The sequence below is a fragment of the Streptomyces callyspongiae genome, assembly GCF_047200695.1.
In the GTDB taxonomy this organism is placed as follows: Bacteria; Actinomycetota; Actinomycetes; order Streptomycetales; family Streptomycetaceae; genus Streptomyces.
Genome location: NZ_JBJZOM010000026.1, coordinates 1 through 53,260, shown reverse-complemented (window position 1 = coordinate 53,260; position 53,260 = coordinate 1). Strand labels below are relative to the sequence as shown.

Genomic DNA, 53,260 nt, shown 5'->3' with positions numbered 1-53,260 from the left:
GGGGGCCAACCCCGGGGTGCGCGCCCCCGGGGCCCCGGGGGGCCGGGGGGCCCCCGGCCCCCACGAACCGAGGAACGTGGCGCGAGCAGCGGCGCTCAGCCCTCGTCGGTGAGTCCGGCGACGAGCTCGTCCGCCGCCGCGTACGGGTCGAGCGACCCGTTGACGATGCGTTCCGCGAGCGCCCCGAGCCTGCGGTCCCCGCTGAGGCCGGCGATCCGCTCACGCAGTGCGGTGACCGCGATCGTCTCGATCTCCCGGGCGGCCCGCTTCGCGCGACGCTCGCCGAGCACACCGTGCTCCTCCATCCAGGCCCGGTGCTTCTCCAACGCCTCGACGACCTCGTCGAGGCCCTCGCCGCGGGCCGCGACCGTCTTCACGATCGGCGGACGCCAGTCGCCCGGGGCCCGCGCCTCGCCGAGACCGAGCATGTGGTTGAGCTCGCGGGCGGTGGCGTCCGCGCCGTCCCGGTCGGCCTTGTTGACGACGTACACGTCGCCGATCTCCAGGATGCCCGCCTTCGCGGCCTGGATACCGTCGCCCATCCCCGGGGCCAGCAGCACCATGCTGGTGTCGGCCTGCGAGGCGATCTCCACCTCGGACTGGCCGACCCCCACCGTCTCGACCAGGATCACGTCGCAGCCCGCCGCGTCGAGCACACGGACGGCCTGCGGCGCGGCCCAGGCCAGACCGCCCAGATGGCCCCGCGTCGCCATCGAGCGGATGTAGACGCCGGGGTCGGAGGCGTGCTCGCCCATCCGGACGCGGTCGCCCAGCAGCGCCCCTCCGGAGAACGGCGAGGACGGGTCGACGGCGAGCACACCGACCCGTTTCCCGGCTCGGCGGTAGGCCGTGACCAGCGCCGAGGTGGAGGTGGACTTGCCCACCCCCGGCGAGCCGGTCAGGCCGACCACGTAGGCGTTGCCGCAGCGCGGGGCGAGCGCCGCCATCACCTCCCGGAGCTGCGGGGACGCCCCCTCCACCAGAGAGATCAGCCGGGCGACGGCACGGGGCCGCCCTTCCCGGGCCTGCGCCACCAGAGTGGGGACGTCCACCACGTGTCTTCCTCCGTCGGTCGTACGGTCGGTCCGCGCCGTCGGGCGGCCGGAGTCACTTGCCGGGAACCCGGAGAACCAGTGCGTCTCCCTGGCCCCCGCCGCCGCACAGCGCGGCGGCACCCGTGCCGCCGCCCCGCCGGCGCAGCTCCAGTGCGAGGTGCAGGGCGATGCGGGCGCCCGACATACCGATCGGGTGACCCAGGGCGATGGCACCACCGTTCACGTTCACCTTTTCAGGTGATACGCCGAGGTCCTTCATGGACTGCACGCAGACCGCGGCGAACGCCTCGTTGATCTCGACGAGATCGAGGTCCTCCACCGACAGGCCGTCCTTCTTCAGGGCGTGCTGGATGGCGTTGGCGGGCTGCGACTGCAGCGAGTTGTCCGGTCCCGCGACGTTGCCGTGGGCGCCGATCTCGGCGATCCACTCCAGTCCCAGCTCCTCCGCGCGGGCCTTGCTCATCACGACGACGGCCGCGGCGCCGTCGGAGATCTGCGAGGCGGAACCCGCGGTGATGGTGCCGTCCTTGGCGAAGGCCGGGCGCAGCTTGCCCAGGGACTCCGCGGTGGTGTCGCCGCGGATGCCCTCGTCCTGCGAGAAGACCACGGGGTCGCCCTTGCGCTGCGGGATCTCCACCGGCGTGATCTCGGCCTCGAAGAGACCGGCGGACTGCGCCGCGGCGGCCTTCTGGTGCGAGGCGGCGGCGATCTCGTCCTGCTCGGCGCGGCCGATGCCGAGGCGGGTGTTGTGCTTCTCGGTGGACTCGCCCATGGCGATGTTCTCGAACGCGTCGGTGAGACCGTCGTGCGCCATGGCGTCGAGCATCTCCACCGCGCCGTACTTGTAGCCGGAACGCGACTTCGGCAGCAGGTGCGGGGCGTTGGTCATGGACTCCTGGCCGCCCGCCACGACCACGTCGAACTCGCCGGCCCGGACCAACTGGTCCGCCAGGGCGATGGCGTCGAGACCGGAGAGACAGACCTTGTTCACCGTCAGCGCCGGAACGTTCATCGGGATGCCCGCCTCGACCGCGGCCTGGCGCGCCGGGATCTGCCCGGCACCCGCCTGGAGCACCTGGCCCATGATCACGTACTCCACCTGGTCGCCACCGATGCCGGCCCGGTCGAGGGCGGCCTTGATGGCGAAGCCGCCCAGGTCGGCTCCGGAGAAGGACTTGAGTGAACCGAGCAGGCGCCCCATGGGGGTCCGCGCACCCGCGACGATCACCGAGGTCGTGCTGCTGGACGTACCGGTCATGACGAGTCCTTCCGGCGGGATGTTAACGAGGGTTATCCCACGGTACTGAGCGGTCCACCTCCTGGTCACCCATCGGCCGGTGTGACCGTGCGCACGTTGCGTAACCGCAGCGGACGCGCTGCACTGTCCCCATGCTGACGCGTATCGACCACATCGGGATCGCCTGCTTCGACCTCGACGAGACCGTCGAGTTCTACCGTGCCACGTACGGCTTCGAGGTGTTCCACACCGAGGTCAACGAGGAGCAGGGTGTCCGCGAGGCCATGCTCCGCATCAACGGCACCGACGACGGCGGGGCCTCCTACCTGCAGCTGCTGGAACCCGTACGGCCGGACTCGACCGTCGCGAAGTGGCTCGACCGCCACGGCGAGGGCGTGCACCACATCGCCTTCGGCACGGCCGATGTGGACGGCGAGGCCGCGGCCGTCCGGGAGAAGGGGGTCCGCGTGCTGTACGACGAGCCGCGCCGGGGGTCGATGGACTCCCGAATCACCTTCCTGCACCCGAAGGACTGCCACGGCGTGCTCACCGAACTCGTCACCTCGGCGTCGGCCCGGGCGGCCTCTCCCGCCGAGCCCGACGGGACGGACCGCTGACGCCTGCTTCCCCCGGCCGGTAGAGTGGCGTCACGGCCGGGGCGGCTCGTCGGGGCTCCCTCGCAGTTGGAGGGGTGGGCACGGCCCACGTTCCGCCGATGATCTGACACCATTTCCCCGACAGGCCCGGGAGACGCCCGTTCCGAGGACGTCTCACCGGCAGGGCGGCGGAGAAATGGGCCAGTTCACCTTCACGACGACCAGGGGACGGATGGGACCGCACTGTGCGGGGCAACGACCGCTACGAGGCTGACGACCACCTCTCGCGTTTCGAAGCCGAGATGGAGCGGCTGAAGAAGGAGCGGGAGAAGGCGGTCGACCACGCCGACGATCTCGGCTACCAGGTCGAAGTACTGCGTGCCAAGCTGCACGAGGCGCGCCGGGCACTCGCGACGCGCCCGGCCGCCGGCTACGACAACCTGACGCAGCAGGCCGAACAGCTCCTGCACAACGCTCAGGTGCAGGCCGACCAGCTCAGAGCGGACGCCGACCGGGAACTGCGCCAGGCACGGGCCGAGAGCCAGCGCATCCTCCAGGAACAGACCGAGGCGCAGTCGCGGCTGGAGGCCGACCTGCACGGCGAGGCGGTGCGCCGCCGGCAGCAGTTGGACCAGGAGCTGGCCGAACGCCGCGCGACCGTCGAGTCCCATGTCAACGAGAACGTCGCCTGGGCCGAACAACTGCGCACCCGCACCGAGCAGCAGGCGCGGCGCCTGATGGAGGAGACCCGCGCCGAGGCGGAGCGTTCCCTCGCGCAGGCGCGGGAAGAGGCGCACCGCCTGACGGAGGAGTCCCGGCACCGCCTCAGCACCGAGGCCGAGAACGCCCGTGCGGAGGCCGACGCCCTGCTGCGGCGGGCCCGGGCCGAGGCGGAGCGGATGCTCGCCACCGCATCCGCCCAGGCGCAGGAGGCCACCGACCAGGCCGAGCAGCTGCGCGTCAGGACCGCCGAGGAGTCCGAGGCCGGTCGCCGGGAGGCCGCCGACCTGGTGCGCCGGGCCGAGAGCCGGATGCAGGAGGCGGAGACCGCGCTGCGGGAGGCTCGTGCGGAGGCCGAGAAGAAGCTCTCGGAGGCCGAGGAGCAGGCCGCCGAGAAGCTGAGTTCGGCGGAGGCGGTCAACGAGCAGCGGGTGCGGACCGCGAAGTCGGAGGTGGCCCGCCTGGTCGGGGACGCCACCAAGGAGTCCGACACCATCCGCAGCGAGGCGGAGCAGATCCGTCAGGACGCCCGGGACGAGGCGGAGCGCCTGATCGCCGAGGCCCGCGAGGAGGCCCGCACCCGCACGGCGGAGGAGTCCGCCAACCAGCTCGCCGAGGCGGCCCGTACGGCCGAGGACGTGCTGAACAAGGCGTCCGAGCAGGCCAAGGCCACCACCAAGGCGGCCACCGAGGAGGCGGAGCGGCTGCGCCGGGAGGCGGAGGCGGAGGCCGACAGGCTCCGTTCCGAGGCCCACGACGTCGCCGAGGAGCTCAAGGGCGCGGCCAAGGACGACACCCGGGACTACCGGGCCAAGACCGTGGAGCTCCAGGAGGAGGCGCGGCGGCTCCGCGGCGAGGCGGAGCAGCTGCGGGCCGAGGCGGTCGAGGAGGGCGAGAAGATCCGCGGCGAGGCCCGCCGCGACGCCGTCCAGCAGATCGAGGAGGCCGCGAACAGCGCCGAGGAGCTGCTCGCCAAGGCGCGGGGGGACGCCGAGGAGCTCCGGACGGACGCCACGACGGAGAGCGAGCGGCTCCGCACCGAGGCGATCGAGCGGGCGACCGCGCTGCGCCGGCAGGCCGAGGAGACCCTCGAGCGGGCCCGCAAGGAAGCGGAGGAACTGCGCAGCGGGGCGGAGGAGCAGGCCGAGCGGACGCGTTCCGAGGCGGCCGAGGCGGGGCGCCGTGTCAAGGACGACGCCGAGGAGGCCGCCCGGGAACTGCAGGAGACGACCCGGGAGGAGACCGAGCGGCTGCGGACGGACGCCGAGGAGAAGGTGTCCCGGGCCGAGGAGGAGCTGCGCAAGGCCCGCACCGAGGCGGAACGTCTCCGCGACGAGGCCCGCACCGAGGTCGAGCAGCTGCGCAGCGAGGCGGCCGAGCGGCGCCGCACCCTCCAGCAGGAGGCCGAGGAGGAGGCGTCACGGCTCCGTGAGGAGGCCGCCTCGGACGCCTCGCAGGCACGCGCCGAGGGCGAAAGCCTCGCGGTGCAGCTGCGCAGCGAGGCCGCGTCCGAGGCGGAGCGGCTGCGGGCCGAGGCGCAGGAGTCGGCCGATCGGGTGCGCGCGGAGGCCGACGCGGCCGCCGAACGGTCCAGCACCGAGGCGGCGGAGGCTCTGGAGGCGGCGCGGACGGAGGCCGAGCGGCGCCGCCGGGAGGCCGACGAACTCCTGGCGAGTGCCCGCGAGGAGGCGCACCAGGAGCGCACGGCAGCGCGCGAGCAGAGCGAGGAGCTGCTGGCGACCGCCCGTCAGCGGGTGGACGACGCGCAGAACGAGGCGGCCCGGATCGTCGAGGAGGCCGAGCGGCGCGCCGCGGAACTGGTCGCGAGCGCGGAGGAGACCGCGCAGCAGGTGCGCGACTCGGTGTCGGGTCTGCACGAGCAGGCGGAGCAGGAGATCGCCGCCCTGCACCGGCGGGCGCAGGAGGAGACGGACGCGGCGAAGGCGCTGGCGGAGCGCACGGTCGACGATGCGATGACCTCGGCCGAGCGGACGCGTGCCGACGCGGAGCGGCTGCGCGACGAGGCCCGCGAGGACGCCTCCCGGAAGCGGAACGAGGCGGCCGAGCAGGCCGATTCACTCCTGTCCCAGGCCGGCGAGGAGGCCGACCGCGTCACCTCGTCCGCGGAGGAGAGCGCCCGGAGCACGGTCGCCTCGGCCCGCGAGGAGGCGGAGCGCCTCGTCGCGGAGGCCCGGGCCGAGGGCCGGGACTACGTGGAGAAGGCGCGGGCCGACGCCGATCGGATGCTGGAGGAGGCCCGTGCCGACGCGGCCGCCACGCGGGAGCGCGCGGAGGAGCTCCGCGAGCGGATCACGAGCGAGGTCGAGGAGCTCCACGAACGGGCGCGGCGCGAGTCGGCCGAGGCGATGAAGTCCGCCGGTGAACGGTGCGACGCGCTGGTGAAGACCGCCGAGGAGCAGTTGGCGGAGGCACGCGAGAAGGCCAAGGAACTGGTCGACGACGCGGAGTCGGAGGCCGGCAAGGTCCGCATCTCCGCCGTGCGCAAGGCCGAGGGGCTGCTCAAGGAGGCGGAGCAGCGCAAGGCGACTCTGCTGGCGGAGGCGGAGAAGGCCCGCGAGGACGCCGACACGGAGGCGCAGCGCATCCTCGAGGAGGGCCGCCGCGAGCTCGAGGTGCTCGAGCGGCGCCAGGAGGACATCAACTCCGAGATCTCCCGGGTCCAGGACGTTCTGGAGGCACTGGAGGCCTTCGAGGCTCCCGGCGGTCCGGGTGGCGGCAAGGGCTCCGCCAAGAACGGCAACAAGAAGGACGGTTCGGACTCCGGCGCCAACGGCGGGGTCAAGGCGGCTGCCGGTGCAGGCAGTTCACGTGGAGGTGGCAAGTCGTCCGGGAGTTAGCCACTCGAACGAGCGAGCAAACTTCAGAACAAACGGGCAACCGCTCGAAGACACGCCGCTTGTCCCCCTAGGATTCCGATATCACTCCCCGTCTGATATTCCATCCCCCGTCTGACTCGACAGGAACCCCATGAGCGACACTTCTTCTCCCCACGGCTTCGACCTCGTGCGGCGTGGCTACGACAAGGGCCAGGTGGACGACCGCATCACCAAGCTCGTCGCCGACCGGGACAGCGCACTCGCCCGCATCACCTCTCTGGAGAAGCGGATCGAGGAACTCCACCTCGAGACGCAGAACGCCCAGGCCCAGGTCAACGATTCGGAACCGTCGTACGCCGGCCTGGGGGCCCGTGTCGAGAAGATCCTGCGCCTCGCCGAGGAGGAGGCCAAGGATCTCCGCGAGGAGGCGCGTCGGGCCGCCGAGCAGCACCGCGAGATGGCGGAGGACGCCGCTCAGCAGGTGCGGAACGACGCCGAGGCGTTCGCCGCCGACCGCAAGCGGAAGGCCGAGGACGACGGCGCCCGGATCGTCGAGCAGGCGAAGGACGAAGCGGGTCAGCTGCGTTCGGACGCCGAGAAGGACGCGCAGTCCAAGCGCGAGGAGGCCGACTCCCTCTTCGAGGACACCCGTGCCAAGGCCGCCCAGGCCGCCGCCGACTTCGAGACCAACCTGGCGAAGCGGCGGGAGGCGTCCGAGCGCGACCTGGCCTCGCGGCAGGCGAAGGCTGAGAAGCGGCTCGCGGAGATCGAGCACCGTGCGGAGCAGCTGCGCCTGGAGGCCGAGAAGCTGCGCACCGACGCCGAGCGCCGCGCCCGCCAGACGGTGGAGACGGCGCAGCGCCAGGCCGAGGACATCGTGGCCGACGCCAACGCCAAGGCGGACCGCGTCCGCAGCGAGTCGGAGCGCGAGCTGGCCGCCCTCACCAACCGTCGCGACAGCATCAATGCCCAGCTCACCAACGTGCGTGAGATGCTCGCGACGCTGACGGGCGCGGCGGTCGCCGCCGCCGGCCAGCCGGGCGAGGGGGAGGTCGACGAGGAAGCGCTCTCGCAGGGCGTTCCGGCCCAGCAGTCCCGCTGAGGCGAGCCGCCGGGCTCCGGCGGTGACGCGGACGAGACACCAGAAGCCCCGCACCCGGTACCGGGTGCGGGGCTCCGTGCAGGGTCCCGCGCGGCACGGACGCACGACCGTGCCCGTAGGATCGTTCGCATGATCGAGCTCGAAGGTCTGACCAAGCGCTTCGGATCGAAGGTCGCCGTCGACCACCTCACGTTCTCCGTGCGGCCGGGGGTGGTGACCGGCTTCCTCGGCCCCAACGGGGCCGGCAAGTCCACCACCATGCGCATGATGCTCGGCCTGGACGCGCCCACCAGCGGGCGCGTCCTGATCGACGGGCAGCGCTACGACCACCTGCAGGAGCCGCTGAACTCCATCGGTGCGCTGCTGGAGGCCAAGTCGGTGCACGGCGGGCGGACCGCCCACAAGCACCTGCTGTGCCTGGCGCAGAGCAACGGCATCCCGCCGCGGAGAGTCTCGGAGGTTCTCGACCTGGTGGGGCTGTCCGCGGTCGCCAAAAAGCGCCCCAAGGGCTTCTCGCTCGGCATGGGCCAGCGCCTCGGCATCGCCGCCGCCCTGCTCGGCGACCCGAAGATCCTCATGTTCGACGAGCCTGTCAACGGGCTCGACCCCGAGGGCATCCACTGGATCCGCAATCTCATGCAGCAACTGGCGAACGAGGGCCGCACCGTCTTCGTCTCCAGCCATCTCATGAGCGAGATGGCCCTCACCGCCGAACACCTGGTGGTGATCGGCCAGGGCAAGCTCCTCGCGGACACCCGCATGTCCGACTTCATCGCACGGAACTCGCGGTCCTACGTGCGGGTGCGGACCCCGGAGCCGGAGAAGCTGCGCGACGCGCTGCACGAGGAGGGGGTGCGGCCCACCGCCGCCGAGGACGGCTCGCTGGAGGTCGAAGGGCTGGAGGCCTCCCGTGTCGGCGAACTGGCCGCGCGGAAGCAGCTGGTCCTGCACGAGCTCGCTCCGCAGCAGGCCTCCCTGGAGGAGGCCTTCATGCAGCTGACGGCCGGCGCCGTGGAGTACCACGCGCACACGGCGGCTCCGGCCGCCCCACCGCAGCCCGCGGACGCCGGAGGCGCACCGCCGGCCGGTACGCCGCCGAGGACCGCCGACGCACCGCAGGAACGCCGCCCCGGCTGGGGCGAGGGCTGGAAGAAGGGCCGCTGACCGATGGCACACGTATCGCGGGTTCTGCGCTCGGAGTGGACCAAGATCGCCTCCGTGCGCTCGACGTTCTGGACACTGACCACCGCCGCCGTCGTCACGATCGGGCTCGGGGCACTGATCTCCTCCCTCACTGCCTCGTCCTTCAACGACCTGCCGCCGCAGGAGAGGCTCACCTTCGACCCCGTCTTCACCAGCTTCGCCGGCACCTCCCTCGGCCAGCTCGCCATGATCGCCTTCGGGGTGCTGGCCGTCTCCAGCGAGTACAGCACCGGCATGATCCGCAGTTCGCTGGGGGCGGTGCCGCAGCGCGGCACCTTCATGGCCGCGAAGATCGCGGTGGCGACGTCCCTGGTGTTCGTCGTCGGCATGGCGACCAGCTTCGTGACCTTCTTCCTGGGGCAGGCCCTGCTGGACGAGTACAGCACCACGCTGGGCGAGGAGCACGTGCTGCGCGCCGTGATCGGCGGCGGGCTCTACATGACGCTGATGGCGCTGTTCGCCATGGGGGTGACGTTCGTGCTCCGCAGTCCGCTGCTGGCGTTCGCCATCCTGATGCCGTTCTTCTTCCTGGTGTCGAACATCCTCGGCACGGTCGAGGCCACCCGTGACGTCGCCCAGTACCTGCCCGACCAGGCAGGTTCGATGATCATGTCGGTGGTCGAGGGGAGCATGGGCACCGGGGACCGGCCCTACGGGCCCTGGGGCGGTCTGCTCATCATGGTGGCCTGGGTCGTCGCCGCCCTCCTCGCGGGTTTCGTCGTGCTGAAGAAGCGCGACGCCTGACACCTGCCGGGGCGGCGGGAAAGACCCGGCCCGCGCCCTGGGGATCCGCGCTCGCCCCCGGTAGCCTCCTGGCCGTGACCGGGGGCGAACCGCGTGGGCGGCCGCGCATGCCCCGCAACCGCATCCAGGGGCGAACATGATCGAAGCGGACGGCCTGACGAAGCGCTACGGCGCCAGGACAGCCGTGGACAACCTGTCCTTCCGGGTACGGCCGGGCGCCGTCACCGGCTTCCTGGGACCGAACGGCTCCGGGAAGTCGACGACGATGCGCATGATCCTGGGCCTGGACGCGCCCACCTCGGGGCGCGTCACCATCGGGGGGCGGACGTACCGGGACCTGCCCGACGCACCACGCAGGGTGGGGGCCCTGCTGGACGCGAGGGCCGTGCACGGCGGGCGCAGTGCACGCAACCACCTCCGGTGCCTGGCCCGGTTGTCCGGTATCCCGCTGCGGCGGGTGGACGAGGTGCTCGGACTCGTGGGCCTGCGGGACGTCGCGGGCAAACGCTCCAAGGGCTTTTCGCTCGGCATGGGCCAGCGCCTCGGCATCGCCGCCGCCCTGCTCGGCGACCCGCAGGTGCTCCTGTTCGACGAGCCCGTCAACGGCCTCGACCCCGAAGGCATCCTCTGGGTGCGCACGCTGATGAAACAACTCGCCTACGAGGGCCGCACCGTCTTCGTCTCCAGCCACCTCATGAGCGAGATGGCCCTCACCGCGGACCATCTCATCGTCATCGGTCGCGGGCAGTTGATGGCCGACATGCCGGTGACGGACTTCATCGCGCAGAACTCCGCCGAGTACGCCCGGGTGCGCACCCCGGACCACGAACCCGGCGCCCACGAGAAGCTGACAGCGGCGCTGGCAGAAGCCGGAGCCCGCGTACGGACCGAGGAGGACGGCGCGCTGCGGGTGACGGGACTGCCCCTCCCCCGCATCAGCGACCTCGCCCACGAGGCGGACGTACGGCTGTGGGAACTCTCCCCGCACCGGGCCTCGCTGGAGGAGGCCTACATGCGCATGACCCAGGGGGCGGTGGACTACCGGTCCAGCGCGCCGGCATCCGCCGGGACGGCCTCCGCGCACCCGCCCACCACCGAGAACGAGCCGCAGAGCGAGGACGCACGTTGACGACGCCGCACCCGCACCCCGCACCGGGCGGCCGGGAGCCGCAGCCTGCTCCCGCTCCCGCCGCACCTCCCGGCCCCCGGCAGGCGGCACCCGGCGCCGCCGCGGCTCCGCCCCGGCGCACACACCTCGGGCACGCGCTCGCCTCCGAGTGGACGAAGATCCGCACGGTCCGCTCGACGGTGTGGACCCTGGGAGTGATGTTCCTGCTGGTCGTCGGCATCGGTGTGCCGGTGGCCCTGGCCCGCCGCACCGAGAGTCCCGACGTCGTCACCATGCCGCTGCTCGGCGGCGGCCTGTTCGGCCTGATGCTCGGGCAGATCTGCGTCCTCACCCTCGGAGCCCTGGTGATCACCTCCGAGTACGGCACCGGAATGATCCGCACGACGATGACCTCCTGTCCCGCCCGGGGGCGGGTGCTGCTCGCGAAGGCTCTCGTCCTCTTCCTCGTCGCCTTCCTCACGACGACCGCCGCGACCTCCCTGACCGCACTGATCCAGCACGGCGCCCTGGGCGGCATGCCGATCCGTTCCGGCGACTACGTCGGCGGGGACGTCCGGAACCCCGTCGTCGAACCGTTCACCGCGACCGGCGGCGAATGGTTCGACGCCACGGTCGGGGCAGGGCTGTACGTGGCGCTGCTGGGCCTGCTCTCCCTCGCCGTGGGGGCGATGCTGCGCCATTCCGCGGGAGCGATCACCACCATGCTCGGGCTGGTGCTGCTCCCGATGCTGGTGGCGCTCTTCATGCGCGGCGAGAGCCTGCGGGACGTCAGCGACGCGCTGCTGGAGTACTCGCCGTTGAACGGTCTGGCCGCCATGTTCCGCATGCCGATGCAGGGCGGCACCGATCCCTGGACCCTGCTCGGGCTGCTGGCCGCCGTCACCGGCGCCGCACTGGCGGGGGCCTACGCCGCGCTCGCCGCCCGCGACGTCTGACCCGCAGGACGACCGGCCAGGACCACGGAACCGGCCTCCAGCAAGCTCAGTAGCGGGGCGCGTTGCGGGACCTCTGGAGCCGCGCGCTCCGGCGGTCCCGCGCGTTCCAGCAGGCCGTGTGCCAGTGCCGCCGGGAGTCCACGTCGCCGTGCCGGGGCCAGGCCACGACGTGCGGAACGCCGGGCGGGATCTCCTGGTCGCAGCCGGGGCACCGGTACTGCTTGGCGGCCGCGCCGCCGCCGATCCGGCGCACCAGCCATTCCTCGCCCCGCCACTCCTCGGTGCGCTCCAATCCGTGGAATCCGCCCCGGCCCTGGCCGCTGTCCCGGGAAGCGGACCTGCCACCGCCGCGCGGGCGGTTACGACGCGGGGACACGGCTGCACCTCGAAGGACGGGACGGTCGGGCGGCTGGCGGGGACGCGGGGCGGCACCGCTGCCACCAGAGTACTGAGCGCGGACGGCCCGGCGCGCCCGGCCTGCACCCTCGAACTGCAGTGCCCCGCCCGTTCCCGGCAGGCGTGGCCGTGCCCTCGGCACATGTCACGCGTTGGTGCCGGAGGGGAGTCCGGAAGGGCGGGCCGCAGAGAGGCGGTGCACGGATGCCACAGCAACAGGACGTGTCGGTCGGCTCGTTCGTCCTGGCCGGGCAGTTCCCGGGACAGGGCCCCGAGGAGGCCCTTCACCGGGCGGTCGAGGCGGCCGACGCCTCGGAGCGTTCCGGACTCGACGCCGTGTGGCTGGCGGAGCACCACTTCGTGCCGTACGGCGTGTGCCCGTCCGCGGTGACCCTCGCCGCCCTGGTGCTGGGGCGGACGCGACGCATCGCCGTCGGCACGGCCGTCAGCGTGCTGCCGAACGCGCACCCGGTGGCGCTCGGGGAACAGGCCGCCCTGCTCCACCTGACCACCGGCGGCCGCTTCACCCTCGGCGTGGGACGCGGCGGCCCCTGGATCGACCTGTCGGTGTTCGGCGGCGGCACGGCGGCGTACGAGCGGCAGTTCCCCGAGGACCTGGAGCTCCTGCTGCGGTGGCTGCGCGAGCCGCGGGTCGGCGCGGAGGGCGAGCGGTACCGCTTTCCGGAGGTCGATGTCGTGCCGCGCCCGGGCGACGCCGTCGCGGGCCCGTCCCGTCCTCCCGGAGTGCTGGTCGCCTGCACCTCCCCGGGCACCGTGCGGCTCGCCGCCCGGCACTGCCTTCCGATGCTGCTCGGGATGCACTGCGGGGACGAGGAAAAGGCCGGGATGACCGCCCTATGGCAGCAGGAGGCCGTGGCGGCGGGGCATCCGCGGGACCGGGTCCGGGCATCGGCGGCGGCACATGTGTCCGCCGGAGTGGTGCAGGTGGCCGACACCCGCGAGGAGGCCGTCGGGCTGCTCACGAAGGCGATGCCCGGGTGGCTGCGGAACGGCCTGGCCGCGCACCGCACGGTGGACGGCCGGAAACGCACGCTGCGGGACCCGTCGGCCTACACCGAACTGCTGTGCTCCCTGCACCCGGTGGGACCGCCGCGGTGGTGCGCCGACCGGCTGGCGGCGACGGCGGACGCCACCGGGGTGCGCCGCTTCGCCCTGCTCGTCGAAGGCACCGGGGATCTCACGGCCACCAGGGCGAACGTGGGCCGGCTGGGGGCGGAGGTCCTGCCGCTGCTCCGCTGACGTCCGGGCACGGCGGCGCGGCGGCACGACGAGCGCGCCGGACGGATGAGCGTCCTCCTCCGCGCCCGCCGCCCCGCGGCGCTCTCAGCAGTCGCGCAGCGTCGGCGACTGGTTGAGCAACTGGCCGCGCACCGAGGTGAAGCGTGCGAGGCGGTCGTCCGCTGCGGAACCGGTCGGGAAGACCGCCACCCGGTGGCAGTTCTGGAAGGCGAGACGCACGGAGAAGTGCCTCTCCAGCGCGCCGCGTATCGCGTCGCTCGCCAGAGCCCGCAGCAACTGGCCGCGGGACTCCTCGTCGGGCGGCGGAGTGAGGTTGTCGGCGAACTCACCACCGTCCGCCTTCAGCCGGGTGACCAGCGCGCTGACGGTCTCCCACGCGTACGGCAGGGAGGTGCGGACGCAGTCGACGAAGGCCGCTTCGTCGACTTCGCCTCGCTCGGCCTGTGCGAGGAGGGCCGGTGAGACGTCGAGCGACATGAGATCTCCTCTCGCGACCCCGTCGCGGGGACGGGGTCCAACGGACGGACGGGGAGCACCGGCACGCACGGCGGGCCCGGCCCGTCCGCGCGCTCCCGCACGCGGTTCCGCACGGCGACGTCCCCGCTGCGAAGCGTAAGCCGCCGGGCACGGACACACCAGACGAAGGCATGCACAACAAGCCAGGAGGGACCCGGGGGCGGATCGCGGAGGGAGCGTCCGGTCGGCTAGCGTGACCGACCATGCGTCTCGTCATCGCCCGCTGCTCCGTCGACTACGCAGGCCGGCTCACCGCCCACCTCCCGACCGCTCCGCGGCTCGTGCTGGTGAAGGCGGACGGCTCGGTCTCCGTCCACGCGGACGACCGCGCCTACAAACCTCTGAACTGGATGTCACCGCCCTGCTCGCTCAAGGAGAGCGAGCAGGACGGCGTGACCGTGTGGACGGTCGTCAACAAGGGCGGCGAGAAGCTCATCATCACCATGGAGGAGGTCCTCCACGACTCCTCGCACGAACTCGGCGTGGATCCGGGCCTCATCAAGGACGGCGTGGAGGCCCACCTGCAGGAGCTCCTCGCCGACCGGATGGAGACCCTCGGCGAGGGCTGGTCCCTCATCCGGCGTGAATACCCCACGGCGATCGGCCCGGTGGACATCCTGTGCCGCGATGCGGACGGCACCACCGTCGCGGTCGAGATCAAACGACGCGGCGAGATCGACGGCGTCGAACAGCTCACGCGCTACCTTGAACTGCTGAACCGGGACCCGCATCTGGCACCGGTGAAGGGTGTGTTCGCGGCGCAGGAGATCAAACCGCAGGCGCGGGTGCTGGCGACGGACCGGGAGATCTCCTGCGTCACCCTCGACTACGACGCGCTGCGCGGCATCGACGACGACAAGCTCCGCCTCTTCTGACGGCCCGCCTCTTCCGGCGGCCCGCGGGCCACGGTTCCCCCCGTACCCGGAGGGGAGAAGAACCGCACCGTGCCGTCAGGCCACCGCGCCGCCGGTGCCGTCGTCCGGGCCGCCGCTCGGCGAGGGAGCGCCCAGCACATCGCCCACCGGATCGCCCGAATCGGGTGAAGCCGAGTCCCCGTCACCCGTCGAGCCCGAACCGGACGGCGACCCGGTGGGGCTGGGACTGCTCGACGGGCTGCTGGAAGGTTCGGAGGACTCCGACGGCGACGGACTGCTGGAGCTGTGCGTCGGAGCGGGACTGCTGGAGGTCTCGCCCGGCTCCCCGTCGCCGCCCGGCGTCGGACGGGGGTCCCGGGTGGACGTCGGCCCGCCGCTCGGGGACGCCGACTCGTCGGCACCGGTGGGACCGGTCGTCGCGTCGGAGTGTCCCGGTGCCGGCGCACCCCCGGAGGAGTGGGAAGCACCGTCGCCGCCGGCCGCCGGCGACGTCGTGGTGCCGTCGGTGGGCGTGTCGGGCAGCGAGTCGGAGTTGCCGGGGCGGCCCGGCCCGCCGGACGGGTCCTCCGAGCTGTCCGAGGCGGCACCGAGAGTCATCACGGTGCCCAGCACGGCCGCGAGCAGCGCTCCCGCGCCGGCGGCCAGCACGTTCTTGCGGGTGCCGTGGACGGCCAGCCCGCGGCGCCCGCCCACGGTGTGCCGGCCGTGGTCCGCGTCCGTGGCGGCGTCCAGCGCGGCGAAGCCGTCGTGGTCCACCGTCGAGACGTCGCCGAACGCGGCCGGCGGCATGCCGCCGGTGTCCCGGGCGCGGAGCGGGGCAGCGTCGTCGACGCGGCGCGTGGGTGCGGTGGGTGCGCCGGCTGAGGTGCCGGGTTCCCCAACGGCCGCCGGCACGCCCGCGTCCGGCGTGCCGGCCTCCGCGGCGGCTCCCGGGGCCGGTGCGGCCTGCGACGGGAAGTCCGGGCCTCCCGTGGCACCCGCCGCCCCGGCGATCGTCGGCCCGTTCGTCGTGCCGGGCGTGATCCCGGCGGCCCCGCCGCCGGCCGCCCTGAGACGGTCCATGACCAGGGCGAGCGTCCGCCGTCCCGCCACGGTGCCGTGCTTGTCGGCGAGAGCGGCCCGCAGCGCGATCGAGGCGTCCAGCTCGGCACGTGCCCGCTCCGGATGTCCCTCGCAGAGGGCCAGAACGCCCAGCTCGTGGTGGAAGTAGGCCTGTTCGGTGATCTCACCGGTGCTGCGCGCCGCCTCCTGACCGGTGCGCAGCAGCCGTTCCCACGCCCCCCGGCGCGAGGCAGCCGCCAGCACCGGGGCCGCCGCGCGCGCCAGCCGTACGGCGTCCTCCGCCGCTCCGGCACGCTGCGCGGACTGCACGGCTGCCACCACCGCGTCGGCCTCTGCGGCGACGCGGGCCGACGGCACCGAGGGGTGGGCGACCCACCAGGCGTAGTGGCGGGCGACGTTGCGGCAGCGCGTGCCGTCGGTGTCCTCGTGGGCCTCGCCGAGCTGTTCGACGACGCCGTGGGCGAGCCGCAGACGGCCGTCCGCCTCCGTGAGGAGCCCGGCTTCGAAGAGTTCGTCGGCGGTCCGGTCCGCGTGGTCCTCGCGCAGGATGGCGGGCAGCTGGGTGGCACTGGGGAGTTCCCCGCCGAGGGCGATCGCGACGCCCAGCGCTTCGCGCGCGATCGGGGAGAGCCCCCGTGCGAGGGGCGCGGCGAGTTCGATGCCGCTCGGCAACCCGTCGTCGTCGGCCGCGTCGGTGTGGAGCGCCCCCGTTCCCCTGTCGCGCTGCCGCAGCAGGGCCGCCGCCTGCCGGAACAGCAGCGGCTTACCCTCTCCGAGGAACCACAGGTCACCGGCCCAGTCCGCCTCGTGGTCGGTCAGGGGACGTTCGAGGCACCGCTCCAGCATTTCCAGCGCCCCGGTGCGGCTGAGGCCGGACAGGAAGACCTCTTCGAGGGCGGCCGTCTCCGACGGTGAGGGCACGTCCGGCGTAGCCGCGAACACGTACGCGCACTCGGGTGTGGCGGCGAGGAGTTCGTCGAGCAGCTCGCCACCGACCTCGAGGTCGTCGACGACGACCACGGCCCCGACGGTGGAGAGCGCCTCCACCAGACGCCGCCGGTCGGGGCGCTGATCCGCGGCGTCGTACACGGCCGCGAACAGGTCCTGGAGCAGATCGGAGATGCTGCGGCGGAGACCGCTGAGCCGGACGACGCCGTCGGGGGCGAGGTCGGACACCTCTGCGGCGAGAGCGTCGAGCAGGGCCGTCCTTCCGGATCCGCGGGGGCCGGTGAGGCGTACCGAACGTCCCTGCCCCAGCAACCGGGTGAGGCGCTCGCGTTCCTCGTCCCGCTCGCACAGCGGCGGAGGCCCGGAGGGTCCAGCGTCCGCGCGGCCGGCCCGCTCGCCGCCGGAGCGCCGCACCAGTGGTCCGGACCGGCGCAGTACGGGCGGGCAGGGCTCGATCTCGCTGCCGTCGACCGGATTGACCGTCAGAAGGTAGTCACCCGATATGAGTCGGACGGTACGAGTGGGAGAACCGCTGCCCCGCCCCTCGGCGTTCTCCTCACCGGAGTGGTCGTTGTCGTGCTGAACCATGGCCTCCGCCCCATCGCAGTGTCCGGCACAGTATCCCCGAGCCCCTGTGCCCTTTTGGGGTGCACGGCATCACGGGTTGGTGAGGATTCCGACCGAGGAGGCCGCTGCGGCGTCCTCGAAGGCGAGGATGCGGTGGAGCCGGGTGGCGACCAGGAGGCGCTGCATCTGCGGCGGCACCTGCCGGAGCACCAGCCTTCTCCCGCAGCGCCCCGCACGCCGGTGCACTCCCATGATCACCCCGAGCCCGGTCGCGTCCCACGACTCGAGTTCCGCGAGATCGAGGACGAGGTCGCCGTCGCCCTCGTCGACGGCGTGGTGGAGGGCCGTGCGGGCGTCCGCGGCGCTGCGGACGTCGAGGCGGCCTCCGACGACCAGCTCGGCGTGGTCGCCCCTGATGTGCATAACCGCTCCCCGTGTGGATCGTGTGCGACTGGGTGGTACCTCGGGCGTGGCGCGCGTGCTCCGAGAGCCTCGCGTGACGAACTCTCGTCCTGTGTGACGAACTGACGGCCTGTCGGGTTGTTGTCGGAGGCCCAACCGATGCGGATTTCACCCCGACGGGTGAGGCTCGGCCACCGTCCGCGACGCCGCCGGGGGTGCCCGCTCACGACGCGGGCACCCCTCCCCGGCCGTGCCGCCGGGGCGAGGAAGTCAGTAGCGGTAGAAGCCCTGCCCGCTCTTCCGGCCGAAGTCACCCGCGTCGACCATCCGCCGCATGCCTTCCGGCGGTGCGAACTTCGGGTCCTGCGACTCGGTGTGAATGTTCTCCGTGGCGTGGAGCAGGATGTCCACACCGGTGAGGTCGGCGGTGGCGAGCGGCCCCATCGCGTGGCCGAAGCCCAGCTTGCAGGCGGTGTCGATGTCCTCGGCCGAAGCGACGCCGGACTCCTGGAGCTTCGCCGCCTCCACGACCAGAGCGGCGATCAGCCGGGTGGTGACGAAGCCGGCGACGTCACGGTTGACCACGATGCAGGTCTTGCCGACGGATTCGGCGAACTCGCGGGCAGTGGCCAGCGCGGCGTCGCTGGTCTTGTGACCGCGCACCAGCTCGCAGAGCGCCATCATGGGCACCGGCGAGAAGAAGTGCGTGCCGACGACCCGCTCCGGGCGCTCGGTGACGGCCGCGATCTTGGTGATCGGGATGGCGGAGGTGTTGGAGGCGAGCAGAGCGTCGTCCTTGACGAGGGTGTCGAGCGTCCGGAAGATCTCCCGCTTGACCTCGATGCGCTCGAAGACGGCCTCGACGACGACATCCGCGTCGGCGGCGGCCTCCAGCTCCGTCGTCGTGGTGATCCGGCCCAGTGCGGCCTCCGCCGCGTCGGCGTCGAGCTTGCCCTTGCTCACGAACTTGTCGTAGGAGGCCTTGATACCGTCCGTGCCGCGGCGCAGCGCCTCGTCGGTCACGTCGCGGAGGACCACCTCCCAGCCCGCCTGGGCCGAGACCTGCGCGATACCGGAACCCATCAGGCCGGCACCGATGACGGCGAGCTTCTTCGCCACGACACGCATCCTTCCGTCACTACCTGGCTGTTGGCGGGACCCTAGCGTCTCGGGCGCCGCCTCAGGCAGGGAAGAGACGCGCGTCACGTCTCACATGGCGGACGTCACACCACTCCCGCCCGATTCACCACGGTATGCACGCCCGGCCGCGACCCGCGGCGGAGGCGCGGGACGCGACCTCGGGCGGTACTCCACCTTTTCGGACCAACAAGGCATACTGCACCAACGGGGCGCCTATGCACACGCGAGGGCCACCATGCACGCCCTTTAACAACTCTTGATCAAAAGGAGACGCGGCACGGCCGAATGCACACCCCGGGCTCCGGTGAGGTGAGCGTGGAGGCGGAGCCCTGCCCCCGGAACCGCTCCGGAACCGTCGGGCAAGGCCGTCCGTACCCCACGCTTCTCCCCGTGGGCCGGCACGCATGCACCAACAGGAGGTGGCCCGTCAGATGGCCGACACGACCGCACATCCGTCCGTGGACGATCCCGGCGACGACCGCCGGCTGAAGAAAGACTTCGGAACCACAGGGCTGCTGTTCACCGCGGTGGGCTCGATCATCGGATCCGGCTGGCTCTTCGGATCGCTGGAGGCCTCGCAGCTCGCCGGGCCCGCGGCGATCATCTCCTGGGTCATCGGCGCCGTGATGTTCGTCTTCATCGGGATGAGCTACTCCGAGCTGGGCACCATGTTCCCGCACTCGGGTGGCGTCGCGCGGTACCCGCACTACTCGTTCGGCTCGTTCACCAGCTTCACGCTGGGATGGCTGACGTGGATCGCCGCCGCCGCCGTCGCACCCATCGAGGTGCTCGCCGTCGTCCAGTACTCCAACAACTGGCTCCCCTGGCTGCAGGACATCCAGGACGGAAAACCCACCCTCACGGGATGGGGCACCCTGATCTCCGTCGCCCTGATGGGCGTCTTCGTCCTCGTCAACTTCTTCGGCGTGCGCTGGTTCCAGCGGCTCAACAACGTCCTGGTGTGGTGGAAGCTGCTGATGATCGTGCTGGTCATCGCCGTCTTCATGAGCCTGGCCTTCAACACCGACCACTTCGCGAGCCCGGACTTCGGTGGCTTCGCCCCCTACGACGCCCAGGGCGTGTTCAGCGCGGTGGCCAGCGCCGGCATCGCCTTCTCCTACTTCGGGTTCCGGCAGGGAGTGGAACTCGCGGGAGAGACCGACAACCCCAAGAAAAACGTTCCGTTCACCCTGATCGGCTCGGTCGTCATCTGCGGCATCCTGTACATCGGCCTGCAGATCGCCTTCATCGCCGCCGTGCCGTCCGAGGCGATCACGGCCGAGGGCTGGCAGGCCGTCGGCGCGAACTTCACCTCCGGTTCCGACGTCCTGGCGACCTTCGGCCCGCTGGCCGCCATCGCCGGCATCCTCGGCGCGGTGTGGCTCGCCGGTCTGCTCTATGCCGACGCCATCATCTCCCCCGGCGACACCGGCATGATCTACGCCGGGGTCACGGCGCGGATCTCGTACGCCATGGGCCGCAACCGCAACGCCCCCGCCGGTCTCGCGAAGGTCGACCACAACGGCGTGCCGTGGGTCAGTCTGCTGCTGGCCTTCATCGTGGGCTGCCTGTTCTTCCTCCCGTTCCCGGGCTGGGCCCAGCTGGTCGGCTTCATCACCAGCGCCACGGTGCTGTCCTTCGGTTCCGGGCCGATCGTGCTGCTGGCCATGCGCAAACAGCTTCCGGAGCAGGAGCGCCCCTACAAGCTCGGCGACCGCATGGTGTGGTTCGTGGGCTTCATGGCCCTGTGGTCCACCAACCTGATCGTCTACTGGACGGGTTGGGACAAGAACTGGAAGCTCTTCGGCCTGATGCTCCTGGGCTGGGCCCTGCTGGTGGCCTTCCTGAGGTTCTCCCGCCAGGAACACCCGAAGCTGGACCTGGCCGCAGGCACCTGGGTGTTCGTCTGGTTCGCCGGACTGGCGCTGATCAGCTTCCTCGGGGACTACCCCACGCAGGACGCGGACGCCGGCAACCTCGGCGTCCTGGACTTCAACCTGGGCGCCGCGGCGACCCTGGTGCTGACAGGCCTCACCATCTGGCTGGCGCTGCGCAGCGCCCTGCCCCGCCACCGAGTGGAGGAGATCCTCACCGACGCGCGCAGCGCTCACGGGGACGGCCCCTCCGCCCACTGAGCGGACGGCTGCCCGGCGCGCGGCACGAGGGTTCCGCGGTGCCGCGGGACCCTCGTGCCGCGCGGGCTACCCTGCACCCATGGTCAACCTGACGCGCATCTACACCCGCACCGGGGACGACGGCACCACGGCCCTCGGCGACATGAGCCGCACCCCCAAGACCGACACCCGGATCGCCGCCTACGCGGACGCCAACGAGGCGAACGCCGCGATCGGGGTGGCACTCGCCCTGGGCGAGCCGACCGACGAGGTGAGGACCGTCCTCGTGCGCGTCCAGAACGACCTCTTCGACGTCGGCGCCGATCTGGCCACCCCGGTCGTGGAGAATCCGGAGTTCCCCCCGCTGCGGGTCGAGCAGTCCTACATCGACAAACTGGAGGAGGACTGCGACCGTTTCCTCGCCGGCCTGGAGAAACTGCGCAGCTTCATCCTGCCCGGCGGCACACCGGCCGCGGCACTCCTCCACCAGGCCACCACCGCGGTCCGGCGGGCCGAACGCTCCACCTGGTCGGCCCTCGAGGAGCACGGCGACACCATGAACCCGCTCACGGCGACCTACCTGAACCGGCTGTCCGACCTGCTCTTCATCCTGGCACGGTCGGCGAACAAGGAGGTCGGCGACGTGCTCTGGGTGCCCGGCGAGAACCGCTGACCGGGACGGCGCACGCGTGGCGGCGGAACCTGCTCCCCCGCCCGTCACGCGTCGCGGCGCCGTAGGCACCACCAGCCGGCCACCAGAGCTGCGCCGGCCCACGCCGCCGTCACCGCAAGACCCGCCCACGGCCCCAGCGGCCCGGAGGGATCCTGGTGCAGCACCTGTTGCCCGGCACGGTCGGGAAGGTAGGGCGCAACGCCCGTCGCGACGTCGCCGACGACGAAGGACACCAGCAGGACGAACGGAACCAGGAGGCTCAGCACCGCTGTCCCGCTGCGCAGCACCGCCGCCGTCCCGGCCGCGAGCAGTGCCAACAGTCCGAGGTAGAGGCCTGCGCCGACACAGGCGCGCACCACGCCCGGATCGCCGAGACCCAGGGCGTGGGAACCCAGGAAGGTCTGTCCGACGAGGAAGGCGGCGAAGCCCGTGAGGACACCGACCGCACTGCCGAGCACACCGACCACCAGGACCTTCGCCGTGTAGAAGCGGCCTCGGGAGGGCACCGCGGCCAGCGAGATCCGCAGCGCGCCGTTCACGTACTCGGACGAGAACATCAGGGTCCCGAAGCAGAGGGCCGCGATCTGACCGAAGTTGATGCCGTAGAAGGCGAACAGGAGCGGGTCCTCGGAGCCGACCGCCTCGGCCCGGCCCACCGTCGCCATGGCGAGGACCGTGACGCCGACGGTGCTCAGGAGGACGGCGGCCCATGAGACCGCAGTACCGCGCAGGGTCCTGGTCCTGATCCACTCGGCGCGCAGCACGGGTACGAGAGCCACGGTCATGCCTCCTGGGTGAGCGCGAGGTAGGCGTCCTCCAGGGACCCCTCCTCGGCGAAGAGTTCGAGGACGGGTACACCTGCTCGTGCGGTGATCGGGCCGATGTCCTCCACGTGGGCGTCCTCCACGCTCCAGCGGCCGCCCTCGCACCTGCGGGCCCGGTACCCGTGGTCGGCGAGCACGATCTTCAGCAGTTCGTCGTCCGAGGTGCGCAGCCGTACCCGGGGCACCACCCGCCGGTCGAGGAAGTTCCGCATGCCGGTGTCGGCGAGCAGGCGCCCCCGCCCGAGGACCACCACATGGTCGGCGCACGACGCGGTCTCGGACATCAGATGGCTGGAGACCAGCACGGTGCGCCCCTCCCCCGCCATGCGTCGCATCAGTTCCCGGATCCACACGATGCCTTCGGGATCCAGCCCGTTGGAGGGCTCGTCGAGCAGCAGCACCGGCGGATCCCCCAGCAGCGCGGCGGCGATGCCGAGCCGCTGTCGCATGCCCAGCGAGTAGCTGCGGACGCGGCGCCGCGCCACGGACGCCAGCCCTGCCTCCGCCAGCACCTCGTCCACCCGGCTCATCGGGACACGGTTGCTCGCGGCCAGGATCTGCAGATGGCCGCGGCCGGTGCGGGAGCCGTGCGCGGCCTGCGCGTCCAGCAGCGCGCCGACGTGGCGCAGCGGCTCCTCGCGAGCCGTGTACGGACGTCCGCCGACGGTGGCGGTTCCGGAGGTCGGGCGGTCCAGTCCGAGGACGAGGCGCAGTGTCGTGGACTTGCCGGCACCGTTGGGGCCGAGGAAAGCGGTGACCCGCCCCGGCTCCACGGTGAACGTGAGGCCGTCCACGGCCCGGACGTCACCGTAGTCCTTGGTGAGTTCGCGGATCTCGATGGAAGTCATGCGGCAAGCCTCGGCCGGGGGCATGCCGCGAGGCATCCCCCGCGGTGGGGGACCGTCTCCCCCGTGCGGGGGAGCCGCGCGGGCACTGCGGGCTGCCAGGATGTCGCCATGCGTCGAGTGCTGCGTCCGCCGGCCCGGGCCGTCACCTACACCCGCTGGCTGCACCTGCTGGTCGGCTCCGTGATCGCCTTCGTGTGCGGCGCGGTCTACCCCGGACTGGACGGGAAGAGCCCGGGACAGTGGTTGCTGGTGGCGCTGGTTCCGATCCCGCTACTGCTCCTGGTGGCGATCCTGTTCCCGGCGATGCGTCTGGCGGAGGGCCTCCAGGCACGGTTGATGCTGCTGCCCGGGCCGCACGGTCACACCGACGGCCCGGAGGGGCGGTCGGCGATCGTGGCACGCCCGTCCGCCTCGTGGCGGGACCGCGGCAGGACGGCACTGTGGATGGTGCTGCGCCTGGAGACGGGGCTGCTCGCCGTCCTGGTGTCGGTACAACTCATCACCGCTTTCCTCGAACTGATCGACGCGGCGCTCGGCCGGGAGAGCGGCACGGAGTCCGTGCTGCATCTGAGCGGGGACCACTGGGGGTTCGCACTGCTGGCCCCGCTGCCCCTGCTCCTCCTGGTGTACCTGATGGCAGGCCTGGGAGCCGTGACGACCGTCGCGGCACGCCGCCTGCTGGGGCCGTCCCCGGCGGAGCGGCTCGCGGAACTCGAGGAGTTGACGGAGCGGCTGCTGGAACGCGACGGGATCGCCCGCGAGTTGCACGATTCGGTCGGTCACGCGCTCACCGTCACCGTGGTGCAGGCCGGGGCGGCCCGCACGGCGGGCAGCGCGGAGTTCACCGACCGGGCCCTGGCGGCGATCGAGGAGACGGGGCGGGAGGCACTGGAGGATCTGGACCGGATGCTGCGGGTACTGCGGCGGGCGGAGGACGGAGCGGGTCGCCGACCGTCCCTGGCGGACGCGGACCGGCTGGTGGAGGCCGCCCGTACGTCGGGGGCCGAGGTGGACCTGGAGATCGCCGGCAATGTGTCCGGGGTGCCCGGGCCGGTGTCCCGCGAGGGGTACCGCATCCTTCAGGAGACGCTGACCAACGCGATCCGGCACGGGGGAACCTCTCCGGTCGCGGTGCACGCGCGGCTGACGGTCGGCGAGGAACGGGTGGAGTTGGACGTGCGCAATCCGGTGGCGTCGCCGGGGGCCGACCGCGGGGGTGCGGGAGCGGGCAGCGGGCTGCGGGGGATCCGGGAACGGGCCGCCCTGCTGGGCGGCGGCGCCACCGCGGGAATGCGGGACGGCGGGTGGCGGGTCCACGTCGAACTGCCGGCCGCCCCGTCGGGGCGGCGCCGGTGACCGTCTCCGTGCTGCTCGTCGACGACGAACCCCTGGTACGGGTCGGCCTGCGCGCCGTGCTGGAGGCGCAGCCCGACATCGAGGTGGTGGGAGAAGCCGCCGACGGCGCTGCGGTGGTTCCGCTGGTCCGGCGGCTGCAACCGGACGTGGTCGCGATGGACGTCCGCATGCCGCTGCAGGACGGCATCGAGGCGACCCGTGCGGTGCTGCGACTCGTGGACCGGCCTCCGAAGATCCTCGTGGTGACCACGTTCGAGAACGACGCATACGTCTACGGCGCACTGCGGGCGGGCGCCGACGGATTCCTGCTGAAGCGGTCGCGGCCGGCCGAGATCGTGCATGCGGTGCGGTTGGTGGCGGCGGGCGACTCGGTGCTGTTTCCGGCCGCCGTGCGGTCGCTGGCCCAGGAGCATGGCTCGCCGGAGGCGCGGGCGGCGATGGACCGGGCGTCCCTCACGGAACGGGAGGGGGAGGTGCTGCGGCTGATGGCCCGGGGACTCTCGAACGCCGAGATCGCAGGCGTGCTGGTGGTCGGGACCGAGACGGTGAAGTCCCATGTCAGTTCGGTGCTGACGAAGTTGGGCGCACGGGACCGCACCCAGGCGGTCATCACGGCCTACGAGTCCGGCTTCGTCTCACCGGGGTGAGGGAGCGGGCCGGGTGCCCTGGTGCTGCAACACCCGCAGTGTCAGGGCGGCGAGCGCGGGCCGCTCGGCGTCCCACATTCGCGGGCACCGGTGATCCGGCGAGCTGGGGCAACGCGCGTGGATTCCGGGCAATACCGGGCCTTCCGTTTCGCAGCGGTCGGGGCGAGCAGAATCGAGAGCGCTCTCCCCCCCCCTACAGGAGAAGGGAAAACAACGGTGATGGCACGAAGATCAGCACGTTCCGTCAGGGGTGCCGCTGCGCTCGCCCTGGCCGCCGCGCTCAGCGGCGTGTCCGGCGCGACGGCGCAGGCCGCCCCCGCACCGGCCGACGGGCCGGACCACCGGCACTGCATCGCCGACCTGGACAGCGGTCGGCAGCAGTGCTTCGGGACCTTCGACGCGGCGGTGACGGCGGCGACCGGGGGCCGGGTGAAGGACGCACCGGAGTCCGCGCGTGCCGCAGCGCGGGACGACGCGTTCCGGGCCGAGCTGGCGGGCGAGGTGATCCAGGGCACCTTCTTCGAGCACGCCTCCTACGGCGGGTCCTCGTTGACCGTCTACGGCGCCGAGCCGTGCGTGAAGGACGGCTGGGTCGAGTACCAGCTGGACTTCGACGACTGGTGGAAGGACCGCATCTCCTCCGTCCAGCCGTGGGCGAACTGCTGGATCTGGCTGTACCCGGAGCCGAATCTTGGCGGCGACCGCGACGGCCCGTTCAAGGAGAACACTCCGGACATCGGCTCGTTCATGAACGACCGTGCGGAGTCGGTCGGCTTCAGCTGACCTCTCCCGGAGCGGCAGTACGCACCTACCAGCAGCCACCCCCACGCATTCGACGGAGGAACCCCATGCGCAGCAGAACACGAGTCGGCGTGCTCGCCGCCGCCCTCGCGACGGTGGGCAGTGCGGCGCTCGCGCCGGTCGCCCACGCCGAGGAGACGCCCACGGCCCGCCAGTTGTTGATGAAGTGCGACAACGGCAGCGACGTGTGCATCTTCCACCCCGACGGTCCGCCGCAGATCTCCATGGGCCCGTCCCACCAGGTCGGCGACAGCGCGTTCAACTGCACGCAGGACACGCAGCGTTCGGGCGTCGGCTGGTCCGACACCACCGGTGAGACCAACAGCGTCGGCCTCTCGATGAGCGCCGAGTACGGCTTCGGCGAGGTCTTCAAGGTGACGGTCGAGGCCAGCTACGAGCACACCTGGTCCAACTCGCACACCGAGACCGACACCACCTACATCGACGTCCGGCCGAACGAAGTGGGCTGGGTGACCCGCGAGGCGCAGATGCAGACCGTCACGGGCACCTACGAACTGCACTTCCCGGACCCGTACTACGGGCACTACTACTGGTACGTCCCGTTCACCGCCACGGGCCCGGTGCCGGACGCCCCGAGCACGAAGACGCAGCACACCCGGGCGATGACCGGCCAGGAGCAGGCCTCGCACTGCGGCTGACCGCCCCGTCCGGTCCCGGACGCCCGGGTCCGGGACCGGCACGGCCGGCCGGCCGGTCGACCGATCGGCCCGTCAGGCCACGTTGACCCGCTGGCCGGGGGGTGCCGCCTCGAGCCAGGCGAGGAAACCCGTCAGCGCGTCGTCGCTCATCGCCAACTCCACGCGCGTGCCGTACAGGGTGCAGCTCAGCACGACCTGGTCGGACAGCAGCGCGAGCTCCTCCTCGCCGCTGGGCATGCGCCGGGCCAGTACGTCGACGCCGGCGCGCTCCAGGGTACGCCGGGGCCGGAGAGCGTAGGAGAAGACGCGGAACCAGTCGACCCGGTCACCGTTGTAGCGGGCGACGCCGTAGACCCATCCCTTGCCTCCGGAGTCGCCGGTCTCCTCCTCCGGCAGGTCCCACCGGAGGGAGCAGTCGAAGGTGCCTCCGGAGCGTTGGATCAGCCGGCGGCGCAGCCCGAAGACGAACAGCGCCAGCACCACCAGCAGCAGGGCCGTTCCGCACAGCACGAGTGCGAGGACCATCTTCACCGACCTCCTCGCATCGACTGCTCGACGGGCCTGGAGCGGCCCTGGTTCTCTATGGCCTCAGCCGCGGACCGTGCTGGAGAGTGCTCCAGTCCGGTCCGCGGCTGAGGGATGACTTCCGCGTGGTGCGGGCCTCAGTGGGCGCCCGTCGTCACCGCACGCAGCCTGACGTCGGCACGCCGCTCGGCTGCGGCGTCCGCATCGGCTTTGGCCCGTTCCAGCGCCCGCTCGGCCCGCTCGACGTCGATCTCCTCCGACAGTTCCGCGATCTCCGCCAGCAGAGACAGCTTGTTGTCCGAGAACGAGACGAACCCGCCGTGCACGGCGGCGACGACGGTGCCCTCGCCGCTCTCACCGGTCGTGCGGATGTTGACCGGGCCGGATTCCAGCACACCGAGCAGCGGCTGGTGGCCGGGCATGACGCCGATATCACCCGACGTGGTGCGCGCGACGACCAGGCTGGCCTCGCCCGACCAGACCTTGCGGTCCGCGGCGACCAACTCGACGTGCAACTCAGCCACGGTGGCTCCTCAGATAAGGGATGGTGAAAAGGATAAGGGGTGCCGGACGGGCGGGGTCGCCTCCCACGCCCCGGAGGGCGTGGGGGCGGGAGCCCGCCCCCACCGGCGACCGCGTCAGGAGACGCCGAGCTCCTTGGCGTTGGCCTTGAGGTCCTCCAGGCCACCGCACATGAAGAACGCCTGCTCCGGGAAGTGGTCGAAGTCGCCGTCCGCGATCGCGTTGAACGCGGCGATCGACTCGTCCAGCGGAACGTCCGATCCGTCCAGGCCGGTGAACTGCTTCGCCGCGTGGGTGTTCTGCGACAGGAAGCGCTCGATGCGACGCGCGCGGTGGACGGTGAGCTTGTCCTCCTCGCCGAGTTCGTCGATACCGAGAATGGCGATGATGTCCTGGAGGTCCTTGTACTTCTGCAGGATTCCCTTGACCCGCGAGGCGGTGTCGTAGTGCTCCTGCGAGATGTACCGCGGGTCCAGGATCCGGGACGTGGAGTCCAGCGGGTCCACGGCCGGGTAGATGCCCTTCTCGGAAATCGGACGCGACAGCACCGTGGTGGCGTCCAGGTGCGCGAAGGTCGTCGCCGGCGCCGGGTCGGTGAGGTCGTCCGCGGGCACGTAGATCGCCTGCATCGAGGTGATGGAGTGACCGCGGGTCGAGGTGATGCGCTCCTGGAGCACACCCATCTCGTCCGCCAGGTTCGGCTGGTAGCCCACCGCGGAGGGCATGCGACCGAGCAGGGTGGAGACCTCGGAACCGGCCTGGGTGAAGCGGAAGATGTTGTCGATGAAGAACAGCACGTCCTGCTTCTGCACATCGCGGAAGTACTCCGCCATGGTCAGACCGGCCAGCGCGACCCGCAGACGGGTGCCCGGCGGCTCGTCCATCTGGCCGAAGACCAGCGCGGTCTGCGGCAGAACGCCGGACTCGGCCATCTCCTCGATGAGGTCGTTGCCCTCACGCGTGCGCTCGCCGACGCCGGCGAACACGGAAACGCCCTCGTGCAGCTTGGCCACACGCATGATCATTTCCTGGATGAGCACGGTCTTGCCGACGCCCGCGCCGCCGAACAGGCCGATCTTGCCGCCCTTGACGTACGGGGTCAGCAGGTCGACGACCTTCAGGCCGGTCTCGAACATCTCGGTCTTCGACTCGAGCTGGTCGAAGGCCGGCGCCTTGCGGTGGATCGGCCAGCGCTCGGTGACCTCGGACTCGGCCTCCGGCTCGTTCAGGATGTGACCGAGGGTGTTGAACACCCGGCCCTTGGTGACGTCGCCGACCGGCACCGTGATGCCGTTGCCGGTGTCGGTCACCGGAGCCTGCCGGACCAGGCCGTCGGTCGGCTCCATGCCGATCGCACGGACCAGACCCTCACCGAGGTGCTGCGCGACCTCGAGCGTCAGGATCTTCTTCTTGCCGTCCTCGGAGGGGTCCGCGACCTCGACGGTCAGCGCGTTGTAGATCTCCGGCATCGCGTCGACGGGGAACTCCACGTCGACGACCGGGCCGATGACCCGCGCGACGCGGCCCGTCGCCGTCGCGGTCTCAACTGTGGTGGTCATGGTTACCTGTCACTCCCCGCAGAAGCGTCGGCCAGCGCACTGGCACCACCGACGATCTCGCTGATTTCCTGGGTGATGTCGGCCTGTCGGGCCGCGTTGGCAAGCCGCGTGAGCGACTTGATGAGTTCCTCGGCGTTGTCGGTCGCCGACTTCATCGCCCGGCGGCGAGCGGCGTGCTCGGAGGCAGCCGCCTGCAGCAGGGCGTTGTAGATCCGGCTCTCGACGTACCGCGGCAGCAGCGCATCGAGCACGTCCTCGGCGGAGGGCTCGAAGTCGTACAGCGGCAGGACCTTGGTGCCCTTGGACGCCGTCCGCTCCTCCTCGCCGTCCTCGGGCGTCGGGACGGACGTCCCGCCGTCCGTGTCGAGGGAGAGCGGCAGCATCCGGCGGTCCACCGGGTTCTGCGTCATCATCGACACGAACTCCGTGTAGACGATGTGCAGCTCGTCGACCGCCCCCTCGGCAGCCTGCTTCGCGGTGATCGCCTCGATCAGCGGCTCGGCCACCATCTTGGCGTGCGCGTACGTCGGGCTGTCGGAGAAACCGGTCCAGGAGTCCGCCACCGGCAGGTTGCGGAAGGAGTAGAAGGACACGCTCTTGCGGCCGACGAGGTAGGTGTCGACCTCCTTGCCCTCGCCCTCCAGGCGCCGGGTGAGCGCCTCCGCGGCCTTGATGGCGTTGGAGGAGTAGCCCCCCGCCAGACCGCGGTCGCTGGTGATCAGCAGGACCGCGGCCCGGGTCGGGTTCTCCGCCTCGGTGGTCAGCGCGTGCTTGCTGTCCGATCCCTTCGCCACCGCGGTCACCGCACGGGTGAGCTCGGTCGCGTACGGCGTGGAGGCCGACACCTGGCGCTGCGCCTTGACGATGCGCGAGGCGGCGATCATCTCCATCGCCTTCGTGATCTTCTTCGTCGCCTTGACGGATTTGATCCGCCGCTTGTAGACGCGGAGCTGGGCACCCATGCTCAGTCCTCGCCCAGCAGCTTGCCGTCCGCGGTCTCGAACGTCTTCTTGAAGGAGTCCACGGCGTCGCCGATCGACTGAACGGTGTCGTCGGACATCTTGCCGCCCTCGACGATCGAGGTCATGAGGCTCTTGTGCTCGCGGTGGAGGAAGTCCAGCAGCTCGCGCTCGAAGCGGCGGATGTCCGCGACCGGCACGTCGTCCATCTTGCCGTTGGAGCCGGCCCAGATGGAGACGACCTGGTCCTCGGTGGAGTACGGCGCGTACTGCGGCTGCTTCAGCAGCTCGACCATGCGCTGACCGCGGTCCAGAGCCGACTTGGAGGCGTCGTCCAGGTCGGAACCGAAGGCGGCGAACGCCTCCAGCTCACGGAACTGGGCGAGGTCCACACGGAGCCGTCCCGAGACCTGCTTCATCGCCTTGTGCTGGGCGGAACCACCCACACGGGAGACGGAGATACCGACGTTCAGCGCCGGGCGCTGGCCCGCGTTGAACAGGTCGGACTCCAGGAAGCACTGGCCGTCGGTGATGGAGATGACGTTGGTCGGAATGAACGCCGAGACGTCGTTCGCCTTGGTCTCGACGATCGGCAGACCGGTCATCGAGCCCTTGCCCATGTCGTCCGAGAGCTTCGCGCAGCGCTCGAGCAGCCGGGAGTGCAGGTAGAAGACGTCCCCCGGGTAGGCCTCACGGCCCGGCGGGCGGCGCAGCAGCAGGGACACCGCACGGTAGGCGTCGGCCTGCTTGGAGAGGTCGTCGAAGACGATCAGGACGTGCTTGCCCTGGTACATCCAGTGCTGGCCGATGGCCGAGCCGGTGTAGGGGGCCAGGTACTTGAAGCCCGCCGGGTCGGACGCCGGGGCGGCGACGATGGTGGTGTACTCCAGGGCGCCGGCCTCCTCCAGCGCACCGCGCACGGACGCGATGGTGGAGCCCTTCTGGCCGACGGCGACGTAGATGCAGCGGACCTGCTTGTCCGGGTCGCCCGAGCGCCAGTTGTCGCGCTGGTTGATGATCGTGTCGATGCCGAGGGCGGTCTTGCCCGTCTGGCGGTCACCGATGATCAGCTGCCGCTGGCCGCGACCGATGGGGGTCATCGCGTCGACGGCCTTGTAGCCCGTCTCCATCGGCTCGTGCACCGACTTCCGCTGCATGACCGTGGGGGCCTGCAGCTCGAGGGCGCGGTTGCCCTCGGTCTCGATGTCGCCGAGGCCGTCGACCGGCTTGCCCAGCGGGTCCACGACCCGGCCGAGGTAGCCCTCGCCCACCGGGACCGACAGGACCTCGCCGGTCCGCGTGACCGGCTGGCCCTCCTCGATGCCGCTGAACTCGCCGAGGACAACGGCACCGATCTCGCGCTCCTCGAGGTTGAGGGCGAGGCCGAGGGTGCCGTCCTCGAACTTCAGCAGCTCGTTCGCCATGACCGAGGGAAGTCCCTCGACCTTCGCGATGCCGTCGCCGGCAACGCTGACCGTCCCGACCTCTTCGCGCGAGGCCGCGTCCGGCGTGTACGACTGGACGAAATTCTCCAGCGCGTCCCGGATCTCATCCGGCCGGATCGTGAGCTCCGCCATCTGGGTTCCCTGCTCTCCTTGTTGGGCCCGTAAGTCTTGTCTTTTACGGCCCAACTCGGGCCGCTAGTGATGCTTGTTGAGTTGGTGTGCGGCGTCAGCCGGCCATCCTGCGCTGCGCGTCCTCGAGACGGTCCGCGATGGAGCCGTTGATCTCCTCGTCACCGATGCGCACCCGGATGCCTCCGACGACGGACGGGTCCACGTCGAGGTTGAGGTGCACCTGGCGGCCGTTGATGGTCGCCAGTGCGGCGGCGAGGCGCTCCCGCTGCCGGTCGGTGAGCGGCACCGCGGAGGTGACGACCGCGACCGAACGGTCCCGGCGCTCCGCCGCCAGCTTGGAGAGGTGCTCCAGCCCGTTCTCCAGGCTACGTCCTCGCGGACGGGTGACGAGTCGCGTCACCAGCCGCTCGGTCGCGGGCTGCGCCTTGCCGCCGAGCAGCGAGTGCAGCAGCTCGGACTTGGCCGAGCTCTTGGCCGTGCGGCTGGTCAGCGCCGCGCGCAGTTCGGACGAGGAAGCCACGGTCCGGCCGAAGCGGAAGATCTCGTCCTCGACGTCCTCCAGCGTGCCGGCCCGCTCCGCCGCGATGAGGTCTGCGATGTCCGCCAGTTCCTCGGCCGCGTCGGCGATGCCGCGCGAGGAGGACCAGCGGGAGCGGACCATGCCGGAGACGAGGTCGACGGTCTCCCCGTCGACCTGGCCGCTCAGCAGGCGTCCGACCAGCTCGGCCTTGGCCTCGCCGGGCTGCGCCGGGTCGGTGAGGACCCGACGCAGCGACACCTCGCGGTCGAGGAGCGCGGTGACGGCGGCCAGCTCGTCGGCGAGCTTCCTCGCGTCGACCGACGTGTTGTCGGTCAGCGAGTTCAGGCTCTCGCGTGCGGCAGCCAGTGCCTCGCGGCTCGCTCCCATCATCGTGCAGCCTCGGCCTTCTCCTCGAGCTGGTCGAGGAAGCGGTCGATGACGCGGCTCTGCCGGGCGTGGTCCTCGAGGGACTCGCCGACGAGCTTGCCGGCCAGGTCGGTGGCGATCTTGCCCACGTCCTGACGCAGCGCCTGGGCCGCCTGCTTGCGGTCGGCCTCGATCTGCGCGTGGCCGGAGGCGACGATCTCCTCGCGCTGACGCCGGCCCTCGGCCCGCATCTCGGCGATGAGCTCGGCGCCCCGCTGCTCGGCCTCGGACCGCATGCGCGCGGCCTCGTGCCGTGCCTCGGCGAGCTGAGCCTTGTACTGGTCGAGGGTCTGCTGCGCCTCGAGTTTGGCCGCCTCGGCCTTCTCGATGCCGCCCTCGATGGCCTCGCGCCGCTCGTCCAGAACCTTGTTGATGTTCGGGAGGAGCTTCTTCGCGAGGAAACCGAAGACGATGGCGAAGGCGATCAGGCCGATGACCAGCTCTGGGATCGGCGGCACGAGGGGGTTGAGCTTCTCCCCCTCCTGCGCCAGGTGTGTCAGGGCGTCCACATCAGTGCCTTTCGTCGCAAAGGGCTGTCAGTGAGCGCTGCTCAGGTGCCGTAGACGAACGGCATGACGATGCCGATCAGGGCCAGCGCCTCACAGAAGGCGAAACCGAGGATCTGGTTCTGGCGAATCAGGCCGGCGGCCTCGGGCTGCCGGGCCAGGGCCTGGGTGCCGTTACCGAAGACGATACCGACGCCGATGCCGGGGCCGATCGCGGCGAGACCGTAGCCGATGGAGCCGAGCGAACCGCTGACGGCGGCGAGGTTCTCGAGAGCGGACATGCCGATTCTTCCTTCTCTTTCACGATCCGATGGGGGTTGGCCATCGGGCAGGGCGGATGGTTCGGGAGGGGGCTCAGTGGTGCTCGGCGAGCGCGCCCTGGATGTAGGCACAGGCCAGCAGGACGAAGACGTACGCCTGCACGGCCTGGATGAAGAGCTCGAAAGCCGTCATCAGGAGGGTCATCACGAACGAGACGCCCGCGTAGACGACTCCGATGCCGTTGAGGAGGTACCAGCTGGCGATGGTGAACATCAGCAGCATGAGGTGGCCGGCGAACATGTTGGCGAACAGCCGGACCGCGTGGGTGAAGGGGCGGACGAGCAGGTTCGAGAAGAACTCGATGAGCATCGCCAGCGGGAGCACCGGGCCGAGCGTCTTGTCGTAGCCGGTGAAGTTCTTGAAGGCGCCGACCAGGCCGTGCCGCTTGAAGGTCAGCGAGACCCAGGTCACGTAGACGATCGCCGCCAGCACGATGGGGTAGGCGATGATCGACGTCACCGGGAACTGGGCGACCGGGACGATCGACCAGAGGTTCATGATCCAGATGAAGAAGAACAACGAGACGATCAGCGGGACGTACTTCTCGCCCTCCTTCTTGCCGATCGTCTCGTAGACGACGCCGCGGCGGATGAAGTCGTAGCCCGCCTCGGCCACCATCTGGAGCTTGCCCGGAACGACCCGCGGCTTGTTGAAGGCGGCCCAGAAGAAGCCGACTACGGCGAGCGAGCCCAGCAGGGCGAGCAGCATCACCTTGTTGAACTCGAAGCCGCCGACGGTGAACATCGGCTCGAAGACGAACGAGTGGAGCCCCGGAGCCGGGAAGCCGCAACCGTCAAAGATGTGGCAATCGGTCTCGAAGGCGAGCATCTGGTCAGCACTCACCGCGAGCTCCTTCTGCATGGCGCATGGATACGGCTACCTCGATGTGTCGGCGCGGCACATCACCGCGGAACGGCACTGGACTGGTCTTGCGAATGTGGGGGCGGCTCACTGAGGCAGAGCCGGTCGGCCGCCGGAGCTGCATCGCCACAGATGGCACCGGACGATAGCAGTTGAGCGCCCGTCTCTTTATCCCGGCCCTACATCTCATGACCGGGCTCCGCTTCCCGCGGCACCGGAGGACGCTCCGTCCACGGCGGAATCGGGCTCCACGTAAAGGATCTTGGCCCTGGAGTGCGCCCTGGCCTGTGCGGCGACCCAGACGAGGGTCGAGCCGAGAAGCGTGAAGGCGAAGGCCTTGGCGTCGAAGAGCGTAGTGCCCTTGAAGACGACCAGGACGACGGCGAGGAGGAGGATCTGCGTGGTGTAGAGCAGCAGACCCATGGCCTGGAAGAGGTGCGGGTACGACTTCGCGGTCTTCTGCAGGCCCGCGAGGCCGCCTCCCATGAAGAGGATCACGACCACCGCTCCGGCCACCGCGCCGATCGCACCCTTGCCACCTGCGAGCACGCCGCCGGCGACTGCGCCCACCGCACCCGCGAGGGCGGTCGGGACGGCGCAGTGCAGCAGCATGCGAGCGTCGTTCGGCTGCATGAGGGGTACTCCGGAGAGTCGGGGGCGTCTGTCGTCGCTGACGAGCGTATCCCCGGCCGTGGGCGGATTCGCCCGCCGGAGTCCCGCTCGCGGGCGGGCCCTTCGGCGTGTCACCGGGTTTTCGTGAACGGTATCACAAACTATTTGATGAGGTCTTTACCTACCCGGTGTGCTGCCGGTCACACAAGGGAGTTGACCAGCGCGCTCGAGGTTGACGCACCCGTTTTACCTTCTATGCATTGCCGTTGGAAGTACGGCGACGACCACCGATCGCGGTGGCGCCGTGCAGGCCGGCGAGGGCGGGCTCCGCGGCGGCGGGTTCCACGGAGGCGGGCGCCCCGGCCCCCCGAGCGGACTCCGGGGACCCCTCCCGCGGCTCCTCCTCCACCACGTCCGCATGCCGCGGGCGCCGGTACCGGGGCGGCACCACGGCCTGCGCCCAGCCGGGCACATGGGGCCGGAAGCGGGGCATGAGCAGTGCCACCAGGCCCACCGCCGAGAGCACCACCACCGTGAGAACGATCACCAGTGACGAGGACTTCACCGAGAAGGCGACGGCGCCGAAGGCGATCAGCGCCGACCAGAAGTACATGATCAGTACGGCCCTGCTGTGCGAGTGGCCGATCTCCAGCAGCCGGTGGTGGAGGTGGCCGCGGTCCGCGGCGAACGGCGACTGCCCCTTCCAGGTGCGGCGCACCACCGCCAGCAGCAGGTCGGCCACCGGAACGGCGATGATCATCAGAGGGAGCAGCAGCGGCATGGACAGCGGCACCATCTCGCGGACCGCGGTCTTCTCCGACCCCGCGTGGTGCACCATGAGATCGGGATCGACCTGACCGGTGATCGACACCGCCCCCGCGGCCAGCACCAGGCCGATCAGCATCGATCCGGAGTCCCCCATGAAGATCCTCGCCGGGTGCATGTTGTGCGGCAGGAAGCCCAGGCACATGCCCAGCAGGATGGCGGCGAAGAGCGTCGCGGGCGCCGCCGCCTCGATGCCGTAGCCGTACCAGATGCGGTAGGCGTACATGAAGAACGCCGCGGCGGCGATGCCGACCATGCCTGAGGCGAGGCCGTCGAGCCCGTCGACGAAGTTCACGGCGTTGATCGTGACGACCACCAGCGCGACGGTCAGCAACGTGCCCTGGAGCGGTGTGAGCGCCACGTTGCCCACACCCGGAATCGGAAGCCACAGGATGGTCAGACCCTGGTAGACCATCACACCGGCGGCAATCATCTGGCCGCCGAGCTTGATCAGGGCGTCCACGCCCCACTTGTCGTCCAGGACGCCCAGCAGCCAGATCAGACCCGCTCCCGACAGCAGCGCGCGCGGCTCGTCGGAGAGGGTGAACACCTGGCCGGTATTGGTGAGGCTCCCCGCGACCAGCAGTCCGGCGCACAGACCGCCGAACATCGCGATGCCGCCGAGGCGGGGCGTGGGCTCCCGGTGCACGTCGCGAGCGCGGATCTGCGGCATCGCGCCGGCCACGATGGCGAACTTCCGCACGGGACCGGTCAGCAGATAGGTGACCGCTGCCGTGACGCAGAGCGTCAGCAGGTATTCACGCACGGGCTCCCCAGGGTCTCGCTGTCTCGCTCTTGCTCACTGGTGCTCAGGGCACCACACCTTACGACGCGTGGCCGCGGAGAGCGGTTTCCGGTCACCGTCCGCCACGTTGCGTGGTCGCTCCGCTACGTGCGGGCGGGCACCCCGGTGAGTGCCGTCACCACCGGGTCCAGGGCGGAGCAGATCTCGTCGCCCACCCTGCGGAAGTACGGGATCGGCGCACCGTACGGATCGTGGATCTCATCGGCGTCGGCGGTGGGCGCCAGCAGCCAGCCCCGCAGCGCCGCCGCGGCCTGCACCAGGGCACGGGCGCGCTCGGCGACGCCGGCGGCGCTTCCCGGCGGGGGCAGGGTCGCCGGGTCTATCGCACGCACCAGCCGGGTGAACTCCTTGAGCGTGAAGGTCCGCAGACCCGCGGAGTGCCCCATGGACACGACCTGCGCCCGGTGGTCCCGGGTGGCCGTCAGCACCAGATCCGCCCTGATGACGTGCTCGTCCAGCAACTCCCGCCCGAGGAAGCCCGCCGGGTCGGCGCCGTACTCGGTCAGGACGGCGGCGGCGTGCTCCTCCATGGGCGCTCCCTCGTGACCCCAGGTTCCAGCGCTCTCCACCACGATGCCGCCGCTGAGCGGACGACCGAGCCGGTCCGCCAGGGCATGCCGCGTCAGCCGCTCGGTGATCGGCGAGCGGCACACGTTGCCGGTGGAGACGTGGAGGATACGGAAGACCCCGGGATCGCCGGGGTCCGCCTGAACCGGTATGCCACGCCCTTCGGGAGGAGGCGTCAACTGCTCACCTCGAGGTCCGGGACGACCGCGCGGAGGTCCTCGGCGCTCAGCGCCCCCGCGCGCAGCAGGACCGGCGTCCCGCCCGTCACGTCGACGATCGAGGACGGTTCCGGATCCGGCGTCCTGCCGCCGTCGAGGTACACGGAGACCGAGTCGCCCAGCATGTCCTGCGCCGCGTCGCAGTCCTGCGGAGCGGGGTGGCCGGTGAGGTTGGCGGACGAGACGGCCATCGGACCGAACTCGTCGAGCAGTTCGAGCGCGACCGGGTGCAGCGGCATGCGCACCGCGACCGTGCCGCGGGTCTCCCCCAGATCCCAGGTGAGGGACGGCTGGTGGCGCGCCACCAGGGTCAGCGCACCGGGCCAGAAGGCGTCGACGAGCTCCCACGCGGTCTCGGAGAAGTCGGTGACGAGCCCGTGCAGGGTGTTGGGCGAACCGATCAGCACGGGAGTGGGCATGTTGCGGCCCCGGCCCTTGGCCTCCAGGAGGTCGCCGACGGCCTGCGAGCTGAAGGCGTCGGCGCCGATGCCGTAGACCGTGTCCGTCGGCAGGACGACGAGTTCACGGCGACGTACGGCGGACGCGGCCTCGCGCAGCCCGGTCTTGCGCTCGGTGGCGTCGGAGCAGTCGTAACGGCGTGCCATCTCTCAGGGCACCTCCCGGCGGGCAGTGGCGAATCGCGGACGGTTGTTGAGGTCGGGGTGGTCGGCGGCATCCGCCCATCCGCGGTCCTCAGCGAAGATCCAGGGGACCTGACCGCCCTGGGTGTCGGCGTGCTCCACGACCACGATGCCACCGGGCCGGAGCAGCCGGTGCGCCGTGCGCTCCAGACCGCGGATGGTGTCGAGTCCGTCCTCTCCGGAGAACAACGCGAGGCCGGGGTCGTGGTCGCGGGCCTCCGGGGCCACGTACTCCCATTCGGTGAGGGGAATGTACGGCGGGTTGGAGACGACGAGGTCGACCTGGCCGTCGAGTTCGGGGAGTGCGGCGAACGCGTCGCCGTGGTGCAGCGTGACACGACTCCCCTGCACGTTCTTCGCGGCCCAGCCGTAGGCGCCCTCGTCGAGCTCGACGGCGTGCACACGGCTGCGGGGCACCTCCTGGGCGAGTGCCAGGGCGATCGCTCCGGACCCGGTGCACAGGTCGACGATCACCGGCTCGGCGACGTCCATCGCCCGCACCGCGTCTATCGCCCAGCCCACCACGGACTCGGTCTCCGGGCGCGGCACGAACACCCCCGGACCGACCTGGAGCTCCAGGTAGCGGAAGAAGGCACGTCCGGTGATGTGCTGCAACGGCTCACGGGCCTCGCGGCGCGCCACGGCCTCCCAGTACCGCGCGTCGAAGTCGGCGTCGGCGACCCGGTGCAACTCGCCGCGCTTCACTCCGTGCACGTAGGCGGCCAGCTCCTCCGCGTCGAACCGCGGCGAGGGCACGCCCGCGTCCGCGAGACGCTGCGTGGCCTGCGCGACCTCGGCGAGAAGCACCGGACGGGAACGGTGCGGGGCACCTCCCGGCCCGGAAGCCCTCGGGGTGCGTCCGCCGGCGGATGGCTCCACGTCTCCTCCGTCCTCCACGCGGGGCTGCTCGGTCAACTCTGGGAGGCTGCCAGCTTGGCAGCCGAGTCGGCGTCGGCACAGGCCTGGATGACGGGATCGAGCTCGCCGTCGAGCACCTGGTCCAGGTTGTAGGCCTTGAAGCCGACGCGGTGGTCGGAGATGCGGTTCTCCGGGAAGTTGTAGGTCCGCACGCGCTCGGAGCGGTCCACCGTGCGCACCTGGCTGCGCCGTGCGTCGGACGCCTCCTTCTCCGCCTCCTCCTGCGCGGCGGCCAGCAGCCGCGCCCGCAGGATCCGCAGCGCCTGCTCCTTGTTCTGGAGCTGGCTCTTCTCGTTCTGGCAGGAGACGACGATGCCGGTCGGCTCGTGCGTGATGCGGACCGCCGAGTCGGTGGTGTTCACCGACTGGCCGCCCGGCCCGGAGGACCGGTACACATCGATCCGCAGGTCGTTGGCGCTGATCTCCACGTCGACGTCCTCGGCCTCGGGGAGGACGAGCACCCCGGCCGCGGAGGTGTGGATACGGCCCTGGGACTCGGTGGCCGGCACCCGCTGCACGCGGTGCACGCCGCCCTCGAACTTCAGCCGCGCCCACACGCCCTGCCCCGGCTCCGGTGCGCCCTTGGTCTTCACGGCGATCTGGACGTCCTTGTAGCCGCCGAGGTCGGACTCGGTCGACTGGATCAGTTCGGTCTTCCAGCCGGTGCGCTCGGCGTAGCGCAGGTACATGCGCAGCAGGTCGCCGGCGAACAGAGCGGACTCGTCGCCGCCCTCCCCGGCCTTGATCTCGAGGATGACGTCCTTGTCGTCGCTGGGGTCCCGCGGGACGAGGAGCAGGCGCAGCCGCTCGGTGAGTTCCTCGCGCCGCGCCTCCAGGTCCTTCACCTCGGCGGCGAAGTCCGGGTCGTCGGCGGAGAGTTCACGCGCGGTGTCGGCGTCGTCCCCGCACTGCTTCCAGTCGCGGTAGACGGTGATGATCGGGGTGAGCTCCGCGTAGCGCTTGTTGAGCCTGCGGGCGCGCGCCTGGTCGGCGTGGACCGCCGGGTCGGCGAGCTGCTTCTCGAGGTCGGCGTGTTCGCCGATCAGATCCTCGACCGCCTCGAACATCGTGTGTTTCCTTGTCTGCCGTGGGGCGCGGGTGGCTGAGCGAACGACAAAGCGCCGGTCCGGTCGCCGCGGGGCGACCGGAATCCGGCGCTGGGGGTCGCTACTTCTTGCCGGACCCGGCGTTTTTGCCGAAGCGGGCCTCGAAGCGGGCCACGCGGCCACCGGTGTCGAGGATCTTCTGCTTGCCCGTGTAGAACGGGTGGCACTCCGAGCAGATGTCCGCGCGGATGGCACCGCCGGACATGGTGCTGCGGGTGGTGAACGAGGCGCCACAGGTGCAGCTGACCTGGGTCTCTGCGTACTCCGGGTGGATGTCGCGCTTCAAGGTGTCTCCTAGGTTCGGGAGGGCACCGGGTCGCAACGCGGGTTGCGTCACGTGAACCGGGGCCGACTTACCAGTTTGCCACTACTGGCCGCACAGGAACAAAACAGGGTCGCCGCGCCCGTTATTCCGCCCGGTCCGGGGAGCGGCGCACCACGTCGCCGTCGCTCCGGGCGCCGGCGGAGCCCTCGGTGACCGATTCCGGGACCGGCCTGTCCTCGCGCAGCGCGTCCCAGACACGGTCGGTCCTGCCCTTCAGCGGGACGACCCGGTTGGGATCCCCCGGAGCGTACCGGACGGGCATGGTGAGCATCTGCATGTCCCCCGGGTCGACGCCCTTGAGCAGCCCGGCGAGGCTCAGCAGGTCGGCCGCGGAGTCCAGTTCGGTGTCGGTGGTGACCGCGGAGGTGGCGGTGTCCGCCAGGTCGTAGAGCAGCGCGGGGTCGCTGAACAGCCCGATGTCGTCGGACTCGGCGAGCAGGGCCCGCAGGAACGCGTGCTGGAGCTGTATGCGTCCCAGGTCGCTTCCGTTGCCGACGGCGTGCCGGGTCCGGACCAGCGCCAGGGCCTGCTGGCCGTCGAGGACGTGCCGTCCGGCGTTCAGGTGCAGGTGGCTGTCCGGGTCGTGCAGGTCCCGGCGGAGGGTGACGGGGACGCCGCCGAGAGTGTCGACGAGTTCCTCGAAGCCCGTGAAGTCGACCTCCACGTAGTGGTCCATGCGGACGTCGGTCAGGGCCTCCACCGTCTTGACGGTGCAGGCGGGCCCTCCGACCTGGTAGGCCTCGTTGAACATGGCGCGGGGCTCGGCGGGCGCGCGCGTGCCGTCCTCCCCGGTGCACGCGGGGCGGCGCACCAGGGTGTCCCGGGGCACGGAGACGACGGTAGCCCGGTCGTGGTCGGCACCGATGTGGACGATCATCGCGGTGTCGGAGCGGGCGCCGCCGCCGTCGGCGCCGTAGGTGTCGTTGGGCCCGGAGCGCGAGTCGGAGCCGAGGACCAGGATGTCCACGGACTCGTTGGACATGTCCTCCGGCCGGTCGCCGCCGATCCGGGCGTTGATGTCGACGCCGGCGATGTTGCCGTTGAGGTTGGCGTAGACGACGGCCAGCCCCACCGCGCCGAGCAGGAGTGCGGCACCGACGGTGGCGGAGACGGCGATCAGGATGCGGCGCCGTGCACCGGCCCGGGGACGGCGTTCCTCCGGGCGCGGGTTCCACCCCCACGCCCGCCGGTCTCCGCTGTCGCCGTCCTGTCCCGTCATCGCGCGAGGTGCTCCTCTCCGCCGGCCGACGAGGACGTGGCGAGTACCCCGTTCGGGGCTCGGCACGCCGTCCGACTTCCGACGCCGCGGGCGGTACGGACCCATCTGCGGGCGCGGCACGGAACGCGGCCGGGGCCGCCCCCTCACGGGTGGGGCGGCCCCGGCCGCTGTTCCGGTCGGGTGACCGGGTCCGTCAGTCGTTGCCGTTCGGTGTCGGCGTCGTCTTCTGGATCTGCATGAGGAACTCGGCGTTGGACTTCGTCTGCTTCATCTTGTCCAGCAGCAGCTCGACGGCCTGCTGCTGGTCCAGGGCGTGCAGCACCCTCCGGAGCTTCCAGACCACCGAGAGCTCCTCGCCTCCCAGCAGGATCTCCTCCTTGCGGGTGCCGGACGCGTCCACGTCCACCGCCGGGAAGATCCGCTTGTCGGAGAGCTTGCGGTCGAGCTTGAGCTCCATGTTGCCGGTGCCCTTGAACTCCTCGAAGATCACCTCGTCCATGCGGGAGCCGGTCTCCACCATCGCCGTGGCGACGATCGTCAGCGAACCGCCGTCCTCGATGTTCCGCGCGGCGCCGAAGAACTTCTTCGGCGGGTAGAGCGCGGTGGAGTCCACACCACCGGACAGGATGCGGCCCGACGCCGGGGCGGCGAGGTTGTAGGCGCGCCCCAGACGGGTGATCGAGTCCAGCAGCACGACCACGTCGTGGCCCAGCTCCACCAGCCGCTTGGCGCGCTCGATGGCGAGCTCGGCGACCGTGGTGTGATCCTCGGCCGGACGGTCGAAGGTCGAGGAGATGACCTCGCCCTTCACCGACCGCTGCATGTCGGTGACCTCCTCCGGACGCTCGTCGACGAGGACGACCATGAGGTGGCACTCGGGGTTGTTGGTGGTGATCGCGTTGGCGATCGCCTGCATGATCATGGTCTTGCCGGTCTTCGGCGGCGCCACGATCAGGCCGCGCTGGCCCTTGCCGATGGGCGAGACCAGATCCATGATCCGCGTGGTCAGCGCGCTCGGGTCGGTCTCCAACCGCAGGCGCTCCTGCGGGTACAGCGGGGTGAGCTTGGTGAACTCGGAGCGGCCCTTGCCACCGACCTCCGGCGAGACGCCGTTGACGGAATCGAGGCGGACCAGCGCGTTGAACTTCTCGCGCCGCTCGCCCTCGCGGGGCTGGCGGACCGCACCGGTGATGTGGTCGCCCTTGCGCAGGCCGTTCTTGCGGACCTGGGCGAGGGAGACGTAGACGTCGTTCGGCCCCGGCAGGTAGCCGGAGGTACGGACGAACGCGTAGTTGTCGAGGATGTCCAGGATGCCGGCGACCGGGATCAGGACATCGTCCTCGAGGATCTGCGGCTCGCCGCCGAAGTCGTCGCGCCCGCGGCGGCCGCGCCGGTCGCGGTAGCGGCCCCGGCGTCCCCGGCGGCCTCCCTCGAAGTCATCGTCGCGGTTGCCGCCGCCGCCCTGGTTCTGCTGGCCGTCGCCGCCCTTGCCGCGCTGCCGGTCGCGCTGCCGCTCGCGCTTCGAGGGACGGTCCTGCTGCTGACGGCCGCCCTTGCCGCCGCCCTGGTTCTGGCCGCCCTGGTTCTGGCTGCCCTGGTTCTGCTGGCCGTCGCCGCCCTTGCCGCCGCCCTGGTTGTCGCCGCGGTCGGACCGGTCGTCCTTGCCCTGCTGCGGCTGACCGCCCTTGGCGTTCTTGCCGTCCTTGCCGTCCTGCTTCGGCGCGTCGCCGCGGTCGTCGCCGGAGGCGTCGCCGGACCTGCCGCGGCGGTTGCGGCGCTCCTCGGGGCCCTGGCCGGGAATGTCGACCTGCCCCTGCGAGGAGGCCTGCTCGTCGCCCGGCGCGTCACCCGTACGGGCCCGCGAGGTCGTGCGGCGCTTGGGCTTGCCGTCTGCGGCCGCGCCGGAGGAGTCGGCGGCGTCGGTGTTCTTTCCGGCGCCGGAGGCTGCGGAACCGCCGGCTGCCTGCTTCTCCTTGATGACCTCGATCAGCTGGCTCTTGCGCATCCGCGCAGTGCCCCTGATGCCGAGGCCGGAGGCAACCTGCTGGAGCTCTGCCAGGACCATGCCTTCGAGGCCGGTGCCGGAGCGCCGACGCCTGGGGGCGGCAGGAGCGTCCGTGGCGGGCGCGTCGGCGGCGGCGCTGTTGGCGCTGTCGGTGTTCGCACCCATCAGATCGGTGGTGTCGCTCACGAAGGGTCCTTCCCTGGAGCGGGCGTCGGCCTGTCTGGCTCGGCGACCGGTCGTGCTGTCCGGCTGCGGTCCCACGTCTTTTCGGACCGGCCGGGGCGGTGGTCCCGCCTGTACCTGTACGTATGGCGGAAAGATCATTCAATGGTTCGGCGCGAAGTGGTGACATGTGTCCACCACGCCGGTTCCGGAGCGTGCACGGCGCTGCTCGGCAGGATGCTCATGCAGTGAGGGGGGCTCCCGGAAGAAGAGGTGGTCCCTCGGCAGGGACGCGATGCACTGCACTCTCGCGGTCGTCGACGCGACCCACGGGACCGCACGTGCTGACTTGAGGTTAACACTACCGGCTCCGACAAACATTCCCCCTCTCCCGCACCGGCAATCCGATCTCACGTGGATGCGCCGCCCACCTGCTGCGGAGCACTCCCCGCGTCGGCATTCGGAGGGGGCAGCACGCTCGCACCCGCGGCGTCGAGAGTCAGCCGATTGGCGGTCCAGTGCTCCCCCGCCGACCGGGCGACCTTGTCGGCGGCGCCGTCCTCCACCAGGGCGAGCACGGTGGGGCCCGCACCGGAGATGACCGCGGGAACGCCGTCGGCGCGCAGCCGCGCCACCAGGTCGGCGCTCTCCCGCATCGCGGGGGCCCGGTACTCCTGGTGGAGGCGGTCCTCGGTGGCGGGCAGCAGCAACTCCGGGCGCCGGGTGAGAGCCTCGACCAACAGGGCCGAACGGCCCGCGTTCACCGCGGCGTCGACATGCGGCACGGTGCGGGGCAGCAGCCCCCGGGCCGTCTCGGTGAGCAGCGGTTCCGCCGGTACGAACACCACCGGCACGACGGACTCCGAGGGGTCGAGCCGGACCGCTCGCGCCACTCCGCCGTCGGTCCAGGCGAGCGTCAACCCGCCGAAGAGGCAAGCCGCGACGTTGTCCGGGTGCCCCTCGATCTCGTGGGCGAGCTCGAGCATCGCCGTGTCGTCCAGACGCGTCTCGCCTCCGGTGGCCACCGCGCGCGCGGCCATGATGCCGGCGCAGATGGCGGCGGAGGAGGAACCGAGCCCGCGACCGTGCGGGATGCGGTTGGCGCACACCACCTCGAGTCCCCGAGGCTGCCCGCCGAGCACGTCGAAGGCCGTCCGGAGGGACCGTACGAGGAGATGCCCCTCGTCGCGGGGGAGCGTCCCCGCTCCCTCTCCGGCGATGTCGACGTGCAGACCGGACTCGGCGACGCGGACGACCACGTCGTCGTACAGTCCCAGCGCGAGGCCCATGGAGTCGTACCCCGGGCCGAGGTTGGCGCTGGTGGCGGGAACGCGCACCCGGACGGCGGCTGCGCGGAACGCGGGACCGGCCATCTTCCGATGACTCTCCTCGTGTGGATCTGCTGTCACATACCGACTTTCCGCGGCCGGCCCTCACCTCGGCCACGGTCTCCCCGCCGACCCCCGCGGGGGTGTCGCGTCCGGCCCCACGGCGGAGCCGTACACCGGTGCTGCCGTCGCACGCGCGTGGGAGGGAGTGGTGCCCAGCCTATCGAAGGATGGTTCACCTGCGACACAGGGCGCACGGGAGGCGCACGAAGCGTGTCGGTGCACCTCCCGCCCCCGCTACTGCGTCAGCCCGAGCCGTTCGGCGGCCGCATCGGCGTCGACGGGGACGACCAGCGGCTGCGGCGCCCCGGCCACGGCCCAGTCCGGGTCCTTGAGCCCGTTCCCGGTGACCGTGCAGACGATGCGCTGCCCCGGGTCGACCCGATTCTGCTCGGCGGCCTGGAGCAGGCCCGCGACCGACGCGGCGGAGGCCGGTTCCACGAACACGCCCTCCTCGGCCGCCAGCAGCCGGTAGGTGCGCAGGATCTGACGGTCCGTCACGGACTCGATGTGCCCGCCGGACGCGTCACGGGCCTCCTCGGCCAGCGCCCACGACGCCGGATTCCCGATACGGATCGCGGTCGCCACCGTGGTGGGGTCCGCCACGGGAGCGCCGGTCACGATCGGCGCCGCGCCGGAGGCCTGATAGCCCCACATCCGCGGGGTGCGGGTGGCGGGACCGCCGCCCGCCGGGTCCGCGTACTCGCGATAGCCCTTCCAGTACGCCGTGATGTTGCCGGCATTGCCCACCGGGAGGACGTGGATGTCCGGGGCGTCGCCGAGCGCGTCGACGACTTCGAAGGCTGCGGTCTTCTGCCCCTCGATGCGGGAGGGGTTGACGGAGTTGACCAGGGCCACCGGGTACTTCTCCGACAGGCCGCGGGCGAGTTCGAGGCAGTTGTCGAAGTTGCCCTCCACCTGGAGGATCTTGGCGCCGTGCACCAGGGCCTGCCCCATCTTGCCCAGCGCGATCTTGCCCTGCGGCACGAGCACCGCGCACACCATGCCCGCCCGCACCGCGTAGGCGGCGGCCGAAGCGCTGGTGTTGCCGGTGGAGGCGCAGATCACGGCCTGTGCACCGCGTGCCTTGGCGTGCGTGATCGCCATCGTCATGCCCCGGTCCTTGAAGGACCCGGTCGGATTGGCGCCCTCGACCTTCAGGTGCACCTCGCATCCGGTGGCGGCGGACAGCACCCGGGCGGGCACCAGCGGCGTACCGCCCTCGCGCAGCGTGACGACCTCCGTGCCCGCCTCGACCGGCAGCCGCTCCCGGTACTCCTCGACGACGCCGCGCCACTGGTGGGTGGCGGCCGCCCCGGACCTTCGTTCCATGACGGTCAACTCTCCCGACTTCCCTTGCTGCCCTCGGGCCGGCCGGCGCCGTGCCGTTCCGTCCACTCGACTCGTCCCGGTCCGCCCCGGCCTACTCGCCCTCGACGCGCATGATGCTCGCGACGCCGTGCACCGTCTCCAGGTCGCGCAGTGCGCCGACCGTCTCCCGCAGCGCCGCGTCGGCCGCGCGGTGGGTGACCACCACCAGCCAGGCATCACCGTCCTTGCCCTGCTGGCGCACCGTGTCGATGGACACGCCGTGCTCCGCGAACACGGTGGCGACCTGGGCGAGAACACCGGGCTTGTCCGCCACGTCCAGGCTGATGTGGTAGCGGGTGACGACCTCGCCCATCGGGGAGACGGGCAGTTGTGCGTACGCGGACTCGCCGGGCCCCCGCCCGCCGTTGAGCTTGTTGCGGCAGACCGATACCAGGTCGCCGAGGACCGCCGAGGCCGTCGGCGCCCCGCCCGCGCCGGGACCGTAGAACATGAGCTGCCCGGCGGCCTCGGCCTCCACGAAGACAGCGTTGTACGCCTCGCGCACCGAGGCCAGCGGGTGGGTGAGCGGGATCATCGCGGGATGGACGCGGGCCGTGACCCCGCGGCCGTCCGCCGTGCGTTCGCAGATCGCGAGCAGCTTGACCGTGCAGCCCATCCGCTTGGCGGCGGCGATGTCCGCGGCCGTGATCTCGGTGAGGCCCTCGCGGTACACGTCGTCCAGCCGGACACGGGTGTGGAACGCCGTCCCCGCCAGGATTGCCGCCTTGGCCGCGGCGTCGAAGCCCTCCACGTCGGCCGTCGGATCGGCCTCCGCGTAGCCCAGGGCCGTCGCCTCGTCCAGTGCCTCGCCGTAGCCGGAGCCGAGCGTGTCCATGCGGTCGAGGATGAAGTTCGTGGTGCCGTTGACGATGCCGAGCACCCGGTTGACCTTGTCGCCCGCCAACGACTCGCGCAGCGGCCTGACCAGCGGAATGGCGGCGGCCGCCGCGGCCTCGTAGTACAGGTCGACACCGTGCTTCTCGGCGGTCTCGTGCAGCGTGGAGCCGTCCTCCGCGATGAGGGCCTTGTTCGCCGTGACGACACCGGCACCGTGCTCGAACGCCGCCGTGATCAGGGAACGGGCGGGCTCGATGCCGCCGACGACCTCCACCACCACGTCCACATCCGGGTCACGCACCAGGGCCGCCGCGTCGGTGGTGACGAGTGCGGGGTCGATGCCCTCGCGCACCCGGTCGGGCCGGCGCACCGCGATGCCGGCCAGCTCCACGGGAGCGCCGACGCGGGCGGCGAGGTCGTGCGCATGCGTCGTCATGATGCGGGCCACCTCGGAGCCGACGACCCCACACCCCAGCAGCGCCACCCTCAGCGGACGCGTACGCATCATTCGACCTCGCTCACCCGACGTTGTGGTCGTCCAAGTCTCACGCACCGGCGGGAGGAATCCACGCCACATCCAGCATGTGGGACATCCGTCCCACCCGGTGTGAGCTGCTTCGGCACCGCCTCCTACCCCACGTCGAGGCGCGCCAGGTCCTCCTCCGTCTCGCGGCGCACGATCACCCGCGCCGCACCGCTCTCCACCGCCACGACCGGCGGCCGCAGCGCGTGGTTGTAGTTGCTGGCCATCGAACGGCAGTACGCCCCAGTCGCCGGGACGGCCAGCAGATCACCGGGGGCCAGGTCGGACGGCAGGAAGGCGTCCTTCACGACGATGTCGCCGCTCTCGCAGTGCTTGCCGACCACGCGGGACAGCATCGGCCCCGCGTCCGAGGTACGGGAGACCAGGGAGACCGTGTACTCGGCGTCGTACAGCGCCGTACGGATGTTGTCGGACATGCCGCCGTCCACGCTCACGTACGTGCGCAGCCCGTCCAGCTCCTTGACCGTGCCGACCTCGTACAACGTGAACGCCGTCGGGCCGACGATGGCGCGCCCCGGCTCCACCGACAGCCGCGGCACGGCCAGGTCGGCCGCGCGGCACTCGCCGGTGACGATGTCGCCGAGCGCCTTCGCGATCTCGTGCGGTTCCCGCGGATCGTCCTCGGAGGTGTAGGCGATGCCGAGGCCACCGCCGAGATCGATCTCCGGCAGTTCCACGCCGTGCTCGTCGCGGATCTGCCGCAGCAGCCCGACGACGCGGTGTGCCGCCACCTCGAATCCGGAGGTGTCGAAGATCTGCGAGCCGATGTGGGAGTGGATGCCGACGAGTTCGAGACTGTCGAGCTGCAGGACCCTGCGGACGGCCTCCGCAGCCTGCCCGTCGGCCAGCGCCAGGCCGAACTTCTGGTCCTCGTGCGCGGTCGCGATGAACTCGTGGGTGTGCGCCTCGACACCGACCGTGACACGGATCTGGACGCGCTGCACCGTCCCCAGCTCCGCGGCGATGTACGCGACCCGGGCGATCTCCTGGAACGAGTCGAGCACGATCCGCCCGACCCCGGCCCGCACGGCGCTGCGGATCTCCTCGCCGGACTTGTTGTTGCCGTGCAGCGCGATGCGGTCCGCGGGCATGCCCGCAGCCAGCGCGGTGTTCAGCTCGCCGGCGGAGCAGACGTCGAGGTTCAGACCCTCCTCGTGCAGCCAGCGGACCACGGCGCGGGAGAGGAACGCCTTGCCCGCGTAGAACACGTCGGCGTCCTCGCCGAAGGCGTCGCGCCAGGCGCGGCAGCGCTCGCGGAAGTCCGCCTCGTCCAGCACGTAGGCGGGAGTACCGAACTCCTCGGCGAGGTCGCGGACATCGAGTCCCCCGACGCGCACGGCGCCGGTGTCGGTGCGGGCGACCGTACGCGCCCAGATCTGCGGGTTCAGTGCGTTCAGGTCGGACGGCGGCGCCGTGTAATGCCCCTCGGGCAGGACGTCGGCGTGCCGGGGCCCGGCGGGGTGTGCGGAACGGCTCATGGGTTTTCCGAGTCCCCTCAGAGATGTGCGGGTGCGGTGACACCGAGCTGGGACAGGCCGTCGGCGAGCACCGTCCCGCAGGCCTCGGTGAGGGCCAGGCGGGCTCGGTGGACGGCCCCGGGTTTCTCGTCGCCGCGGGGCAGCGGCGGACAGGCCTCGGCGGTGCCGTGCCAGAAGGCGGCGACGGCGACCAGGTGGCGGGCGAGACGCGCGTGGTCGCGGGTCTCGACTATGCGCTGCTGGTCGGCGAGGGCGGCAAGCAGCGCCCGCTCCGGGTCGGCCTCGTACGCGTACCCGGCCTCACCGGCGGCGGGACGAAGACCGAGCCCGGCCCCGTTCCGCAGCGTCGCGCGGCAGCGGGCGTGCGCGTACTGCACGCGGAAGAGTGCGCTGGCGTCGGTGCGGCGCACCAGGTCGGCGGGGCGCTCGCCTGTCGCGGCGACCCAGGCGGCGACGTCCCGGGCGGGCGCGTCCGGCCCGCTCGTGTCGGGGCCCGCGAGGGCGGCGACCAGCGCGGATCTGCCTGCCGCGTCGAGCGTGACGTTGAGGAAGCCCGGTCCGGATATCTCGACGGCACCGATCCCGTCGGCCCGGGCGACGCGTTCGCCGACGCGGCGCGCCAGCAGCGCGCCGTCCTGCCCGGCCGCGCGCGCAGCGCGCAGCACGGCACCGGTGGCGTAGTCGCCGTCGCCCCGCCGCGGGGGCGACTCGATCACCAGCCTCCCGGCGGCCCCGGCATCACCGACTGCGCCGCGCAGCGCGTGCTGCACGGTGCGGGAAAGCTGGGCCGGTGTCACGCCCACCAGCGTATGGGAGAGGGGACGGGGGCGCGCGACCCGGTTTCGCCGGGTGGGACGGAGGCGCCCGCCGCTACCGGCCGGGGAGTCTGCCCAGGGGTAACGCGGACGGCCGGTCGCCGGGGGCCCGGTCGGACGCCCGGCGCACGCCGCCCCGCTCCGCGCCACCGGTCTCCGACGCACGGCCGCCGCTCGCGAGCCGCCGCACCGTCTTCACCAGCGCCGCCGGCTCGAAGGGCTTGGGGAGTACCGCGTCGACCCGCGCCCGGTTTCCCGCGTCCAGCTCGTCGGGCCGGCACGCCGACACCAGGGCGAGCGGGATGCGGCAGGTGCGTGGATCGGCGCGCAGCCGCTCCGCCGCGCGCAGGCCGTCGAGCCGCGGCATCACCACGTCGAGCGTGATCACGTCGGGGCGCGTCCGGTGCACCGTCTCCAGACACTCGGCACCATCGGCCGCGGTCACGACCTCGAAGCCCTCCAGCTCCAGGTTGACCGTGATCAACTGCCGGATGATCGTGCTGTCGTCCACGACGAGCACCCGGCCGGACACGCCCTGCACTCTTCGAGAGTAGGCGCGGCGGGCGCGCTGCGTCCCGGTTTTGCCCGGTTCCACCCGCACGGGGGCGGGCCGGGGCTTGCCGCGCGCCCACCCGTGACGCCGGCCGTCAGCGGCTCACCGCCCGCTCCGGCGAGTCGTCCAGGGCGAACGAGCCGTAGCCCGGGCGTCCGGCGCGCTCGTACGTGCAGTACAGGGCGCCGGTGCTCAGCCGCCGGGTGCCGGTGAGCCGCATCGCTGCAGGTGCCGTGCCCTCGGCGAACAGCCGCTTGCCGGTGCCCAGCACCACAGGCTCGAGGAACAGGCGGTACGCGTCGATCAGGTCGTGCCGCTGGAGGGTCCGTACGAGGTTGCCGCTGCCCTGCACGTTGATCTCGCCGGCGGAACGCTCCTTGAGCGCGGCGACCTCCGCCACGAGCTCGCCGCGGAGGAGGTGGGAGTTGTGCCACTCCACCTCGCCCAGCGTCCGCGAGGCCACGTACTTCGGCATGGCGTTCAGCCTGGTCGCCAGCGGGTCGTCCTCGTCAACGATCCGCGGCCAGTGCGCGGCGAAGATCTCGTACGTGCGGCGGCCGAGCAGGAGGGACTCCATGCCGGCGAACTGCTCGACGACGATCCGGACGAGGTCCTCGTCGGCATAGGGAACCGACCAGCCGCCGTGGGGGAAATCGCCCTCACGGTCCTCGTCCGGACCGCCGGGAGCCTGCATGACGCCGTCCAGCGTCAGGAACGTCGAGACGACCAGCTTGCCCATGATCTCCTCCTCGGGTGAGCTTCCCTACCAGGAGAGACGGTTCCGCGGCCGGGAACTCACCGCCGGTCGCGCCTGGGGGTGCACCCCGGACAACCCGTTCCGGCCCACCCCCGCGGAGCTGGTAGTGTTCTTCCCGTCGGCACGCACAGCGCGCCACGCCCCCGTAGCTCAGGGGATAGAGCAACGGCCTCCGGAGCCGTGTGCGCAGGTTCGAATCCTGCCGGGGGTACTCCGCCTCAACCAGCATGATCATGCAGTTGACCAGCGCAGATACCTGAAACGAAGAGCGGGACTCAGTCTCACTGAATCCCGCTCTTCGTCGCTGCTACGCACTGCTTGCGATAGACCTGCGCTAGACCTCAACGGACAACGGCGAGTGACTCGCCTAGTCACCGTCGTCGGGCCAGTCCAGCTCCCTCACGATCTTCTGGTTCCTAACCTCTTCTTGGCCGTGGATGCAGCCCTCATAGTTGCGATGGATGACCTCCGGCGAGTTTCTTACCCGCCGGGCAACTCTGCCACCGGGACGCCAGCGTTCAGCCACGTCGAGATGCAGGTGTGCCGCAGGTCGTACGGACGCTGGCCCAACGGCGAGGATTCAAGCGCCGACGGGAGAGCGTACTCTCGGGCGTCCCTCCAAACTCGCCAATGCGTGCTGCTACAGTACTGAACTTGAATGAGTCATGTCGTAGGTTGTAGGTCGAGTTCCAGGCCGGTCTCGGTGAGGCAGCCGTCGATGAGGTGCGGGTGGTACTGGAGCGACTTCAGTCGGCGCTTGACGGCCTGGACGAGCTGGTCGAGGTTGGCTGCCGCGAGGTTGCCGAGGTCGCGCTTGACCAGGGACCAGATGCCTTCTTGGGGGTTGAGGTCCGGGGCGTAGGTGGGCAGGTGGACGACCGTGATCCAGTGGGCATTGATCGTGAAGAACTCCCGCAGCGGTGCGACTTTGTGGATGCGGGCGTTGTCCCAGATCAGCACGATCGGTCCGCCGAGCTGTCTGTGTGCGCGTATGAGCAGGTCCCGGAAGTCGCGCCAGGAGAAGCCCTTCGTCTCGTCGATGCGGCCGCGGTAGGTGTGCAGGGCGTAGAACGTTCGTGAACGGCGGCCGGGCTTGTAGCAGGTCAGGCCCGCCATCGAGACGCGTCCCGAGCCGCGACCACGGACCCGCACCACGGGGGTCTGGCCGATGTGTCCCCAAGTCCTCGCGCGCGGCGGCGTCATCGACTGTCCGGCTTCGTCTTCGAAGACGATCCAGGCGTCGCGGGCCGCCGCCGTCGTTTTACCTGTGGCCGGACCTCCTTCTTCCACATCGCGACCGCTTCGTCGTCACGCTCGATCGCGCGCCGGGCGGGCTGCTGCCAGGACCAGCCGAGCCGCTTGAGGAGCACCCATGTGCCTTCGACGGTGTAGGTGAGGTGGAACAGCCGGCCGATGAGTGTCTTGATCCGGGCGAGGGTCCAGCGCTGATCGGCCCAGCCATGCGCCAGCGGTCCGCGTTCCAGTTCCCGCTCCAGCCGCCCGACCTGCACGAGGGAGAGCCGCGGTCGTCCCGGAGACCCCTTCGACGCCACTCCGGCCGCACCCTGCTCACGCCACCTCTGCCGCCAGCGCTGCACAGACCGCACGGTTATGCGCAGGTCAGCCGCAATCTGAGCGCTCTTCTCCCCTGCCTCGAAACGCTCTACAGCCTCCAGCCGTAACCGCTCCCGC

The 53,260-nt window shown here is 71.3% G+C and carries 49 protein-coding genes, 1 tRNA gene and 1 pseudogene; 16 read left to right on the top strand and 35 right to left on the bottom strand.

Translation table 11 applies throughout. From position 1 onward, the window contains the following. Nucleotides 1–95: 95 nt before the first annotated feature. Together meaB and ACL06G_RS20555 are read right to left on the bottom strand one after the other, a co-directional pair. The gene (gene meaB, locus ACL06G_RS20560; RefSeq protein ID WP_412786448.1) at nucleotides 96–1,055 is read right to left on the bottom strand and encodes a methylmalonyl Co-A mutase-associated GTPase MeaB; all 960 of its coding nucleotides are present in this window, start codon (nucleotides 1,053–1,055) and stop codon (nucleotides 96–98) included. A gap of 52 nt (nucleotides 1,056–1,107) precedes the next feature. Beyond that, the gene (locus ACL06G_RS20555; RefSeq protein WP_412786508.1) at nucleotides 1,108–2,283 is read right to left on the bottom strand and encodes an acetyl-CoA C-acetyltransferase; all 1,176 of its coding nucleotides are present in this window, start codon (nucleotides 2,281–2,283) and stop codon (nucleotides 1,108–1,110) included. 161 nt (nucleotides 2,284–2,444) lie between these two features. Between ACL06G_RS20555 and mce the strand changes: the two genes are divergently transcribed. From mce to ACL06G_RS20520, 7 genes and pseudogenes are all read left to right on the top strand, one after another. Beyond that, the gene (gene mce, locus ACL06G_RS20550) at nucleotides 2,445–2,909 is read left to right on the top strand and encodes a methylmalonyl-CoA epimerase (protein WP_412786449.1); all 465 of its coding nucleotides are present in this window, start codon (nucleotides 2,445–2,447) and stop codon (nucleotides 2,907–2,909) included. A gap of 224 nt (nucleotides 2,910–3,133) precedes the next feature. After that, nucleotides 3,134–6,466 carry a polarized growth protein Scy gene (gene scy, locus ACL06G_RS20545; RefSeq protein WP_412786450.1) on the top strand — a complete coding sequence of 1,111 codons (3,333 nt, stop codon included), beginning with the start codon at nucleotides 3,134–3,136 and terminating at the stop codon, nucleotides 6,464–6,466. Between the two features lie 130 nt (nucleotides 6,467–6,596). Next, nucleotides 6,597–7,547 carry a coiled-coil domain-containing protein gene (locus tag ACL06G_RS20540; protein ID WP_412786451.1) on the top strand — a complete coding sequence of 317 codons (951 nt, stop codon included), beginning with the start codon at nucleotides 6,597–6,599 and terminating at the stop codon, nucleotides 7,545–7,547. Nucleotides 7,548–7,676: 129 nt separating this feature from the next. Beyond that, on the top strand, nucleotides 7,677–8,711 hold the full coding sequence (locus ACL06G_RS20535) for an ABC transporter ATP-binding protein (protein WP_412786452.1): 1,035 nt from the start codon (nucleotides 7,677–7,679) through the stop codon (nucleotides 8,709–8,711). Between the two features lie 3 nt (nucleotides 8,712–8,714). Next, on the top strand, nucleotides 8,715–9,494 hold the full coding sequence (locus ACL06G_RS20530; protein ID WP_412786453.1) for an ABC-2 transporter permease: 780 nt from the start codon (nucleotides 8,715–8,717) through the stop codon (nucleotides 9,492–9,494). Between the two features lie 136 nt (nucleotides 9,495–9,630). Further along, a pseudogene (locus ACL06G_RS20525) lies at nucleotides 9,631–10,546 on the top strand (ABC transporter ATP-binding protein); the annotation flags it as partial. Between the two features lie 73 nt (nucleotides 10,547–10,619). Further along, nucleotides 10,620–11,558, top strand: a complete 939-nt coding sequence (locus ACL06G_RS20520; protein WP_412786454.1) for an ABC transporter permease — start codon at nucleotides 10,620–10,622, stop codon at nucleotides 11,556–11,558. Between the two features lie 46 nt (nucleotides 11,559–11,604). Here ACL06G_RS20520 and ACL06G_RS20515 read toward each other — a convergent pair whose 3' ends face one another. After that, nucleotides 11,605–11,934 carry an Rv1322 family protein gene (locus ACL06G_RS20515; RefSeq protein ID WP_412786455.1) on the bottom strand — a complete coding sequence of 110 codons (330 nt, stop codon included), beginning with the start codon at nucleotides 11,932–11,934 and terminating at the stop codon, nucleotides 11,605–11,607. Between the two features lie 242 nt (nucleotides 11,935–12,176). On the opposite strand from ACL06G_RS20515, the gene ACL06G_RS20510 reads away from it, so the two are divergent. After that, nucleotides 12,177–13,214 carry an LLM class flavin-dependent oxidoreductase gene (locus ACL06G_RS20510; RefSeq protein WP_412786509.1) on the top strand — a complete coding sequence of 346 codons (1,038 nt, stop codon included), beginning with the start codon at nucleotides 12,177–12,179 and terminating at the stop codon, nucleotides 13,212–13,214. A gap of 84 nt (nucleotides 13,215–13,298) precedes the next feature. Here the strand turns inward: ACL06G_RS20510 and ACL06G_RS20505 are convergent, their stop codons facing one another. Further along, nucleotides 13,299–13,691, bottom strand: coding sequence for an SCO5389 family protein (locus ACL06G_RS20505; RefSeq protein ID WP_412786456.1), 393 nt, complete (start codon nucleotides 13,689–13,691; stop codon nucleotides 13,299–13,301). A 242-nt stretch (nucleotides 13,692–13,933) separates the two neighbouring features. On the opposite strand from ACL06G_RS20505, the gene nucS reads away from it, so the two are divergent. Next, nucleotides 13,934–14,605: an endonuclease NucS gene (gene nucS / locus ACL06G_RS20500; protein ID WP_412786457.1), complete on the top strand. Its 672-nt coding sequence runs from the start codon at nucleotides 13,934–13,936 to the stop codon at nucleotides 14,603–14,605. 75 nt (nucleotides 14,606–14,680) lie between these two features. Here the strand turns inward: nucS and ACL06G_RS20495 are convergent, their stop codons facing one another. From ACL06G_RS20495 to ACL06G_RS20485, 3 genes are all read right to left on the bottom strand, one after another. Further along, a complete protein-coding gene (locus ACL06G_RS20495) occupies nucleotides 14,681–17,203 on the bottom strand; it encodes an ATP-binding protein (protein WP_412786458.1) in 2,523 nt (840 codons plus the stop codon). A 69-nt stretch (nucleotides 17,204–17,272) separates the two neighbouring features. Further along, nucleotides 17,273–17,605, bottom strand: a complete 333-nt coding sequence (locus tag ACL06G_RS20490) for an STAS domain-containing protein (RefSeq protein ID WP_412786459.1) — start codon at nucleotides 17,603–17,605, stop codon at nucleotides 17,273–17,275. A gap of 249 nt (nucleotides 17,606–17,854) precedes the next feature. Then, entirely contained in the window at nucleotides 17,855–18,703 is an 849-nt protein-coding gene (locus ACL06G_RS20485; RefSeq protein WP_412786460.1) for a 3-hydroxyacyl-CoA dehydrogenase family protein, read from the bottom strand. Between the two features lie 452 nt (nucleotides 18,704–19,155). Here ACL06G_RS20485 and ACL06G_RS20480 point away from each other — a divergent pair, with 452 nt between their 5' ends. Together ACL06G_RS20480 and ACL06G_RS20475 are read left to right on the top strand one after the other, a co-directional pair. Next, nucleotides 19,156–20,859, top strand: coding sequence for an APC family permease (locus tag ACL06G_RS20480; RefSeq protein ID WP_412836457.1), 1,704 nt, complete (start codon nucleotides 19,156–19,158; stop codon nucleotides 20,857–20,859). Between the two features lie 79 nt (nucleotides 20,860–20,938). After that, nucleotides 20,939–21,511, top strand: coding sequence for a cob(I)yrinic acid a,c-diamide adenosyltransferase (locus ACL06G_RS20475; protein WP_412786462.1), 573 nt, complete (start codon nucleotides 20,939–20,941; stop codon nucleotides 21,509–21,511). Nucleotides 21,512–21,555: 44 nt separating this feature from the next. On the opposite strand, the gene ACL06G_RS20470 is transcribed toward ACL06G_RS20475, so the two are convergent. Both ACL06G_RS20470 and ACL06G_RS20465 read right to left on the bottom strand, forming a co-directional pair. Continuing rightward, a complete protein-coding gene (locus ACL06G_RS20470; protein WP_412786463.1) occupies nucleotides 21,556–22,296 on the bottom strand; it encodes an ABC-2 transporter permease family protein in 741 nt (246 codons plus the stop codon). Further along, nucleotides 22,293–23,183: an ABC transporter ATP-binding protein gene (locus ACL06G_RS20465; protein WP_412786464.1), complete on the bottom strand. Its 891-nt coding sequence runs from the start codon at nucleotides 23,181–23,183 to the stop codon at nucleotides 22,293–22,295. The genes ACL06G_RS20470 and ACL06G_RS20465 overlap by 4 nt, the downstream gene beginning before the upstream one ends. A gap of 108 nt (nucleotides 23,184–23,291) precedes the next feature. Here ACL06G_RS20465 and ACL06G_RS20460 point away from each other — a divergent pair, with 108 nt between their 5' ends. The 4 genes from ACL06G_RS20460 to ACL06G_RS20445 all read left to right on the top strand — a co-directional run bounded on the left by ACL06G_RS20460 (nucleotide 23,292) and on the right by ACL06G_RS20445 (nucleotide 26,646). After that, the gene (locus ACL06G_RS20460) at nucleotides 23,292–24,539 is read left to right on the top strand and encodes a sensor histidine kinase (protein ID WP_412786465.1); all 1,248 of its coding nucleotides are present in this window, start codon (nucleotides 23,292–23,294) and stop codon (nucleotides 24,537–24,539) included. Beyond that, on the top strand, nucleotides 24,536–25,186 hold the full coding sequence (locus ACL06G_RS20455) for a response regulator transcription factor (RefSeq protein ID WP_412786466.1): 651 nt from the start codon (nucleotides 24,536–24,538) through the stop codon (nucleotides 25,184–25,186). The genes ACL06G_RS20460 and ACL06G_RS20455 overlap by 4 nt, the downstream gene beginning before the upstream one ends. 219 nt (nucleotides 25,187–25,405) lie before the next feature. After that, nucleotides 25,406–25,969 carry a hypothetical protein gene (locus tag ACL06G_RS20450; RefSeq protein ID WP_412786467.1) on the top strand — a complete coding sequence of 188 codons (564 nt, stop codon included), beginning with the start codon at nucleotides 25,406–25,408 and terminating at the stop codon, nucleotides 25,967–25,969. A gap of 65 nt (nucleotides 25,970–26,034) precedes the next feature. Continuing rightward, on the top strand, nucleotides 26,035–26,646 hold the full coding sequence (locus ACL06G_RS20445) for a hypothetical protein (protein WP_412786468.1): 612 nt from the start codon (nucleotides 26,035–26,037) through the stop codon (nucleotides 26,644–26,646). 72 nt (nucleotides 26,647–26,718) lie between these two features. Here the strand turns inward: ACL06G_RS20445 and ACL06G_RS20440 are convergent, their stop codons facing one another. The 25 genes from ACL06G_RS20440 to ACL06G_RS20320 form a co-directional block, all read right to left on the bottom strand. Next, entirely contained in the window at nucleotides 26,719–27,171 is a 453-nt protein-coding gene (locus tag ACL06G_RS20440; protein ID WP_412786469.1) for a DUF2550 domain-containing protein, read from the bottom strand. A 137-nt stretch (nucleotides 27,172–27,308) separates the two neighbouring features. Then, on the bottom strand, nucleotides 27,309–27,695 hold the full coding sequence (locus tag ACL06G_RS20435) for a F0F1 ATP synthase subunit epsilon (protein WP_412786470.1): 387 nt from the start codon (nucleotides 27,693–27,695) through the stop codon (nucleotides 27,309–27,311). Between the two features lie 114 nt (nucleotides 27,696–27,809). Further along, nucleotides 27,810–29,252 carry a F0F1 ATP synthase subunit beta gene (gene atpD, locus ACL06G_RS20430; protein ID WP_412786471.1) on the bottom strand — a complete coding sequence of 481 codons (1,443 nt, stop codon included), beginning with the start codon at nucleotides 29,250–29,252 and terminating at the stop codon, nucleotides 27,810–27,812. Between the two features lie 2 nt (nucleotides 29,253–29,254). Next, a complete protein-coding gene (locus ACL06G_RS20425; protein ID WP_412836456.1) occupies nucleotides 29,255–30,214 on the bottom strand; it encodes a F0F1 ATP synthase subunit gamma in 960 nt (319 codons plus the stop codon). A gap of 2 nt (nucleotides 30,215–30,216) precedes the next feature. Further along, on the bottom strand, nucleotides 30,217–31,788 hold the full coding sequence (gene atpA / locus ACL06G_RS20420; RefSeq protein ID WP_412786473.1) for a F0F1 ATP synthase subunit alpha: 1,572 nt from the start codon (nucleotides 31,786–31,788) through the stop codon (nucleotides 30,217–30,219). Between the two features lie 94 nt (nucleotides 31,789–31,882). Continuing rightward, a complete protein-coding gene (locus tag ACL06G_RS20415; RefSeq protein ID WP_412786474.1) occupies nucleotides 31,883–32,698 on the bottom strand; it encodes a F0F1 ATP synthase subunit delta in 816 nt (271 codons plus the stop codon). Beyond that, nucleotides 32,695–33,243, bottom strand: a complete 549-nt coding sequence (locus ACL06G_RS20410; RefSeq protein WP_412786475.1) for a F0F1 ATP synthase subunit B — start codon at nucleotides 33,241–33,243, stop codon at nucleotides 32,695–32,697. The genes ACL06G_RS20415 and ACL06G_RS20410 overlap by 4 nt, the downstream gene beginning before the upstream one ends. Nucleotides 33,244–33,284: 41 nt before the next feature. Beyond that, nucleotides 33,285–33,521 carry an ATP synthase F0 subunit C gene (gene atpE / locus ACL06G_RS20405; RefSeq protein WP_412786476.1) on the bottom strand — a complete coding sequence of 79 codons (237 nt, stop codon included), beginning with the start codon at nucleotides 33,519–33,521 and terminating at the stop codon, nucleotides 33,285–33,287. A gap of 73 nt (nucleotides 33,522–33,594) precedes the next feature. Then, nucleotides 33,595–34,404, bottom strand: a complete 810-nt coding sequence (atpB, locus tag ACL06G_RS20400; RefSeq protein WP_503167830.1) for a F0F1 ATP synthase subunit A — start codon at nucleotides 34,402–34,404, stop codon at nucleotides 33,595–33,597. A 204-nt stretch (nucleotides 34,405–34,608) separates the two neighbouring features. Then, nucleotides 34,609–35,055, bottom strand: coding sequence for a Cg1360 family ATP-synthase-associated protein (locus ACL06G_RS20395; protein WP_412786478.1), 447 nt, complete (start codon nucleotides 35,053–35,055; stop codon nucleotides 34,609–34,611). A gap of 232 nt (nucleotides 35,056–35,287) precedes the next feature. After that, on the bottom strand, nucleotides 35,288–36,625 hold the full coding sequence (locus tag ACL06G_RS20390; protein WP_412786479.1) for an MraY family glycosyltransferase: 1,338 nt from the start codon (nucleotides 36,623–36,625) through the stop codon (nucleotides 35,288–35,290). A 122-nt stretch (nucleotides 36,626–36,747) separates the two neighbouring features. Next, nucleotides 36,748–37,410: an arsenate reductase/protein-tyrosine-phosphatase family protein gene (locus tag ACL06G_RS20385; protein ID WP_412786480.1), complete on the bottom strand. Its 663-nt coding sequence runs from the start codon at nucleotides 37,408–37,410 to the stop codon at nucleotides 36,748–36,750. Next, nucleotides 37,407–38,054 (bottom strand): L-threonylcarbamoyladenylate synthase, encoded by a 648-nt coding sequence (locus tag ACL06G_RS20380; protein ID WP_412786481.1) that lies wholly within the window; start codon nucleotides 38,052–38,054, stop codon nucleotides 37,407–37,409. The genes ACL06G_RS20385 and ACL06G_RS20380 overlap by 4 nt, the downstream gene beginning before the upstream one ends. Before the next feature lie 3 nt (nucleotides 38,055–38,057). Beyond that, complete coding sequence (prmC, locus tag ACL06G_RS20375; RefSeq protein ID WP_412786482.1) at nucleotides 38,058–38,897, bottom strand: peptide chain release factor N(5)-glutamine methyltransferase; 840 nt, start codon at nucleotides 38,895–38,897, stop codon at nucleotides 38,058–38,060. Between the two features lie 104 nt (nucleotides 38,898–39,001). Next, a complete protein-coding gene (prfA, locus tag ACL06G_RS20370) occupies nucleotides 39,002–40,075 on the bottom strand; it encodes a peptide chain release factor 1 (protein ID WP_412786483.1) in 1,074 nt (357 codons plus the stop codon). A gap of 100 nt (nucleotides 40,076–40,175) precedes the next feature. Beyond that, nucleotides 40,176–40,400 (bottom strand): 50S ribosomal protein L31, encoded by a 225-nt coding sequence (rpmE, locus tag ACL06G_RS20365; protein WP_412786484.1) that lies wholly within the window; start codon nucleotides 40,398–40,400, stop codon nucleotides 40,176–40,178. A gap of 121 nt (nucleotides 40,401–40,521) precedes the next feature. Further along, nucleotides 40,522–41,658, bottom strand: coding sequence for an LCP family protein (locus ACL06G_RS20360; RefSeq protein ID WP_412786485.1), 1,137 nt, complete (start codon nucleotides 41,656–41,658; stop codon nucleotides 40,522–40,524). A 193-nt stretch (nucleotides 41,659–41,851) separates the two neighbouring features. Beyond that, on the bottom strand, nucleotides 41,852–43,849 hold the full coding sequence (rho, locus tag ACL06G_RS20355) for a transcription termination factor Rho (RefSeq protein WP_412786486.1): 1,998 nt from the start codon (nucleotides 43,847–43,849) through the stop codon (nucleotides 41,852–41,854). Between the two features lie 386 nt (nucleotides 43,850–44,235). Then, the gene (gene thrB / locus ACL06G_RS20350) at nucleotides 44,236–45,198 is read right to left on the bottom strand and encodes a homoserine kinase (protein WP_412786487.1); all 963 of its coding nucleotides are present in this window, start codon (nucleotides 45,196–45,198) and stop codon (nucleotides 44,236–44,238) included. Nucleotides 45,199–45,450: 252 nt separating this feature from the next. Then, nucleotides 45,451–46,545: a threonine synthase gene (thrC, locus tag ACL06G_RS20345; RefSeq protein WP_412836455.1), complete on the bottom strand. Its 1,095-nt coding sequence runs from the start codon at nucleotides 46,543–46,545 to the stop codon at nucleotides 45,451–45,453. 91 nt (nucleotides 46,546–46,636) lie between these two features. Next, nucleotides 46,637–47,929, bottom strand: coding sequence for a homoserine dehydrogenase (locus ACL06G_RS20340; protein WP_412786489.1), 1,293 nt, complete (start codon nucleotides 47,927–47,929; stop codon nucleotides 46,637–46,639). A gap of 122 nt (nucleotides 47,930–48,051) precedes the next feature. Then, nucleotides 48,052–49,443, bottom strand: a complete 1,392-nt coding sequence (gene lysA / locus ACL06G_RS20335; protein ID WP_412786490.1) for a diaminopimelate decarboxylase — start codon at nucleotides 49,441–49,443, stop codon at nucleotides 48,052–48,054. A gap of 17 nt (nucleotides 49,444–49,460) precedes the next feature. Then, the gene (locus ACL06G_RS20330; RefSeq protein ID WP_412786491.1) at nucleotides 49,461–50,240 is read right to left on the bottom strand and encodes a DALR anticodon-binding domain-containing protein; all 780 of its coding nucleotides are present in this window, start codon (nucleotides 50,238–50,240) and stop codon (nucleotides 49,461–49,463) included. A gap of 73 nt (nucleotides 50,241–50,313) precedes the next feature. Further along, complete coding sequence (locus tag ACL06G_RS20325; protein ID WP_412836454.1) at nucleotides 50,314–50,799, bottom strand: response regulator; 486 nt, start codon at nucleotides 50,797–50,799, stop codon at nucleotides 50,314–50,316. Nucleotides 50,800–50,905: 106 nt separating this feature from the next. Beyond that, the gene (locus ACL06G_RS20320; RefSeq protein WP_412786493.1) at nucleotides 50,906–51,550 is read right to left on the bottom strand and encodes a dihydrofolate reductase family protein; all 645 of its coding nucleotides are present in this window, start codon (nucleotides 51,548–51,550) and stop codon (nucleotides 50,906–50,908) included. A 157-nt stretch (nucleotides 51,551–51,707) separates the two neighbouring features. On the opposite strand from ACL06G_RS20320, the gene ACL06G_RS20315 reads away from it, so the two are divergent. After that, nucleotides 51,708–51,779, top strand: a tRNA-Arg gene (locus ACL06G_RS20315). A 452-nt stretch (nucleotides 51,780–52,231) separates the two neighbouring features. Here ACL06G_RS20315 and ACL06G_RS21605 read toward each other — a convergent pair. After that, nucleotides 52,232–53,260 (bottom strand): IS630 family transposase gene (locus ACL06G_RS21605; protein ID WP_503167854.1). Its coding sequence is split into 2 segments (ribosomal slippage), with 1,027 coding nucleotides annotated over them: nucleotides 52,232–52,858 and nucleotides 52,861–53,260; the frame shifts between segments, so codons are not numbered across the junction. This gene is flagged as partial in the annotation.

Coding starts and splice junctions, on each gene's coding strand:
- mce (WP_412786449.1), top strand. CDS start 2,445: ATGCTGACGCGTATCGACCACATCGGGATCGCCTGCTTCGACCTCGAC.
- ACL06G_RS20540 (WP_412786451.1), top strand. CDS start 6,597: ATGAGCGACACTTCTTCTCCCCACGGCTTCGACCTCGTGCGGCGTGGC.
- ACL06G_RS20535 (WP_412786452.1), top strand. CDS start 7,677: ATGATCGAGCTCGAAGGTCTGACCAAGCGCTTCGGATCGAAGGTCGCC.
- ACL06G_RS20530 (WP_412786453.1), top strand. CDS start 8,715: ATGGCACACGTATCGCGGGTTCTGCGCTCGGAGTGGACCAAGATCGCC.
- ACL06G_RS20505 (WP_412786456.1), bottom strand. CDS start 13,691: ATGTCGCTCGACGTCTCACCGGCCCTCCTCGCACAGGCCGAGCGAGGC.
- nucS (WP_412786457.1), top strand. CDS start 13,934: ATGCGTCTCGTCATCGCCCGCTGCTCCGTCGACTACGCAGGCCGGCTC.
- ACL06G_RS20495 (WP_412786458.1), bottom strand. CDS start 17,203: ATGGTTCAGCACGACAACGACCACTCCGGTGAGGAGAACGCCGAGGGG.
- ACL06G_RS20490 (WP_412786459.1), bottom strand. CDS start 17,605: ATGCACATCAGGGGCGACCACGCCGAGCTGGTCGTCGGAGGCCGCCTC.
- ACL06G_RS20480 (WP_412836457.1), top strand. CDS start 19,156: ATGGCCGACACGACCGCACATCCGTCCGTGGACGATCCCGGCGACGAC.
- ACL06G_RS20475 (WP_412786462.1), top strand. CDS start 20,939: ATGGTCAACCTGACGCGCATCTACACCCGCACCGGGGACGACGGCACC.
- ACL06G_RS20470 (WP_412786463.1), bottom strand. CDS start 22,296: ATGACCGTGGCTCTCGTACCCGTGCTGCGCGCCGAGTGGATCAGGACC.
- ACL06G_RS20465 (WP_412786464.1), bottom strand. CDS start 23,183: ATGACTTCCATCGAGATCCGCGAACTCACCAAGGACTACGGTGACGTC.
- ACL06G_RS20460 (WP_412786465.1), top strand. CDS start 23,292: ATGCGTCGAGTGCTGCGTCCGCCGGCCCGGGCCGTCACCTACACCCGC.
- ACL06G_RS20450 (WP_412786467.1), top strand. CDS start 25,406: ATGGCACGAAGATCAGCACGTTCCGTCAGGGGTGCCGCTGCGCTCGCC.
- ACL06G_RS20445 (WP_412786468.1), top strand. CDS start 26,035: ATGCGCAGCAGAACACGAGTCGGCGTGCTCGCCGCCGCCCTCGCGACG.
- ACL06G_RS20440 (WP_412786469.1), bottom strand. CDS start 27,171: ATGGTCCTCGCACTCGTGCTGTGCGGAACGGCCCTGCTGCTGGTGGTG.
- atpD (WP_412786471.1), bottom strand. CDS start 29,252: ATGACCACCACAGTTGAGACCGCGACGGCGACGGGCCGCGTCGCGCGG.
- ACL06G_RS20425 (WP_412836456.1), bottom strand. CDS start 30,214: ATGGGTGCCCAGCTCCGCGTCTACAAGCGGCGGATCAAATCCGTCAAG.
- atpA (WP_412786473.1), bottom strand. CDS start 31,788: ATGGCGGAGCTCACGATCCGGCCGGATGAGATCCGGGACGCGCTGGAG.
- ACL06G_RS20415 (WP_412786474.1), bottom strand. CDS start 32,698: ATGATGGGAGCGAGCCGCGAGGCACTGGCTGCCGCACGCGAGAGCCTG.
- atpE (WP_412786476.1), bottom strand. CDS start 33,521: ATGTCCGCTCTCGAGAACCTCGCCGCCGTCAGCGGTTCGCTCGGCTCC.
- ACL06G_RS20395 (WP_412786478.1), bottom strand. CDS start 35,055: ATGCAGCCGAACGACGCTCGCATGCTGCTGCACTGCGCCGTCCCGACC.
- ACL06G_RS20380 (WP_412786481.1), bottom strand. CDS start 38,054: ATGGCACGCCGTTACGACTGCTCCGACGCCACCGAGCGCAAGACCGGG.
- prfA (WP_412786483.1), bottom strand. CDS start 40,075: ATGTTCGAGGCGGTCGAGGATCTGATCGGCGAACACGCCGACCTCGAG.
- ACL06G_RS20360 (WP_412786485.1), bottom strand. CDS start 41,658: ATGACGGGACAGGACGGCGACAGCGGAGACCGGCGGGCGTGGGGGTGG.
- thrB (WP_412786487.1), bottom strand. CDS start 45,198: ATGGCCGGTCCCGCGTTCCGCGCAGCCGCCGTCCGGGTGCGCGTTCCC.
- thrC (WP_412836455.1), bottom strand. CDS start 46,545: ATGGAACGAAGGTCCGGGGCGGCCGCCACCCACCAGTGGCGCGGCGTC.
- ACL06G_RS20340 (WP_412786489.1), bottom strand. CDS start 47,929: ATGATGCGTACGCGTCCGCTGAGGGTGGCGCTGCTGGGGTGTGGGGTC.
- lysA (WP_412786490.1), bottom strand. CDS start 49,443: ATGAGCCGTTCCGCACACCCCGCCGGGCCCCGGCACGCCGACGTCCTG.
- ACL06G_RS20320 (WP_412786493.1), bottom strand. CDS start 51,550: ATGGGCAAGCTGGTCGTCTCGACGTTCCTGACGCTGGACGGCGTCATG.